A 57,671-nucleotide genomic window follows, 5' to 3' on the forward strand; every position below is an offset into this window, starting at 1 on the left:
ATTCTCACAACTATTTATTAAATTTGGTGAAAGAATCCTTCAGGAAAATAGAGGATTTTGAGAGGCGTTAATTTTGGAATGACACAGTTCGCGTTACACTCCCTTAAAAGGGGCTTGTTATTTATTCCCTTTGGAAAGAAATCTACTGCAGGAATATTTAGCATGGAAATTTATCTTAGTTGCACTCATAAAAATGATAACGTTTTTTATTTTTAATGCATTTCCTTATTATTTATTTTGGAAAGTATCAATAATTATACCTTCACATTTTTGTATTTCTTGCACACCTACCGACTCTCTGAAAACAACATTTCTACGGTAAAATAGAAACATAAAAGAGCTGTTTCAAATTGAAGCAGCTCTTAAATCCGTTTTCATTTATAAATTTTATAAAGCAGAAATCATATCTGGGGACAATAAAGAAGCGGATTCTTTATCTAAATAGAAATGACATGAGGCATGTTTTTGTAGAATACTGGCAGGGTAAGTATTACTTATTTCATTCTCAACACTGTCCTTAACAGCCTGTGCTTTTCTTTTATCGGGAACGGAACAAATAATGTGTTTTGATTTCATAATTTGTCTTATCCCCATACTTATTGCTTGAGAAGGCACATCATCTATAGTTTTAAACCATCCCTCACCAAGTTGTTGTAATCTGCATTTTTCATCTAAATCGACAACTAAATATGCTTTTTCTGTATCAAAATCTGCAGGGGGGTCATTAAATGCCAGGTGCCCATTTTCTCCAATACCCACCAAAGCCACATCTATAGGATGCTTGAATATTAGACTTTCTAACCTTTCGCATTCCTCTTCCGAATGGTTTTCTCCATTAACCAGATGAGCTGCTTTTAATGGAGATACTTTTTCAAGGAACCGTTCTTTAAGGTACTTCCTAAAACTAGCCTTATGAGTTTCTGGCATTCCAATATACTCATCCAAATGAAACATAGTAACTTTACTCCAGTCTACTTCTTCTGATATTAACTGGTTTAAAGTTTCAAACTGGCTAGCTCCAGTAGCAAGGATAATATTCGCTTCTCCTTTTTCTTTAATTGCAGTGTTGATAAGATTCGCTGCCTCTTTACCAGCTACCTTTCCTAAGTCAACACTATTGTTTTCAATAGTGATTTTCATTGATAATTATTAAATTTTTAAACAAAAGACTACCCTATCAGATCTTTTCCTAGATCGATTTTCAATATTTCTCAAGAATTATTAGGTTTTCATTTAAGGCTATTTGCCTCTAAGTTTTGTAGTGCCTCCCTTCTCTAAACTCAGATTAAGTGGCACATTTGTTTTCCAGTTCCCCCGGGTAAAATCAGGAATATCCACAGAACCGGATCTATTCTTTAACGAAGCAGCACTTAAAGGCATAATTGAACTCCATGCAGCCGCATCATATACATCTTGATCTAATGGCAATCCATTCCGAATACAATCGATAGTTCTCCAGTCCATTAAAAAATCCATACCTCCATGTCCACCTATAGACTGAGCTATTTCTCCCATTTTACGAACTATATCAGGAGTATATCTATCTTCCACCTCTTTCATCTCCTTTTCATTAAAAAATCTATTGTGACTTATAGCTATTCTACCCGGAAGTGGATATTTCTGAGCAAATCCCTTCGTCCCACTTATTAAATGTATTCTGGAATATGGTCTTGGTGAAGTAACATCATGCTGTAACATAATAGTTTTTCCATTTTTTGTCCTTATAGTTGAGGTATTCATATTCCCTCTGAAAGGTTTACCTACATACTCTTTAAAAAAATCATCCTTTGCAGCCATTTCTTCTGCTTTATTCCCCAACATGAAATCATTAGTTGACATAGAAACCATATAATCAAATTGATCTCCTCTATTGATATTCATTATTTGACAGATGGGTCCTAAACCATGAGTAGGATATAAATTACCATTTCTAGAAGCATTTTCTTTCAATCTCCACATATTAGAATCGTACTTCTTGCGTGAAAAATTCCCTTCATATAAATCATGTATATAGGCACCCTCCCCATGTATAATCTCTCCAAAGAAACCTTGTCTAGCCATATTTAAGGTAAGTAGTTCAAAAAAATCATAGCAGCAGTTTTCCAACATCATACAGTGCTTTTTTGTTCTTTCCGAAGTCTCCACTAACTGCCAACTTTCTTCTATACTAGTTGCTGCAGGAACCTCTACACACACATGTTTACCTTGCTCCATGGCATAAACAGCCATTGGGGTATGCAAAGCCCACGGAGTCGCTACGTATATTAAATCTATATCATTACGATCACAAAGATTCTTCCAATCATCTGCACTCTTTGTATATGATACTGGTCTATTGTATTTACTATCTAATTTTGATTTTGCTTCTTCTACTCTTGATGGCACTATATCACTAAGCCCCTGTATAGTAACTCCATCTATTTTACTTAGTCTAGCAACAAATCCCTTACCTCTATTACCTATTCCTATAATTCCAACTCTTACATTATCCATTTTAGGAGCTGTATAATTACACATATTAAATCTAGCTGCACCTTCCTTCTTCAGAGGATTACCATGATTTATATCTAAAACTGGATTTGCATAAGTATTGATTCTTGCTCCTATCAGAGATAAGCTAGCTAAGCCACCCCATTTTAAAAATGATCTTCTATTGGCACTCATATTGGTTATTTTTATAGTCTATTAAGCAGGTATTATGTTAGTTGATATTAGAAATAATATTCTTCTTTTATTAAAAATTAATTTTATTCCCTATTTCCTTTTCTACTATTTTTTTTCCCTCTAATTCAAATAGTGTTCTCTCTTCACCTGTTTCGAAGACCTTAATCAAAGCTGAATAAGAAAACTCTTCACCTTTTATTTTCTTTGGAGCGATTCTCAAGTAATGCTTATTATCATATTCTCTGTTCCAAAAAGAATTTTTCATCCCTATACCTTCATAAACCTCTGGGTATATAATAGCAATTCCAATTTGTTCTGTAGGATTATTGATTAGACAAAACTGAAAATCTTTCTTTAACGTAAATGATTTATCGGATAAAAACTCTCCCTTCTCAATCACTTTTTTATTATCTCCGACAATCCAATTAGTAGTGCTTTTGGGGAAAATATGCATAAATACATACATAAAATCTACATTTGAATAGTCATCAGATACTGCTTGAAATTTATAATCCTGCATTACCCCATTGTTACTTACCGTAATTTTAGAATCATGCAGATAATATAGTCCTCCAATTTCTGATATAAATTTGCTCTTTTTATGAATTATATAACTATCTCCTTCTGTTATTTTCATTCCTTCCTGTACCGGATAAACCCCTATAACTTTCTTTTTCTTATCCAATACAATTACCTCTATACTTTCTATTTTTTCCTTTCTATGTCCGGTTCCTAAAAACTTATCTACACCTTCAGGCGTTTTTATTTCATGCAGTACCGATTGTTGTGCGCCAGAGGTAGCATTAACTTTTTTCCCTTTATAAGTTATATCTCTAAATGTCCAACTCATGCGTTCTGCAAATCGAATTTTATAATCTCCTGCAGTTACTAAAAGAGCCACGCCTTCTGTAAATTTAGGCTTGTATTCAACCATATTTTGGGCATAGGTAGTCAATGTAAATACATTGATAAAAAGTAATAAATAAAAGAAGTTTCTTGTCATGTTTTATTTTATGTATTAGTATTTTAATCTTCTTATTTTTATATCTTTGAAATACACTAAATCTCCGTGATCTTGAAGAGAAATACACCCTGAATTAACATTAGCTAAGTCAGAATATTGATTAAACTTATTCTTGGCCAATTTCTCCAGGTAATCGGGACTTCCTATCTCATAACTTACAATTTTCTTTCCATTGAGCCAATGCTCTATATGTCTATTTTTTTTTACAATCTTGATTGTATTCCAATCATATACAGCAAATTTTTTCTTCTTATTGGTTGGATAAAAAGAATATACAGCCCCTGTGAGCCCTTCTGGTGTTTTATACTCTGCCGGTGCAGGGTAATCTATGTCATCTATCAACTGATACTCTATACCAACCATCATTTGATTTCCTTTTTTATCTTTTAGAGGATTAACCAGATATTTCACCCCTGTATTGGCCCTATTTGTGAGTTTAAAAGATAAAATCAACTCAAAGTTTTCATATTTCTCTTTAGTATTTATATCTCTACCAGTGCCTTTACCTTTATCATTTGGCTTAAGAGATAAAACTCCTTCTTTAACCTCCCAACTATCAGATCTGACCTCTTTACCCGAATTCGTCTGCCATTTGTCTAGATCTTTTCCGTCAAACAATATCTCCCAATTATTTTTAATTTGTGACAATACTATTGTCGCGTCAGATATCATAAAAATTATTATAACAAATACTGAAAAGCATTTAGCTATTTTATTCATATCGGAGTGTATTTTAAAATTGATTATTTGCTTCTTCGTATTTCCAAAACTATACATTTTGAAATGGTAACTTATATAAATAGCTGACTAAATCTATGGAAACGTTCTCGAAATAAAACCTCTTTTTAACTGATGTATTTTATTTATTATTCTAATAACTATTTCCTATCTTAAGATTCTAATTAAGAAACTTTTTATTAAGCTTACTCCTCCTAAACATTATGAAACGTAGAAATATCACCATTAAAGACCTTGCAAGAATATTGAATATTTCTGTATCTACAGTTTCCAGAGCTCTGCGTGACACCTACGATGTTAATCAGGAAACGAGACAAAAAGTGGTAAATCTTGCTAATGAATTAAATTACAAACCAAATTTCAACGCTACCGGCCTAGCCAAAGGGAGCACCCATAATTTAGGTATAGTTTTGCCCTTCATTACAAACTATTATTTTTCCACGGTTATTACGGGAATACAAGAGGTTGCTTATAATTCAGGATATAATATCACATTATATGTAACCAACGATTCTCATCAAAGAGAGTTACAAATTCTTGAGGATCTCACTATTTCTAATCTCGATGGTTTATTGATATGTGCATCTTCCGACTCTAATTCATCTGAATATTTTGAAAATATTATAAGTGATGGAGTCCCTATTGTTTTCTTTGATAGGGTTATAGATACTATAGATACTTCAAAAGTCATGCAAGATGATTATAATGGTGCGTTTGAAGCTGTTGAACATCTCATAGAACGAGGTTATACAAAAATAGCCCATATAGCAGGACCTAAGGGACTTACCTTTACCGAAAAACGTCTTAATGGATATAAAGAAGCACTGATTAAAAATAACTTACCAATAACTGAAGAGTGGATTATCCATTCAGAATTTTCACAAGAATCTGGGGAAAAAGATATGGACTGGCTTTTGCAGCAAAACAATATGCCTGATGCGATATTTGCTGTAAATGATAGAAAAGCCATTGGAGCTATGCAATCCCTAAAAAAACATAAAATAATCATTGGAAAAGACATAGGCATTATCGGTTTTACAAACGACCCCATGTCCTCTATCATTACACCTGGTCTAACCACTATAGCTGAACCAGCTTACGAAATTGGTAAGCTCAGTTGCGAATTATTGATCAAGCATATAACAAAAACCTATTTTCATGCAGAAGAAAAAATACTTCCAGGCAAACTAATAATCAGAGAGTCTACTATACGAAGTTAAACAGCAAGGCTTAAAATAGAAAGAATGCTAATAGACAATTATAGCATTCTTTTTTTCTAGAAAACGAATATTACGTTATATAAACCTATTATGATTAAATAACTATAATTTAGTCCTAATCATCTATATTATCAACTATTAAAAATCTAGACACTCCTACTGTAGCCTCCATTTTAAATGATTTTCCTCGCTGTAAAAGGACTTCCTTAGTATCAAAATCAATTACTCTTGAATTATAAGGTAAGTTTACTTCAATCTCATCTCCGTTTTTAACAAAATGAATACCGAGGAGCTTTCCATTAAACTCTACATTCCCTACACCAGACTCCACAAAACAATGTGCTCCTGCTTTTTTCGCCAAATTGTTTAATATTCTCCCATCTAAACTACCTAACATACCGAAATGAACACTTGTCCATATTGGAAATTCTTTAGCTGCAATAGCAATTTTATTATCTTCATATAGTGCTAAAGGAATTACACCATCTCCTTCTTTAATTTCGAATCGTGGAATATTTAATGGACTTCTAGGCACTGTAGGGCCTCTTCCCATAGCAGCAGCAATTGCATTTAAAGTTCCTATTCTACCTTCTACATCTTTCATGTACGGATTACTATTGATTGCTTTTAAAACAGGCCATTCAGTTATGTTTTTAGAAAGAACATCCATCTTAGTTAACTGACTAACATATTTATCAGAAAACTTGCCGTCTCCAATATATCCAGAAGCATAATTCCAAACCAATACCTTACCATCCTTTTGCAGCTTTCTTTCTATCTCTTGTCTTTGTTCTTCAGAAAGTTTCCAAGCGTCTTTAAAGATATAAAGCTTATATTTTTGAAGATCTGGGTTATTTAAAATATCAGCTAAATAATAGTTATCGAAAGTAAACCCAGCTTCTGCAACATTAAAATAGGTATGCCCATCTAATGTTAATCCATTATTAGTATTTATAATTCTACGTTCCCATTGTAAAGATTCGTCCACAAAAACAACAGCTACATCCGATCTATAGCTTACATCGGTTTCTAACTCATATTTACGATATAGATTTCCCCCTTCTTTAACCGTTTTTAGCATCTCGGGGTCTTTAAAATGACTTCTTCCAATATCATACATCCAAAACCCCATTCCCTGACCAAACATTTGCATAAATTCTTTACGAAATGCAATTTTAAAATCATCAGCACCTTCTGTACTGCTTAGTCTTTGGGCATAAAGTTCATCTGTTGAATTTCTAGTCCATGTTCTAAAATCAAATTCTTTAAACAGCATTTTACCGTGTTCTCTATAAGAATTCATGGCTACATTACGCATACCACCAATATAGCCTGGCAATCTTCTTGCATAAGTAGGTTGCCCTACCAGTATATCCAGATTTTTTGAGTTGAAGAAAATATTTTGTACTCCCTGTCCTCTTCCTCCACCCATTACCCAAGTCATTCCAATAACAGGTGTTTCCATATACTTTTTAAAAGCTTCAGCCATACGATCACGTATAATCATACCTTGTTCTGACTGAAAACGGGTATGATCTATATAACGTTGATCTGTTTCTGGATTGTAAAACAGAGACGAAAAAACACTACCTCTTTTAGAATAATCCGGAATTTCTGCATTTGCTAAAGAAACAGATTTATCATTCCATCTTTTTCTAAGCTCTTCATCAGTTTTATATAAGTCCTGTAACCAAACTCTAAAAGCTTGCTTTGCAATTGGAGAATAACATGGCCTGCCACTCGTATTAAATTGCCCATCATGCCCCCCGGATATATGACATCCAATCACTTTATTTGCATATGGTTTTGTTTTTAATTCGTTTACAAATAACCTTACTACTTCCTGTGCATCAGAAATTGCTTTTTCACTAAAAGGAGAAGGCCACCATTTAAAATTCCCCCCTGAAGGCAGTGCATCGGCAAATCCTATAAACAATTGTTGAGATGTCATCCCATAACCACGTTGTCCTTTAATATTTTGCCAAGTATGATCTGGATTTTGTTCTATCCAATCTGGTGGCCAAGATGTATTGATATTTAAAATGATATTTGTGTTAGGTGCATTAGCTATGGCATATTCTAAACGCTCGAAAGTTACCGAGAAGTCGTATTTACCTACAGATGGCCAAACTGCTCTATCAGTAAATTCCTTATCCCTATTTAACATGTCCAAACTCACCACCTGCATATTTATACCTCCAATACTCTCCATTAAAGCATAATCTGCAAATTGCCCTGTTGGTCCTAATACATGATGCATAGCAGGAACAACTGCTTTATCATTAAATGTTAATCTAACCTTGTCTCCTACTTTCTTTAATTTTGCATTTTTTAATTCTACTGGTTCACTTAACACTACTCTATTGGTTTCATTAAACTGAGACTCAACTGGAAAGAAATTCAAACTAACATTAGTAGCCGGAACAGTAACATCATCCACATAAATTGTACCCGCATTACCTCTAAAAATAAAGCCTATATAATATTCTTTTGTTTCTTTAGGTTCAATATATGCTAATCTTTTACTCCACTTCCTTTCTGCCATGTTTCTCATAAAAGTTTGTGCCTCGCCAGAATACTTATCATCACCAACCGTAATATTCCCTTCTTTATCTTCAAAAACTATTTGAAAGGTAGAACTCATTGGAACATCATCAGCTCTAAAGTATATTCTTACCAAACACTTCTCTTTAGCTGTAAGCTTTATTGTCTGATTAGTTCTAACATATAACTCTCCATCATGAGATTCTTTCACCAATTTAAGACTTCCAGAACCGGGTGTTCTACTTTGACTATTATACTCAATTTTACCTTTAGCACCATTTTTAACCAGCTCCCATTCTTTAGTAACTACTTTATTTTTAAACTCTGGGTCTTTTAATAAAGATGTTGAATTCACCACAGGGCTTGGATTTAAAACTTGACTAATAGATTTATAAATCTTAATAGTCTCTGCTCCTAAGCCAATAGTGTCTTTTGGATCTGAAGATGACCTAAGTGCCATAATTGCTTCTGCTTTCCCTCTAACCGAAGGTGCATTTTGAACTCTATATTTTAAAACTGCTTTTCCTTTATCCCCTAGTTTTAATAATGCAAATGCAGCCGAAGCCCGGGTAACCTCGTCTTTAGTATCTGCAAAGTTCAGATCCCATTTCATGGTATCAACAACAGAATCTAAATTTTTAGTTAATGCTAAAATTGTTTCTTTACTGGTATCATTAGCAGCAGCTAATGCCGAAGCAGCAAATTTTCTTAACAAATAATCATCATCTATTAAAAAAGACCTCAATTGTCTTAGATCTGCGTTTGTTGCTTTTTTATCAGAAATAACCTGCTTACATAGTTTTAGTTTTTTTTCTACAGAATCTTGGGCAAAGATATTCATCTGCAAAAGCAAAAAACAGGTGCTTAGAAATAAACTCCTCATCTATATATTTATAATATCGTGTATAATTGATTTATTAACAAAATGCTTTTCAAGAATCCCTCTCACGAGGATTAATATGGAATTAAAGCCCTCGTAACTGCCAAACCTTTAATTTTTAAAGGTGATTAATATGTAATCGAAATAAAAATCCCATTAGTATAAATACTTCTATTGTATTCTCACTAATGGGATAAAAAATTCAAACTTTAGTCGAAATATTCGTAAGCCATGTTATCAAAATAAGTAGGCTCAAAAAGATACGGAGAACGTTTAACTACATATTTTCCTTCAAAGTTTTTATTACCATTTACATAAAGTGATTCTGATTCTTTATTTAAGATTGGCTTATTTAAAAAATCTTTATCTTCAAAAGTTTCGAAAAATGCTAATGCCTTAGAACGACGATTATAAATTTTCTTCCAGGCATTTTCTGGATCGGTTACTTTTCCTGATCCTCTTTCTAAATTTATACCTAAAGGAATAAATCTTCCTATGTGAGCATATTTATTATCAACCAAGCGCATAAACAACATGGTGGCTCTTCTTACTTCACCAGCAGTACTACCATTTACTTTAATTGTTTTTGAACCTTTATCGATAGTTACACCAGTTGCTACCTTAGTTTTAGCTACTCTAAAATCTAATTTCCATCCTCCGAAAGAAGCAGGTATATTTTCCGGTGAATTATAAAAAGGAGCGTCCACTAAATTTCCTTCAATGCCATCCTCTTCATCGTACTGATTTAAGAAAAGATTGAGCTGATTAGCTGTACCTTTTTCATAAGAAGTATTACCAGATAATAGAACGAAATTAGTTTTTCCCCCATCAATCAATTTCACCTCACTCCATTGCTCTGATGAGAAGTTTAAAACTGTGTTTTGCAAAGTTGCTTCAATTTGATTTTTCCCTTTAGCCACACTCACAATAAAATCTTGACCTATAGCTACATCTTTACCATTTACTTTTACACTTTTAACACTGTAATAACCTACGGGGACAACGAGCTTGAGTTTTCCATTTTGGGTTAGATTTGCATTAATTTCTACTTTAATTGTTAAACCATCTCCACTCCACGAAGACTTTAAGCTTGATGATTCTGTTCCTATCAATGCTGCAATTGGCTTAACTGCAAACACATCATGTGCTTCAACTTTTACATCTTTTAAACTTGATATCTCTTGGGTTATTTTTTGATTTAATTCGCCCCCAAAATAAGGTGCCCAAATAAATTGTCCATCGGTTTTAAAATACTGATTAAATACTTCTACATCAGAAGTCACCTTATCAACGGAACTATTCCCTATAATCAAAATATCTTTACCATCATCCCCTCCTCTTATTCCCCATAATGGATCTCTAGCTTTAATAGCAGCAACAGTTTTTCTACCATTTATTAAGCTTTCTACTAAAATAGGATTGGTCTCGAAATTATACAGCTTCCCATGTATAGTCATTGGATCTAAATAATAACCTGCAGTTAAAGCCGACAACATCAATCTCCTAAAACCAAAACGGTAATAATCTCTTAAAGTGGCGGGAGTAAAATCTGTAATTTTAAATCTGGAACCAATATCATCTAATCCATAAGAAGACAATAATGTCATTGGTTTTTCTCCTAACATATTTCTGCCTACTTCTAAACCTATTTGTAGACCTCCTAAACTGTAGAACCATTCTCCAGATTCAATTGCATTTGCAGAAGAATAGGCACTTGTGGAATACGAAATTCCACCGTAATCAGACCACATTGTTCTAGCTTTACCTTTAAAAGTAATACTATCCATTAATTTATAGCGATTACTTACACCTACAGAAGCCACCAAATATTCGCCTCTATCTACAGAAAATGCTCTACCAGGCTGACCTTTAACGAATTTATCATTAAACCTATAAGAGGTCCATTGTGATAAATCATTTGTGATACCTGTAGAATATTTACCGGCCAATTTTAACATTCCAACCATATCTTCTTTTAACATTTCACCAAAAGGATTATTCGCCTCATTCACATAAATAAAGCCTGGTAGATAATACTGACCTGCGGTAAGAGGATCGTCTTTAAAATCTACTCCTGGTAACACTTCCCTTACAATAAACGCTGCTGTAGAATTTGGATTATCATGGGTACGCATTAACGTATAATAATTATCGTAAGAATCTTTATTTCTATTGAAATAGTTCTTTCTCTGATTTTCAATAGTTTTATTAATACGTTCGCTGTTAGCTGCATGCTTATAACTCGGATCATCTTTTAAGTCTTCTCTACCCCAAAATCTTTCTCTCCCTAAATAATCTCCTTTGGTATGATAAGGCAAATGCCCCCATTGATTACCAGAATAAATTTGTCTTGAAATTTCTGGAGTATATGTAAACCTAAAATGCTGACTTGTTCCCATGTAACTATATTTAGAAACATCAGGACGTTGTTTATAAAGTTTTGGAAAAGCATCTTGATAAGCTGCCAAAGCATCTTTAACACCAAAGGTTCCTGAAGATTTTACCAAAATAAACCTTAGCTTTTGTTTTTCGTTTTTTTCCAGCACTACCTGAGTTCCTTGTCTAATCAAAGCTGCTTGTCCATTTCTTGCGGGCATCCACTCTCCTACTAACGCACTTACCAAACAACTAGGATCTAAACCTACACCAATTCCTTCGTTACCGTTAGAAACAGCTACAAACGGTATAGAATAAACATATTCGTCTCTACGTCTAGGGATGTCTAACTTTGTTTGTTCCCAAGACATATCGAAAAAATCTTTGGGTTTGAAAGCTATTGGCAAACCTAATAAAGCCTCTAACTCTTGTTTCTGGTTTCCTTTATTAAGGAACTCTAAATCCCAAAAAACTTCCCCGTTTTTACCTTCCGAAATTTTATTCACAATAGAAATATCTCCTTGCCATAATTGCTCAAAAAACAAAGTACCTACATTGTCTTTAATCACACCTATTATTTTTGGGGTTAATAAAGGCTTACGCTCTGTACCTTGCCAAATTTGTAACCCTGTTGATGCAGATCCAATGTCCTCATTAATATTTCCGTTAGAAATCTTTGTTAATACACCTGTTTTCTCATCAAGAGATATCTCCCAGTTTTTTAACTTAAACACTTTTGCTGTCGTTGAAATTAAAGCACCAGATAGAGGTTTATTACGTAAATATTTTTTTTTTGACAATGCTTGCTCTTCTGCTACTCCAGGAAAAGCTGTTGCTGGTCTGCTTCCGTTCCAGTCTGGCTCAAAAGACTTCCCATACCTAGGAGCATCGTAAATTTTAAATTCATCTAATATTACACCAGTAATATTTACCGCTCTATTTGGTTGAGAAACCAGGGCCAATCCATCATCATTTAGAGCTTGTGTTTTTAACAAACGTCCATCTAAATATAAACTAATTCCTTCTGGCGACCACTGCATAGCAAAATGCACCCATTGATTAGGGGTGATTCTTTTGAAACCGACAATTTTCGTCAAATCAATATTTCCTTCTATATGCTCTCCTTTTAAACTCACCAGATACCACCTTAGTTTACCATTAGACATTCTAACAAAAGGCTGATAGTTTTTAGTTATCTTTCCATTAGTTATTTCGGGTGTTAATGGTTGATGTGCTAAAAAACCTAGAATTTCTGATTCGGAGTTGGTTAGCCCAGACAAGAAAAACTCCAGTGTCCCCTGCCTGTAATTCACATTACCACGAGGCCAAAAAAGAAATTGCATCATATGAGGGAGATAGCTATTTTCTATTCTCCAGAAGTCTTTCTCTAATCCATGATTACGCAAATCAACCGCACTTTCTTTATAGCCTTTTATAAGTTTATAACCTCCGCCACCAAATCTATCCCATCCATTTGCATAATCTGCTCTATTAGCATATTTATCAAAACTCGCGTAAAGGAGTAAGCTATCATTTAAACTAGAGCTCTCGGCCCTTATTACCAGTGAAATGATAAAAATTATCAATCCAAATAATTTAAGAATCTTCATGTATAAATTAATATTATTAGCTAAAAACAGGCTATTTCGGCCAATCATTACAGATTATTTTTTTAGATTAAATCTTGTCTTAGTACCCGTAATCCTGTGTTAATTTAGGATTAACATTTCTTGCCGTTTGCGGTATAGGCAACAATTCATTCTTGTTGGCTTCAAAAAATGGAGCATACCCCTCTACTACGGCAGCTGTAATTGAACTAATCCAACCAACATTTGCATATCCGCTAGGTAAAGATCCTGAAGGTGTCGCTGCATAAAAAGAGCTTGCACTATGCCATATCAATTCAAATGAGTTATTCATATATCTCATATTTGACGGTTTCTCCGTTGTCTTATATGGAGTCGTTTTATCTCTCATTTTTATTAATTCCTCTCGGGTCTCTTCTATTTTAGCCGCCAATTTATTCCATCTAATTAAATCATACTTTCTTATCCCTTCTCCTGAAAATTCTAAAAGACGTTCTTTTTCTATAGATTCCTGAAAATCGATCTCATTTGTTGGTGTAGCACCTATACCCGTTGCATCTCCTCCGTATGCTCTTGTTCGCACTTCCTCAAACACACGTACAGCATCAGCTGTAGGTCCTTCATGGAGAGCATTTTCCGTTTCTGCCAACATTAAAAGAACATCCGAAAACCTAATAATTGGCCAATTTATTCCTGTACTTAATGTTCCTGAGTTTAATGCCGGATTTGTCCAGTCAATCCTAAACTTTCCTATAGGCAAAGTGGACAGGGGTCGTCCTATCCTCACTGATGTTATAAAATTTGTTTGATAAGGCGCTGCTGTAACATCTCTTCTTTGATCTTCTTCTTCAAAAGCATAAAATGTCGATGGTGTCAAAAAGATTTGTGCTGCCCCTCCCAATGAAATCATGCCTGGATACTGATATCTTGGACCATCAAAATAACCTAACATACCTGCGTTATTGACACTAAAACCTATTTCAAAAATCACTTCTCCATTAGGCTCTATCTTATAAGAAGTCAAAGTTTTAAAAACACCTTCAAAAGATGGATTTAACGTATGTTTATCTCTACGTAAATCCAAATCCTTACACTCTTGATTGGCTATTCTGTAGTAATCTTTCCAGTTAGAAACTCTTTCCATAACTCTGCTTTTCCTTAGGGAATATCCACCTGCATACAGTGCTATTCTTGCTCTTAATGCTTTGGCTGCCCCTTTGGTTATACGTTCATTAACATCTATTCCCGCATCATTCCTCCATGGCAATAATTCTGAGGCCTGTGCTAAATCTTTAATGATTCTATCATATATAATTTGTCTGTCTGTTTTCTCCAGAAATAAATCAGTTTGTTCACTGGCAGGAGTAAAAGATGCCGGTACATCCCCCCAATTACGTATCAAGTCAAAGTAAAACAATGCTCGTAATGTTAATGCCTCTCCCAAAAGTCGTTTTAAACCCTCTTGCTGCTGTATAGAACCTGAAGTATACATAGACATTAATGGTATTTCCCTTATGCATACATTGGCCCTATCTATCCCCACATAAAGTCCATCAAAAGTAGGTCCTAACTGAGTATTTGATGGTCTTAAATCATACCTATGAATAGATCTCATTGCATTATCTAATGCTCCGTTATAATTAGCCATAACGTCATCGGCAGTATATGGAAAAAACCTTATAGGTCCATTCTGATAAATTAATAATTGACTATAAATTCCTATTACTGCTGCTTCTGCACCACTAATAGTACTAAACACATATTCTTCATCTAATTTAGCAGAAGGTTTTATATCTAAATAGTGTTTACAAGCGGTGAAATTGATTAAGCCTGCAAACATAAATAGACTTATAATAAAAAAACATCTTACCTTTTTCATGTTCAATTAATTTATAATGTAAGATTTAGTCCAAACAAAAAAGAACGGCTACGTGGATAAGCAGAATAATCTACAGAAGGAGTTAATGGAGTAGCTCTTCTTGTGTCTACCTCAGGATCATACCCTGTATAATTCGTCCATAAGGCTAAATTTGTTCCCGTTACATATAGCCGACAACTATAAAGTTTCAACTTTTTAAGCAAATCATTAGATAATGTATAACCTAAAGTAACATTGTTCAATCTTAGGAATGAACCATCTTCAATTGCCCACGAACTGGGTAAGAACCCTGATGCTGTCGTAGTTCCTGGTTGCCATATCTTTGCATCAGCATTCAATGCAGAAAGCACCTCGGGAGCAGCTCCTTTCACAATATTCCCTTCTAACCACTGTACCTTTACACCATCCGGATCTACCGTTCTCCATCTATCGTTCATTAGCTCTAACATATTGGTATAACGGCTATAACCATTTGAAAACTCTAACTTACTGGCGTTATATACATCATTTCCATATACAAAGTTGACAAACACACTCAAGTCAAAGTTCTTATACTTAAACTGGTTATTTAATCCTCCTGAGAACTTAGGATTTGCATTACCTATTACCATTTGATCTTCTGCATCTACGTTATTATTACCGCTAAAATCTTTAAGCTTCATTGTTCCTGGCTGGGCAAGCCCTACGACTGAAGATGAATTTACCACACCTGATTTTAATGTATATATTTTTGTAGCTGCATCGTAATCAAAATCATCAACTGTATAAAAACCATCCGTTACATATCCGTACATTAAACCCACCGGAGAACCTTCTTGTAAAATATAATCTGAAGGAGGCCCATTGAAGACCCCTGACTGATAAAGTTGCGATGTTTTCCACCCCGAAATACGTTTCACTTTATTTCGGTTAAAAGCAATATTGAAATCTGTATTCCACACAAAGTCGTTAGTTCTAAGAGGAACTCCCCCAAATTGAATCTCTAGACCTTTGGCTTCTGTTTTCCCTACATTCTGTAGTTGTTTACTATAGCCCGAACTCGATGGAATGGGTAAATCAATTAACAAATCATCTGTAAGATTGCTATAAGCATCTATACTAAATCTAAGTCCTTTAAACAAAGTCATATCTACGCCCAGATTTCTCGAGATTGTTTTTTCCCATTTCAGATTTTCATTGGGTAAATCTGTATAGTAATACCCATTTACAAACTTATTATCCAAATAGTAATTTGCCCCACTCATAAACGCCCCCATATACATATAATCCTTAATACGATTATTTCCTGCAAGACCGTAACTTGCTCTAAGCTTCAAGTCTGTTACAGTTGTCACTCCTTTCATAAAAGACTCCCTACTTATTTGCCAGGCCGCAGAAGCTGCCGGAAAATACCCCCATCTATTTGATGGAGCAAATTTTGATGATCCATCTGCCCTTAAGCTTGCAGTAAACAAATACCTGTTTTTATAAGTATAATTTGCCCGCGTAAAAAATGAAACTACTTTGCTTTCATAAGCATCATTTCTTGGATACCCATCCTGAACTTCTCCTAAGCCTAATTGATTTAAAGCTTTTTCTGCTGTAATCCCATGAGGGAAAAACCTCATCCTTACATCCAAACTTTCATAAGATATGTTGTATAACTCATGTCCAAGTAACAGATTCAATCGATGTACCTTATTAAAGGTATTATTGTAATTAAAAACATTTGAGTTATTAAATGTTCTACGGCTAGATGTCATTTTCCCTAACATAGCTTTTCTATCCCCTGTATATCTTGCCTGAGGAGTTATTTCTGAATCAAAATTATCTCTCGACTGATCCATAAAGTTAAAACCGAATATAGACCTAAAAGAAAACACTTTATTGAATTTATATTCTAGACTCCCGTTGACATTAAGCATATTATTCTTTCTAATCAATTCCTTTGCATTGTTTAATGCAATAGGATTAATTAGTGCAAAGGAGGTTCCACCACTTTCCAAAAAATAATCCTCATCATAAGAATCTAATGGTGTATCAGAAATTATCATTGGTTGATATTTAATCGTATTCCTTAATAAATTAAAGGTTGAACTTGATGTACTGGAGACTCCAGCTCCATTAACCGTTTCTCTATTATATCTTACAATGGCCCCAACCTTAAATTTACTAGTTAATGTATGATCTAATTTAAGATTCACCAAGTCTCTTTTATAAGATGATTTCTTCATAATCCCATCCTGATTATTATTGGTATAACTTAGGTTAAAACGGGTATCTTTCCCTCCTCCTGAAATACTTAAGTTATGGGTTTGCTGAATTGCATTGCGACCGAACATTTGCTCCTGCCAATCTATAGAAGGATAGTTTTTATAAATACTCAAATCATTCCCATAATTTGATATGAACCCCAAACTATCTTTTTCGGACAATCTACTTTTTTCATCCTGATAGAGAACGAATTCATAAGGAGATTGTACGCTTAGAGTACGAGCAACTTTACTAACTCCAAAAATAGGATTATAGCTTACTTTCGTTCTTGCTGCTACGCCTTGTTTGGTAGTAATAATAACCACTCCATTAGCTCCTCTAGCGCCATATATAGAAGTACTTGAAGCATCTTTCAACACATCAATAGATTCAATATCCTGAACCGCCATTCCTTTCAGCCCTTCCTCCACCTGCACTCCATCTATAATGTAAATTGGAGCATTATCCTGAGTAATGGAACTTCCTCCTCTAACTCTGATTTTCACTTCTGCATCTGGCGTTCCCTCAGAGGTTGTTACCTGAATTCCCGCTAATCTACCGGTTAATGCCTGCTCTACAGAACTGATAGGGATATCTCTAAGCTGTCTTTCAGATATAGAAGATATAGACCCTGTTACATCTCTTCTATCAACAGTAGCATACCCAATAGATACTACTTCTTTTAAAAGAAGGCTCTCTGACTCTAATAGAACTTCCACTTGATTTTTACCTTCAACATTAACAGCTATTTCTTTATAGCCTAAATATCTACAGATAAGAATTTGAGATGATGCATTATCAACTCTTAATCTGAAAAATCCATTTATATCTGTCTGAGTTCCTACTTTACCACCTTTTAACCCTATGGATACACCAGGTAAAACCTCTTTGGTTTTAGAATCTTTTACAATTCCTGTTACATCTCTTACTTGTGCATTAAGTGAAAAATTCAGACAAAGGAGTAGCATGCCTACGAAAAAAATCTTCATAGCAAAAAAATTATTTTGATTTATAAAATTGTTAACGTTTTAAAATACCGGTTCCTTCTATTTTAAATTGGTTTGCTCCTAGTGTCAACCTTTTTGTTTTTGTAGCATCTACAAGTCCACCATCTTGAATAATTAAAGAAACTCTTCCTGCAGAAGGTTCTTTATTTATAACATTAAAAGTTTGCCCTAAAATGAACTGACCACCGACATTTAAATCAACTGCTGATTCAGGATTTCCTGCGACCGAAACCAAATGATTGGCGCTACCATTTTGAGAAATATCTAACGTTCCTAAAATATTATAGGTGTATTTTCCTCCTTTTTCTACTGAAGCTGTTGGAGAATGAAATGTTGATTGATTTATAATTTTAACTATTTTTCCCTTATTTATTGTTACAGTAATGTCATCGGTAGATGATCTTCTATCCACGACATTATCCATCGCTGAAAAATTTGACGTCAATATTCTCTCAGTAATATTTAAATCTGTGTCGATAACAACTTCCAATTTATTGGGATTACTCCCTCTTACTCCAAATCTGGCAAGGTTTGTTTCTCCCTCACCTGAAATTATCAACTTCTTCGCTGTATTAAAGACATCTAACCTGACCAACCCTTCTTCTACATTAGCTCCAGACTCTATAACACCATTATTAATGAGTTTGAACTCTGGAGAGTTTTTCCCTGTACCTATCCTTAATGTTGGTCCTCCTTTCCCTTTTAAAACAGCTCCTTTTTCTATTGTCAAATTAGAACAGGTTGGGGCTATTTCCTGAGTCAGGACTACTGTATGGGAAGCTTGTATAGTAACATTTGAGGCACTTCTAGGGATATCATTTGCACTCCTCCAATCCTCCCCTGATTTACGTTCCCAAATACTCATGTCTCCCCATTCTCCCGATTTAGTGGTACGCATCTCCTGGGCATTTAAAGTACATGATATGAACGAAAAAGCAAATAAACAAAATGATTTAATTTTCATGTTTAAGGTTTTGATTTCTGTATTGATAATAGGTTATTTTTAAAACAATTGCACCTACATAAGGTTTATAGGTTTATATAATTGAAGTTATTAATATTTAGCTCTTAATCATAGAATTTTGCTAACAAAAGTACCGAGAACGCTTTCGATAATTTAAATTTGTAAGATTTAAACTGATAACTGTACCTAAAATACACTATTACTAAATAGTAAATCTCACTCTTTTTTTAACATCTATTAACAAAAAGAATCTAGTCAAACTAAATCCTTTTCTCTAACCACCAATTTCAATAAAACAGCTACATAATAACTTTACCTATCCCTATAATTTAATAATTCTTCTACTGTCTCTAACCCCATCTATATTCTCTACCAATATTACATATACCCCTGGCATATATAGGGTCATATCTACTTCAAATCGTTGGTCTAAGCCATATAATAATTGACTAAAAACTAACTGTCCCTGTGTATTTAATACTTTTACAGATTGGATAGACTTGTCTCCTTTTGCAGATATTATAAGTTTAGAGCTCACAGGATTGGGATAGATATTTATATTAACTCCATCACTTACTTTACCTGTGAAAATTATTTTATTTGCTGATATTTTACCGTCGTTATCAATAGATTTTAATCTATAATAAACCATCCCTTCTACCTTTGTATCTGTAAAAAAGTATTCTTTAGACCCTCCTCCTGATTTAACCATAACTTGATCTAACTGAGAAAAAGTAATGCCATCTAAACTACGCTCTATAATAAAGTGTGAAACATTTCGCTCATTTGCTGTAACCCACCTTAGCTTTGTAAGGTTATTAGATATGTTCTTAACTTCTTCAAATATTAATAAATCTAATGGAGTAACTATTGGTCCCTCTCCAATTACAAATACTCCACCCTTAGATAAATTTGTTACTGTATAAGATTGTAAATCACCATCAACTTCAGGTACAACAGTACCTAAAGATATCCATTCTGAGCCTGATATATCTTTTTTCAACAGTTTAGCTGTCGATGAAAAATCAATTCCCTGGTTCATTTCCGGCCATGTAAACTTCACATTATAACTTCCTACATTTCCTTGTACAATATTCCATTGTTGGTTCACAGACTTACTCAAATCAACAGAAGGATCATCTATTAGATTTTTCAAACCTATTTTATAGGTATTTGCGAAGTCACTGTTATTTTTAATGCTACAAGGTATATAAAAAGAATTTGTACCTATAGGAAACTGAAAAGTTTCATTACTAGCAATAGATTTAAGCACTGCGGAGTTCTCACCTAGATTAAAAAACACGCTACCCAATGTCAATGTTTGTGTATTAGTGATATCTATTTCCCCCGCACCTAACACATTCACATTAACCCTCTCTTTTTCAACCAATTCAGTCCCTGAAACACTAGCCCTGAATTTCTCCCCTAAAATCAACTTTCCAGAAACGTTTATCGTAGCTAGAGCATCATCTGATGTATTTGGAGTAAAGTAGGATATAGCAGTACTTTTGCTAAAATCTAATATCCCATTTATATTGTAGGTATATTTTCCTCCAATAGTATTACTTGCTGAAGAATGATGAAAAGGAGAAATTGCCGCCTCAGCTGCTAACTCCACTTTCTTGCCTGCATTAATAGTAAATGTCACATTATCATTCTCAGTTCGCTGATTATTAGGACTAACTATAGCATCCATGGCAGAAAATGCGGCTGAAGGATTAGATTCATTTAAAATAACATCTTGATCTATTACTACCTCAAGCTGATTGGCATTCCCGCCCCTTGCATAAATCCGTCCTAAATAAGTATTTCCTGTGCCCATCAAAGTAAATTTTTTCACTTTAAGTTGTACCTGTAGCCTTATATGTCCTATCGAAGGCGATATATTTCCTGAAAAAATAGCTCCGTTATTAACAATGAAATTTTCCGGTACATTATCCGTAGTATTAATTATTGACAAAGTAACACCGGTAGTAGAACTAGCTCCTTTAGCATATAAGACAGCACCTTCTTCAATATGGATACCTGCAGTATTAACAGAACTTGTTATTGCGACTGAGTGTCCATTTTTAATAGTTATATGGCTCCCCGTCCCTGGTTTTGCTGTAGGTGTAGCACTCGTTGATCCAGCATTAAGCTTATATTCCCATGTATCGAGACTATCCCAATTCCCACTTTTTACAGATATATACTGCGGATATTGTGCATATACAACAGCTGTTAAACACAGCATAAATAATACGGTTAATGTACTAATTTGTAATTTTCTTTTCATGTTGATTAGGTTTTAGATAAAAAACTAAAAGTTTGATTGGTTATCTAAATCTAAATATATAATACCTGTATTTAAGCGTTTTCTATTGAAAAATCACCGAGAACGTTATCGATAACAATATATCATATAGGTCATATTTCGAACTAATGATATGCCAAAGATGCTCTCAACATTCTCAACCAATTTCCATGGAAAACATTTTCTATATCTTCTTTACTATACCCTCTTTTCTTTAAAATATCCTGATATGATTGTAAATCAGAAATAGTTTCTAAATCATAAGGACTTTGTTCTTTTCCAAACATACCGTCCAAATCACTTCCTATACCTATATGCTTAGTATTACCCGCTATCTGGCAGATATGGTCAAAATGATCCACTAATCTTTCTAAATTCACATTTCGTTCTTTTGGATCCGTTATTGCCCGCTCCCAGTTTTCTTCCAGCATCCAGCAATCTAAAGCTCCTCCAATTACCCCTCCTCTTTCTATAAGTGCTTTTATTTGATCGTCGCTTAACTGCCTTTGATGATTAACCAGTTTTCTACAATTATGATGACTGGCCCATACCATTCCCTTATACATATCCAGCGCTTGCCAAAAACCTTTATCTGTAAGATGAGTAACATCTAATATCATATTTAAGGAATCCATCTCTTTTAAAAGAGCTAAGCCTAAAGAGGTAAACCCTTCTTCCATTCCTGTACCAGGCGCATATCTACCTGGCCCATAATGAGCTGGGCCTATTACTCTTAGCCCATAATTATAGGCTTTCTCTATATACGAAAGTTCTACCAGAGAATCAGCTCCCTCTAAACTTAGTATAAACCCTATGGGCTTCTTATCCGGTGGAATACTTACATCTTGCCATAGATCTATATGATTATTTAACGATTCTAAGTCAGTAATTTGTATCATTTCTCCAACAGCTACCATAGTCTGGTACCAGGCTAACTGTCCCTGACTTTGCGCCCAAGCTTGTTCAGGAGAATGCCAACCTAGTAAATTAGATCCTTTTTCTACATACCTTGCTATTTGTGTGGCGACAACCAAACCTATCCCTCCTTTACGGAGATCTGGCAAGGACACCACTCCCTTTTCACGATCTAATTTATCTACCATTCCCCTTTCCCTTTCTCTGAGTTTAGATACAGACTCTTTCAAATCACGGTTCCACTCCATTGCATTCATTGCAAGGTCTAAGTGTGCGTCTATTAATAACATAATTATCTACAACTGTTTTGATACAACATCATGTGGATATCTGCTTGCCAACTCTCTTATTTCGTAGCTGAATTTTTCAAAAGTATTTTCCCATAGTTCTGCTTCTTCTCTGGTATACTCATGAAATCCATTAGCATTGGAAACTCCTCTTCCTCCTGAATCGACGATATCTTGTATAAGCTTGGGAACTTCTGTTGCATTACTTAAGGTCGGCCACAAATCTTTCATAACTGTGAGATAAGCCGGTACCCCCGTAAGATCCATCCATCTAAATATTCCCACTAATGTCATCCAATAACCCGCATTATTTCTACAAGCTCTATCTACGTCTTCAACAGTGGCATACCCATTTTCCACCAAATAAAAAGCTTCTCTATACATGGCATACATCAATCTGTTCACTATAAAACCACGTATATCCTTACGAACTAAAGTTGGTTCTTTCCCCCATTTATGAGCTAGCTTATAAAGGTATTCTCCTAAAGAAACGTCAGTAAGATCACCGCATATAATTTCCAAAAAACGAGTCGTATGCGAAGGCTCTGCCCAATGTAGTCCAAGAAATCTCTTTGGATATTGAGTGAGTTTTTGTAATTCACTGATAGGTATTGCCGATGTATTACTGGTTAATAAACAGTCTTTTGAGATGTGGCTTTCTATTTTAGCATAAACAGTTCTCTTAATTTCAAAATCCTCAATAATACATTCTATCACTAAACCACAACCTGAAAGATCCGAATAGTTTTGCGTAACTTTTAGATTCGCCAGATAATGATTATAGTCTTCCGAAATAAGACCTTGTTCTTTTGACTTTATTAAATGTTTTTTTATCCTAGATATTACATGATCCAAATCACTTTCTATGGGCGCTAATGCTATCACAGGATGTTTAGCCATTAATAAACAAGTTGCAATGCCACATCCCATAAGCCCTAATCCAACCACAGCAACAGGTATATTCTCTGTATTCATTTTTATACTATTAAAATAACCTTATAATTTGATATCCATTACTTTTCCAGCTTTACGACTTTCTTCAGCCATAAACCCCATAATATGACTTTCTACTGATTGGTCTATAGTAGATGTTAAAAGATTAACATCTTGATGTGCAACTGCTTGCACAAAATCTTTAACTAGCAACCAATCGCCACCACCATGTCCCGCATTTTTATACCCCTCTACATCTTCCACTTGTGGAATAAACTTAGTTTGTTTTCCTGTTCTAAAATCAGTAATCACCAGCTCTTTCATATCACCAACCATATCCCCCATCGCTCCCATTACCCGGGTCCTTCTACCTCCATAAGAGGTAAAAGCTTCCATTGAGAAATTAGCAGTTACACTATCTGCGAACTGTATGCTTGAAACATAATGGTCTGGCTGGTCATTATTCATCCGGTAAACACATCTTCCAAAATCTGTTGTTCTTAGTCTCTCCATTATTACCTCTCCGTGCTTACTTTTATCTGGAGGTAAGTTAAATGGTGTAGGTCTTCTTCTCAAATCGTAATAATCCCGAATTGCCGAATATGGACACTCCCTTTCTATAGCACATCCATCGGTACACCTCTCTGTAGATCCTTGAGGGGCATTTTCTCTTTTAAACCATTTCAAGTCTCCCATTGCAACAATTCGCTTAGAAGGTTTTCCCACCAACCATCTAACAATATCTAAGTCGTGACAGGATTTAGCCAAAATAATGGGAGTGGTTTCTTTTGAATTATGCCAATATCCCCTTACATAGGAATGCACCATTGCAGTATGCTCTATAGGCTCTAAATGCTGTATACTTACCAACTCTCCAATAGCCCCTTTATCTATTAGCTCTTTCATTTTCACAAAATAAGGAGCATACCTAAGCACATGACATACTGCTACTATCCTTCCTTTCTTCTTTGCATAATTAAGTATATCCATACACTCTTTAACAGTAGGAGCTATGGGTTTTTCCAGCAAAATATCGTACCCCATTTCTAATGCTTTCATGCACGGGCCATAATGCAGTCTATCTGGTGTAGATATAACCACAGCATCTGCAAATTTGGGTTTCTTAAATACGTCTTCCCAAGTATCAAATCTATTTTCAGACGGTATGTTATGAGCTTGAGCGTATTTATTATTCCTAAACTCATGTGGTTCTGCCATTCCTACAATTTTTAAATTCTCAGGAAATTTCAACGCGTAGTTACCATAAACAGTACCCCTGGCGCCACAGCCTATAGTGATTGCCGTAACAGCTTTTTTTAAAGGTTTATGTTTCTTATTTTCGGGAGCATTGTACAAAAAAGAATTCTCTCCGACTGATGCCAATATATCCGTGGTAATAACACTTGCACCAACTGTAAAGCTCAATGTTTTTAAAAGGTTTCGCCGATTCATATTATCTAGTCTTAATTATTTACAAATGGTTTATATACATCATTATTTAAACAACGATGTACGTTTTTACAACAACAAGGTTGGAATTTCAAAAGAGTTACACAAGAATAACAGTAAGTAAATCATCGATAACGTTCTCGAATATGATAAACAATCAAGATCATAACAGGAACTGATATATTCAAAAACTCAATCAGCCTATTAACAACAAGTTGATTATTATGAGGTAACAAATGTTATTTTATTGAAAGAAAATTTTCTCCATAATTTCTTCTCCATCAAAGCTTATCTTAACTAAATATAGTTTATTCAAATCAAACATATCTGGCAACTCTACAATAAGTTTATTGTTACTTGGATATTGATTATAGTATAATTTTGCTCCACGCATATCAAAAACCTCCACAATAATATTCTTACTAGGTTTATCAAAAAATTCAATATAAAACTTATATTCAATAACAGGGTTAGGATAAATACGCAAAAACTGCTTACTTTCATTTTTAACCGCAATAACGTTTGAAAATGAAACCTCCTGCTGTTTACTTATTCCTTTAATTCTATAATATACTCTCGGTTCATTTCTGTGATAAACTGTATAAATATAATTTTTCAAGTTCTCATTTGTGGTTTGTAAAACCTCTGTCAATAGCTGAAACTCCTTTCCATCTACTGAAATTTCTATTTGGAATTTTTCATAATAATGATTAGAACAAACGACAAAAGCCAACTCTTCTTGTTTCATAGATCGTTTTATCGAAAGCTGAATTTTATCGATAGGTAATGTGCCCTGTGAGTCTGGGGCAGAGCCGGTATTTATAAAACCAATCTTTTGATATTCACCATTTAGTACCTGATCGCTATCTAATTTATTAATCCCCAACCAATCTTGCATCATGGTAGTATACACTTGTCTATAGTCATGCTGTGTATCTACCTGAGAATTTGCATTAGGGTTTACAGGTAAATCAGGAGAAACTCCGTACATTCCTGGATTTACTTTAACCCCAAAGACAAATAAGGGAGCGGCAGTTCCGTGATCTGTCCCTTCACTAGCATTACTCACTACTCTTCTCCCAAATTCACTATAAGTCATACCAATCACTTTATCTGCTTTCCCCATTAAAATTAAATCATCCATAAAAGCACTAATAGCAGTAGACAATTTCTGTAGATGACTGGCGTGTGTTCCTTGAGTTGGCGCTCCTGAATTAACTTGAGCTACGTGTGTATCGAATGAATTTTCATGATTAACAATATATACCGGAGTTTGCAAACCTCCTCCAATTAATCTTGCCACTATTTGTAATTGTGCAGCAAGAGAGTTTCCTGAAGACGGGTATTGTGTTGACATATTATTTTGAGCATTATAACTTGCCACTATTTTTCCAGCATACTCATTACTCTGCGACTTCATTAATCGTAAAAAAGCCAGCTCTGCGCCATAATCGTTATCTGGGACATCACCGGGACTCTCATTTACTATATTTACTAGTTCTGCAGGATTTGAAACATTATAACCCATATTTACATTTGGCCCCTGCAATGCTAAAGGCATTACCCCTCCAATTTGTATAGATGCTGGATCCGGATTATTTGTATTGGGATAACCTTCTGGATAATCAGGAAATTTTTTATCAAGACCACGCCCTAACCAACCAGTATTCGACATACCTGAAGCACCAACACCGGTAAACCATATATCCTGAGCATGAAAATGACTAAAATTAGGGTTAGGATAAGAGACTCCCTGAATGATTGCCAATTGACCATTGTTATACAAATTCTGCATCCCGCTCATTGATGGATGGAGTCCCGTTGTATTATTTCCTGTTAAAGATAAAACCGAGGTTTCAGGGATCAGAATATTTGACCTTGCTGTACTTAATTGAGAATATTTATCTAACGCCAAAACTGTATTAAGTCCATCATTTCCGCCATTGAGCTGAATAATTACAAGTATATTATCCGAATTAGTATTTAACGAGCCAAACACATCTAAAACAGGTTCTGTTAAAACGTCCATAGCATATACTGGAATTCCCTTAAATATTAAAGGGATACCGGCCAAGGAGATATTTTTGAGAAAATCTTTTCTTTTCATAATACTTTTACATTAATTGAAACTCAGCCAGTCTCAAAACTGCATTCAAAAGAGCTTTTAAATTATCATTAACAATTTTGGTATTCGCTGTTGTAGGATTAGTTAAGTAGGCCTGCCATGCACTTGTCCAATAATTATCTGTTGTTTGGTTACCTAATAATGTTTGTGTTTTAATTTCTGTGGTATAATCCTGTGGCAACGGTAGCGGAAGTGCATATTTAATAAAAACATCAACCACCTGATTAGGATCTAATTGTACAGAGGAGTTAAATTGTTTTAAAAAAGCAATTGCATCTATTTTAAACTTAAATGTCCCAACCCCTCCGGTTCCTTTTATCAATAAATCTATTATTCTATCACGTTTTTGAATAGTGTTTGAATTAATCCAATTCTGATAAAATGCAGGTTCCTGATAATAAGCTTTCCAACCAGAAACATCAGGAACATTTCCAACTTCCTGTTCTAAATTATTTTTAGAATAATCGTTAAAATATTGCCAAAATCTATATTGGGTATAGATATCTGAGTTCGGCTCTGTGGTATTTACATCAAATGTATTTAAAATACCTGCCAATAAATCGAATGGACTTTTTATCATTACCCCTCTATTTGCAATATCAAAAAAATGTTGACTTTTCAATAGTGTTTTTACTATTGGCTTAATCTCCCAATTGCTATTAATTAACTGATTGGCTAAAGGCGTAATAATTTTGGTTTCTGTTTCTTCATCGATATTATAATAAATAAAAAATCTATACAGCCTCCGGCATAAATATTTAGCTATTGTTATTCCCTGATATTGAAACAGCATGTTATAAAACTCATCTAGCTCCTGTGCTCCATGAACTCCTGTTTTATTAAAAATAGTTGTATCATTAAAGAAAGCTGAAAAGGATTTGTCCGTTTGATTATGCCTCGACGAATTAAATCCCGATTGAAAAGGATAAGGTGCTTTAAAATCTGTCGGGATTCTCCATCCGGACAACACTTTCGCAGCAGACTGTACATCTGCTTCGGTATAATTCTGAGGAGATTTACCCATTGTAAAAAGCTCTAAAATTTCTCGGGCATAATTTTCATTTGGAGCAGATGCTGTACTGTAATGATTACCAAGATAAAGCAACATAGCCGTAGATTTTGTTACCTCATCTATAATGGTCTTAAAATTTCCAAGTGCATTATTTCTAAATATTTTCATATAGTCACTACATATAGTAGCTGAATTATAAAAACTGGATCGAAGCACTATAAACTCAACGGGTATAAAGTGATACCAGAAATTCACCATTTTTTCACGAATAGTATATCCATCATTTAACCATATCCCCCAATTCCAATACTGTAAACCATACAACCTATGACTATTTATCACTGGGTCTGAACTGCCCGCTGAATAGGGTAAGTTTGTTGTACTCCAGTCCTCTCCATAAGAGATTGTACTGTCTACAGTATTTGCTGCTATATTTTGGTAATGATTAAGGGGGCCCGAACTTGGATATTGAGGTATTGCTTTGTTAGTCAAATCTGTAATAAAATCTACCGCTTCCGAAGCATTTTGCAAAGACAGCAAATGATCTACTGCAGTTTTACTATTACCAAAACTAGTACGCTTTAATAAATGAATTACTTCTGTGTCTGACCATGTTCCCGTATATGGATCTAAACCTGTATTTACTCGCATTGTTTGTACAGATGAAGACATTCCCTTTCCATTACTCTTGATAAATGTACCAGAAGATTCCTTCTTATCTACCTTGTTTAAAAACACATCGTGTAATTCAGCCTTCCTTTGCTCTATGGTTTTCCTGGAATACTTTTCAAAAAGTTTATCTTTTGGCATAATGGTTATATTATATAATTAAAAAATCTTAAAACATATAGGTTATGTACAATTACTTTATTCAGTAATTCGGGTTTCCTCTTTATAAAAAACATATAATTCACGTTTGCATTCTCCTTCCATTCAAGTAATTAGATTTAAATTTAAATTAACAAGAGTAACCCGTATTTAATACTATATTAAATTAAAAATCAGCGAGAACGTTATCGAAAACCTATTAGTTAGCAAAATATACATTCAGGTAATTTCGTATACACTTTCATATTTTTACTTAATCAATTAATGGTTTTGATTATTGAGGTATCAAGACAAGTGTAAGTAGGAACAGAACAAATGAAAACGTTCTCGGTAATTTTAAATGTCAAAATCCGTAAATATTAAGAATAGCTTATTAGTTTTAAAATTCATTATTTACTTAGTACTAGACATGATTATTAAACCATTATCAAAAAGAACAAATATTTTATTTGCATTTTTTTTATTTACGATATCATCATCCTGGTCTCAAGAAAAGGGTAAAATTGACCTTTTTAATCAGAAAAATTTAGACGGATGGTACACTTATATCAAAGGAAGAGGTACTAATGATGATCCTAAAAAAGTTTTCACAGTTGCTAATAAAAAAATTAGAGTAAGCGGAGAAGAATGGGGCTGTATAACCTCTAATGAAGAGTTTAGTGACTATAAAATTATAGTAGAGTTTAAATGGGGAAATGAAACATTTGCACACAGAAAAACTAAAGCTATGGATAGTGGCTTGCTTTTACACTCTATTGGTAAAGATGGTGCGGCTGGTGGTAGTTGGATGTATAGCATTGAATGTAATCTTATTGAAGGAGGAACAGGAGATTTTATTGTTGTTGGAGATAAAACTAATGACTTCTCCATCACTTCAACTGTTGCTTCTCAGCTTCAAAACGGAGTCCCTGTTTTCAAACCAAATGGAACTCCTAAAACAATTAATTATGGCAGAATAAATTGGATAAACCGCGATCCAAAATGGAAAGATGAATTAGGTTTTAGAGGGGAAAAAGATCTTGAGAAAAAGGTTGGTAAATGGAACAAATTAATCTGCATTGCTAAAAAAGATTCTATCTCCATTTTTTTAAATGGAAAGCTCGTCAATCAAGCCTATCAAGTAAAACCATCTAAAGGACGTATTCAAATTCAGTCCGAAGGAGCAGAAATATTTTTCAGAAGGATTGATATTTATCCGTTATAGAAAAATAGGCTAAAAACAAAAGTTTCCAAAACTCAGTCTAAACAAACAAAAAAACGTTATATATGAGTTTTTTTAATAAGTAGCTCTACCTCCTGAAAAATCAAAAGTAAACCCAGTCTCCGAAACAATAAAACAGATCATAGCCACTACTTCATCCATTTCTCCACAACGCTCCATAGGTATTTTATCTGTCATATATTTCACTTGTTCTGAAGGCATTGCCTCTACCAACGGTGTTTTTATAACCGCTGGAGCTAAAGCATTTACTGTTATTCCCGAATGGGCATATTCTTTCCCTTGTACCTTTGTCATCCCTATTACAGCTGATTTTGATGCAGAATAAGCCAACATACCGGCATTTCCTTCTTTTCCTGCAATAGAAGCTATATGTAAAATACGTCCATAGTTTTGCTCTACCATATACGGAATAGCATATTTAGTGGTATACCATGCTCCCATGAAATTCACTGCAAATACCTTTTGTAAGTTTTCGGTCTGTACCAAATGACTCTTAATGTTTGTCTCGCCTGTTATCCCTGCGCTATTAATCAATATATCTATACGGCCATACTTCCCCACAACTTCATTTACCGCCACTTATACATCATTTTCTATAGTGACATCTACTTGTAACAACAATAAATTTTCGTTGTACTTATCCAGCTCTCTTACATTGGTATTCCTATCCATTAGCACAACTATAGCTCCACTTCGCAAGATACTTTTACCTATTTGCAAACCTATTCCCGAACAGCCCCCAGTAATAACTGCTACTCTATTTTCAAAATTATTCATTGTTTATCTCGTAATTAAATTCAATTTTCATTAAGCTTATTCATCTACTTCGGTTCGATTAACAATCTGCCTTTAATTATTGACGAGAGCATTAGCTTCACGGCATCTTCTGAACTTCTAGAATCTTATGATACACTTCAACAAACGTAATTTTTGTACTAAGAGACCCGGAAACAAGTTCAAATCAATCATTATAATAGGAATAACGAAATAACGACCGAATTGAGGTGTATCTATTTATTATAACCATTGTTATACGGTCAGTTTTCTATCTCTAGCAACAATACTCCAAGGTTCTATTAATTTTCCGTCCTCCACCACAACAGCTTTGTCGTATAAAGCTACGGTTGGACAAATATGAATAGGTAAAGCATACAATAAATCGCCAATTTTTAAATCGCTTGCTGCAGGTAGCTCTATCACCATATGCTCTTCACTATGACTTACGGGCTTTGCTTCCGGATGATTCAAGAAATGAACTCTTCTGTTTAACAGGTTTTCTGAAGCTATAGATTTATACCCTAAATCTATACATACCTTATTTTCAGAAACAATAGACACTACTCTACACAGTACAATGGCTGCTGGTAAAAATACTTGTTCTTCATAATTGTCTCCATAACCTTTATCCCAAAAAACAAAGGTACCGGGGCTACATTCTCTATTATCCTTTTGAGCATGGAATGGAAAAGTTGGTATTCCACCGGCAACTAAAATGATATCATTCCCTTCTTTTCTTAGTTTAGCAATAAGTTCATCTGCCGTTTTTAGAGCATCACGCCAGATTTGTTCCCTCTTTACTAGATCCTTCTCGTAAATATGCCCATCATAAGCATGAAACCCTAGTAAATCAATTCCTTTTAATTTCTTAATGTCATGGTATAAATTATGGGCAAGTTCTGGCTTTATACCTGTTCTATTCATACCTACATTCAAATCTATATAAACAGAAATATCAAGATTGTTAATTATAGCTGCTTCTGAAAGGAAATCGGCAGTAGATTGATTATCTACTAAACAAGAAAACGATGTTTTTTTGTAAAACTTCATAAGTGACAAGAGCCTTGCTAGCTTAACTTTTGTAGGCTGATAAGCTAGCAAAACATCTTTTGCTCCACACATTCCCAACATTTCTGCTTCGGCGATGGTAGCACATTTAAATTTATTTATTCCTTCTCCTATTAAAAGATTGGTAACTTCTTTGGTTTTATGAGTTTTGACATGCGGTCTTAACCTATCCACGTCGTCAATCATTGTCTTTATTAGACGAATATTTTGAACAACCCTGTCTTTATAAATTATTAAAGCAGGGCTATCTATATTATTAATACCATTAAATGTGCACCAATCCTCTTGAAAGAAATCCATTTTATTTTGATTTATAAGCTACTGCTTTTTGTTTAGAACTTCCTAAGCCTTCAATTCCTAATTCGACTTCGTCACCTGCTTTAAGGTAAATTGGAGGGTTGAAACCCAATCCCACACCATGCGGTGTTCCGGTAGAAATAATATCTCCGGGAAGTAAAGTCATAAACTGGCTTAAGTAATGAATTAGAAAAGGTATATTGAAAATCAGCTGCTTGGTAGAGCTATTCTGCATCATTTTTCCGTTTACTTTTAGCCACAGGTTTAGATTATGTACATCAGCTATCTCATCCTTGGTTGCTAGAAATGGCCCTAAAGGGGCGAATGAATCACAGCTTTTACCTTTTACCCATTGTCCTCCTCTTTCCAACTGATAAGCTCTTTCACTATAATCGTTATGCAACACATAGCCGGCGACATACTCCATTGCATCTTTTTCGTTAACATATGAAGCTTCTTTACCGATAACTACCGCTAATTCTACTTCCCAATCTGTTTTTTCGCTATTTTTTGGAATTATCAAATCATCATTTGGTCCACATAAAGCAGAAGTTGCTTTAAAGAAAACTATAGGCTCTTTTGGAATTGGAGAACCTGCTTCTTTTGCATGATCGGCATAGTTTAACCCAATACAAATAATTTTAGAAGGACGTTTAATAATAGCTCCTAACCTGCTTCCTGCTGGAATTTCTTGTAAAGAACTCTTATTCTCTTTTATATATTTCTCCAAGCGATTGATACCATCTGTAGCAAAAAAGTCTTCTGTATAATCTTCTCCAAATCCAGAGGCGTCTAAATATTTCTCATCTATAATTACGCCAATTTTCTCTTGTTTTACATTACCGTACCTAAATAATTTCATGTCTAATTTAAAATCGTCTAATTAATTGATTAATGCTTTTAATTGATTACTTATAAGCTCTTCTGCATCTTCGGCCAGAAAACTTGTCCTACATCTCCAGGTTTCGTACCCTCCGTTAGCAATTTCATGCTTAGGAGGCACATAACCAACATAACCATTTGCAATGGTGATGGTAAAATAAGGATTAGAGCCTGCTTCTTTTTTAAGATTCAAGCCTGTTTCGGAGAAAAATTCCCCTCCTAATGCTCCAATAGTACAATCGCCTATTTTTAAAACTTGTATTGGAAAAGCAATTTCATCAGGATATTCGCTTAATAAAAGCTGCTCCCTGGCATAAATTTGCTTACGTGTTTCGTCATTTAAAGATAGAATAGTTTCGTAATTCGCTTGTTCTAATACTTCTTCAAACAAAGGCAACTCTTCCTTACTTGGTTTTCTGGTTTTCACTATTACATCTTTATATTCTCCAAAAAGAGATGGTGATGTATTCCATTCTAATTGACTAGCCATCTCAACTATTTTATGAGCTAAATCTTTACCAATGAATTCGCTTTTCTTATGAAACTCTTTTGGATATCTACCTGGGTTATTGAAGTCCCAAATATTTACATCGCCGCTGGTTCCATTAGTCATTATTCCTAAAAACTCTTCATTAGCGTTTAAACCTTCTTGAATTGCTTTGGAAAATTCTCCAAAATAATCAGAGGTAATGGTACCGTCTGGCCAATCTCCAACATAATGCAAAGAGTAATTTGCCAATAAGCTTATCCACTCATCATCAATACTTTTTACAGCAATAAAAGAAAGCTCTGGATCAACAGGTGCTATACTTTTAATAATTTTATCTTCTGCTCCACCTGGGTTAGTTTTGATTTTATCGGCTAATCCCGTAACTGGATTAATAGCAGTATAATCATCCTGCATTAAATACCTGCGACACAATAAATGCTCTGGAGCATCTACAGAACCGTAAGCAAATTTCGCATCCTTAAGATTTTCCTTTGCCAATCTAACTGCCTCAACTATGTTTTTAGCCAACTTATTACGATAAACTACATCTAAAGATGCTAACAACAAACCAGCTATAGATGGTGCTCCGTGTGTATGAGTACTGGATATAATGATATGCTCTTTTGATATTCCTAAACTATCATTGATGTCCTTCTTAACTTGATCTACAAAGTCTTTGTCCATCATGCAGATATCAACTACAGCAAAGGCTATCGTTGTTTCTTTATTAGAAAGAACCAATGCTTTAGCAAACAAATCACTATGCTTTCTTTGGGCATAATGATTAACAAAATCACCATTCATTACTGTACCCAATACTGGTGTAACATTAACTTTTGCAACGCCAGCTTTTAACTTTTGTTTGTTTTTCATGCCCACGCTTTACGTATAAATCTTAGCCAGTTTTTGTAAAAGATATTATCGATATCATCTTGTGAATACCCTCTACGTATTAAAATATCCTGATATTTCTGTAAATCGGCAATAGAATTCATATCCCATGGGCTTTGTTCTGTACCAAAGATTCCGTCCAAATCGCTACCAATAGCTATGTGTTCTGTATTACCTGCTATCTGGCAAATTTTATCCCAATGATCTACAAGATTTTCCAATTTAATATCTAATTGCCAGGGGTCTGAAATGGTATCAATAAACCTTACGTCCATAGCCCAACAATCTAACATACCGCCTATTACAGCATCACGCTCTATTAGTCTTTTTATCTGATCGTTATTTAGCTGACGCTGATTAGGAACAATTTCTCTAACATTATGATGGCTAGCCCAGATAGGTCCGTTATATAGCTCCAAAGCTTGATCAAATCCTTCATCTGTTAAATGGGTAATATCTAAAATCATATTTAGCTTATCCATTTCCTTTAGTAGCTCTATTCCTAAAGAAGTGATTTTGCCTTGCATTTTTGTTCCTGGAGCGTATCTTCCAGGTCCGAAGTGTGATAATCCTACAGCTCTTAAGCCATAATCGTAAGCTTTATGTAGGTAAGAAATATCTACTAAAGAATCAGCACCTTCTAAGCTTAAAATATAACCTACAGGCTTTTTATCATTTGATACATTCCTATCATTCCACAAAGCAAGGTGACTATCTAAATCTTTTAAATCACAGATTTGAACCATCTCTCCCATTGCTTCCATTTCTTTATACCATACCAATTGCGCCTGTGTCATTGCCCATGCTTGCTGTGGCGAGTTCCATCCCGGCAAAGAACTTCCTAAAGGCGTTACTCTTGATAGCTGAGTAGCCACTACTAAGCCTATTCCGCCCTTTCTAAGTTCGGGAAGGCAAACCGTTCCTTTCCCTCTGTCGGGTTTGTCTTTCATAAACATTTCCCTTTGCCTTACCTCTTCTAAAGGCCTGGATAGATCTCTGTTCCATTCAATGGCATTCATTGCTAAATCAAGGTGTGCATCTATTATAAATGGAATATTCATAAACTAAATCCTTTCTATACTTTAGGGTACTTTTCTATAATTTTTTGAATCTCGTAACTGAACTTTCTGAAATCATCAGCTTTTTCTGAAAGCTCATACAAGCTGTTATTGTTAAAACCGCTTTCCTCTTTAGCTATTATGGCTTTAAAAAATTCAGGTAAGACAGTCTCGTTAGACAATTCGGGATTCAAATCTTTCATCACCATACCATAAGCACTCGTCCCCATCAAATCCATATACCTAAAATTACCTGCAAATGGCAAATAGAAACCAGCATCATTTCTACAGGCTCTGTCTATATCTTCCATAGTTGCATAACCGTTTTCGACTAAATAAAATGCTTCTCTAACCATTGCAGTTGTCATTTTAGACCTAATTCCCTTATCCGACAGGATAAGATAAGGATCTTTTCCCCAGTATTTTCTGGCATACGCTTCTAAATCCTGAGCTATATTTTCATTTGTTAAATGGTTACTAATAAGCTCCAGAAAATAGGTTGTATGAGCTGGTTCTGCCCAATTTGCACCAATAATACGGTGTGGCCTTAAAGATTTTAGCTGTATGTCTGATAATGGAATACTTTCTGTATTAACGGCTATAATTAAATCTTCGGAAGATACTTTTTCTAAGGCCCCAATCAGCTCTCTCTTTAATGATAAAGACTCATCTGTAACAACTATAGCCAACTTAATACTTACGGCAGCTTGTAGGGTTCTTATAACATTTAGGTTATAGTTGTATCTCTGATGAGTATATTTGAATACATCTTCAAAATGAAGCTTTACAGCATCAGTAGCATCCTCATTTTTAGTCAATAAATTTACAGGATGACCGGCAGAAAGTAAACAAACTACTATACTTATGGCCTCTGTTGTATCGCCTATTACTAATATTCCGGTATCTTCCGGATGTTGTGATTTGTTAATTTTAATACCGTTATACATTTAAGTTTTTTAAAACAAGTGTTGCTTTTTCGATAGCATAATCTATTTCTTCTTCTGTATGTACTGCGCTTATATACCATAAGCCCCTACCTATTATCCTAATTCCTTCGTTATGCATTCCGGCAACAAATTTCCCCAGTTTAACTTTATCATAAGTAAAGGTTTCCCTGTAGTTTGTTACTTCTTTTAAATGGGTAAATCCGGTATTAAACATTGGCCCCATACCTTGTACAAGTAAATCATGATGACCATTTTCTTCCGCAGCTTTTCTAATCCCACTCATTAACTTGTGCCCCAATCGATACATTCTTTCATACGGATTTTCTTTCTCCAGTACTTCTATGGTGGCCAATGCCGCTGCAATTGTTGCATTATTAGAATTCATGGTACCTGCATGTATGACCTTAGATTGCTCTATCAGTTCCATCCATTCTCTTTTACCTACTACAGCACTAATAGGATAACCGCTACCCATGGCCTTAGCGAAAATTGAAATATCCGGTTTGATGTTAAAGTGTTTTTGAGCACCACTTATAGAAAGTCTAAATCCGGTAATTACCTCGTCTAAAATGAAAGTAATATTATACTCGTCACATATTTTACGAATACCTGCTAAGAAACCTTCTTTTGGAGGGATACACCCACTATTACACATTACTGGTTCTGTAATAATGGCTGCAATCTCATGGTGTCTTTCGCTCACTACTTTTCTAAGTAATGCTAAATCATTCCAGGGAATAATGATAAATTCATCTTTAGACTGCTCAGGCAACCCATCTGTCCAGGGGAAAACATTTGGGTTGTCTTTATCTCCCAAAGCTTCTGCTGATGGGGCTGATATTCCCCAGCAAACATTATCCATCCACCCGTGATAATGTCCTTCAAAACGTAAAAACTTCTGTTTACCTGTTTTAGCTCTGGCGACTCTAAAAGCAGTTTGAATAGCTTCTGACCCATCTAAGGAAAATCTCATTAATTCTGCCGAGGGTATTAATTCATTTATTTTTTCGGCAAGCTCTACTTCTTTTATATGCTGTCCGGCAAAAATCTGTCCTAATTCAGAATATTCATTTATAGACTTTAACACGTGAGGATGAGAGTGTCCAAGAATTAATGGCCCCTGACTTAGCGTGAAATCCAGGTACTCATTCCCATCTACATCATAAATCTTACTTCCTTTTCCATGAGTATAAAAGATAGCATGGGGATGATTATATTTTCTAAATTCTGATGAAACACCACCTGCCAATACTTTTTTAGAACGCTCTAATAATTTTGCTGAATTGCGATAACTTGAAACCGACATATTATTTATATTTTAATTTATTTATTAAAACCCGACCATTTAATAACTTTATGTCCCCGCAATGCAAAAAACAATATAAAGGCATAACAAGGGAGCAATAGTAAAATGGAGGTTTGCGGATAATCAACATTTATATCTATTAATCGTCCAAAAATGACCGGGAATATCCCTCCTCCAACTACCGACATTAAAAGCATTGCAGAACCTAATTTGGTATATTTACCAAGTCCTTTTAAAGAAAGCCCCCAAATAGTCCCCCAAAATAGAGAGGCACTAAAGCCCATAAGTATGACACATCCAACTGAAATTATTCCGCTACTGAAATAGGCGACTATGGTAAAAAACATACCCCATAAAGCAGAGAGCAATAATGCTTTTTGCTGAGAAAGGTATTTAGGGATAAATAAAACACTGACTATATAGCCTACTATCATTGCATATAACGTATACTGCGCAAAATATCTGGACTCATTAATGGAAATACCTAAAGATTTACTGTATAAAATAATTCCATCAATGGGTATAACCTCACAGGCTCCTGCACAGAATAATGCGAATACGCCTAACAGTAAATAAGGGTATTTTAGAATTCCACTTTTAGATTCAATGCCTTCTTCGGCTTGATTTTCAGTTTCGTCCTTAACTTCTGGAAGTTTAGAAAAATATATTACTACTGATAAGAGTAATAAAATAAGGGTTACTATAATATAGGGATTGACAATTTTAAGGGCATACGAATCTAATATCTGTTCTTTTTCTACTATTGATGCTACCTCTACCTGTTTAATGATATCGTCTGCATTGAAGAGGAAAACAGAGCCAAAAATGGCTAAACTTAGTAATCCTGCAATTTTGTTTGCTAACCCCATAAAGCCAATTCTTTGTGCATGGCTCTCAATTGGCCCTATAATAGCAACATAAGGATTTGCAGCCGTTTGCAATAAGGCCAAGCCCGTCCCAGTCACAAACAACCCAATCAGAAATAGAGAATACGTTCTTGTAATAGCAGCAGGTATAAAAAGTGCGGTACCTAGAGCCATAACTATTAACCCCAAGAACATTCCTTTCCTGTAACCTGTACTTTTTAAAATCCAGGCAGAAGGAATAGCCATTACAAAATAAGCTACATATGAAGAGAATGCCACCCATGTAGACTGAAAATTACTGAGTTCCAGACATATCTGGAAATAAGGAATAAGTATTCCATTAATCCATGTTAAAAATCCAAACACAAAGAATAATGTTCCAATGATAAACATTGGGTATACATATGATTTTCCCATTTATTTTGATTAAGGTTTATTTAATTGATCAAAATTTATTCTAAGCGCTTATTTACCGGAAACTTTGCAGCTAACCGGGAAATGTCATCAATAAAGTCGGCAAATTCTTTTTCCCAAACTTTACAATCGTCTGCCGTGTATTTATATAATCCAATCTGGTTATATATTCCTCTCCCCTTTTGATTGACAATTTCTTCCATAATTTTTGGAACATGCGTTATCTGACTTAAATTAGGAAGAAGGTTTTGTATGATAACAGCCTTATTTTTCAGCCCTTCGTAACCCATTCTCTTAAATATACCCATATAGGTTATCCACGATCCAACATCATATTTAAAGGCCTTATCAGTATCTTCTTTTTTTGCCTCCCCACTTTCTATTAAATCTAAACCTTCTCTATACACTGCATACATTAATCTATTGGTAATAAAACCACGGATATCTTTCCTTAAAAGCGTTGGTTCTTTTCCCCATTCATGAGCTGCCTGATAAACAACTTCTGCTTTTGTCACATCTGTTTTATCGCCACAGGTAATTTCTAAGAACCTAGTGGAATAGGCTGGCTCTGCCCAATGAATCCCCATAAACCTTGCTGGATTCGGAACTAGTTTCTGTAATACACTAATAGGAATTGCCGAAGTGTTACTAGCTATGATAGCTTCGGGGTGAATGTATTGTGCTATTTGATCATAAACAATCTTCTTTATTTCTATTTGCTCTATCACACATTCTAAAGCCAACAAGCAATTAGATAAGTCAGCATAATTTTCGGAAACAGTTAACTTAGATAAATAAGTTTCTTCATCTTCTATCAACCTCGATTGAGCACATATAGCTAATAACTCTTTTACTCTTGATTTCCCCGATTCGGCTTCATTAGGAATTGGCGCTATAGCTTTTACATGATAGCCAGATATTAATAGGGAAGTAATAATACTACTTCCCATTAAGCCCAAACCTATTATCCCTATTTCACTATCCGGCTGATTTAAAAGATTGATATTCATATTGATTTACTTTTTTAAAGCCACAATACAATCAATCTCTACTTTAAGGTTTTCTGCCATTACAGACTGAACCGTGGTTCTGGCTGGCCTTACTCCCGGAAAGAACGAAGCATACACTTCATTAAATTTATCAAAGTCGGCAATATCAGCTAAATGAACTGTAGATTTCACCACATCTTCCATTGTAGCACCTGCAGCAGTAATTATAGCTTTAATATTTTCTAAAGTTAACCGGGTTTCATGCTCTACAGTACCTAAATTAAATTTAGAAGTTTTAAAATCAATAGCAGCCTGACCACTGATAAACAAAAAACCATTAGCTATTACTGCATCCGAATATGCTCCTGTTGTAAACTTCTCATTCCTGTCTGGATGAATAACTTTTATTTTTGCCATATTGAATTGATTATTTGATACTCAAGATTACAGTTTATTAACAGTTTATTCTAATAATCAACATTATAAATCAATGAAAACGTTCTCGAAACACAACTATATCACAAACAGTCTGATTAAGAAATTTTCCGAGAACGCTTCCGTTAATTTTTCATTCTATTAAGTTCATATCCACATCAGAAAAATGTAATCTTGCCTAAGCATATTAACAGAATAACCCTATAACCTAACTGATAAAATAGTGAAGTACAAAATATTGTTTAATCTCAATTTGATTAATTAGGAGTCCAATAATCTATAATAAGAAACTGCTTAACCTAAAAATTACAGACACATGTATTTACAATCTCAACAAATTAAACTCATTATCAGAAAAACATGTTGTTTATTTTTTATCATCATATTCATTTCAGATTATATTCATGGTCAAACATCTTTTAAGCTCGACATTCATACCACGCTTTTAGCTACATTTGATAAATCATCACATTTAGCCGATTATGCCAATGGCTGGAATCAATTTGGCGGCGGCGGGTATAAAACAACCACAGGATATTATGGAAACGCAGTAGACTTACGAGACCTTGGCTTAGAAAAGGACTTCTGGAGTGTTGACAATGGCTTTCTACCTCATTTTACCCAATGGTTGTTCTGGCCTCGTGGAAATCTCGATTTCAGACAGGGAACGATGGAATTTTGGTTCAGCGGAATAACTAATACTACAGCCGATCTTCTTTTCTTTCAAAATAATCAACCTCTTAAGCCCCAATTTGACAGCAGTTACCAACCTTCAGGACTGGGCCCTTCAGAAGAAATGCGTCTTGCGGTTGCACAAGGTAAACTTAAAAGTGTAAAACCCTCTATACGAATAAATTCAAAAAGATTAACATGGGTATTGGTAAGTGTTAAAGGCAAACAATTTCAAGGACAAGTAGATTTCCTTAAAACAGACAACTTCAAAAGAGAACTAAGAGCAAATGAGTGGCATCATTTCACCTTACAATGGTCTCCTGAAGGTATTGCCATTTATATTGATGGCAGACTCGCAGGAAGTCAGGTTTTAGAAAATGACGGACTTGCTTTGACCGCACAACCTAACCGGGCTTTGGCTATGAATGGATTCATCATGGACGAATTACGCATTTCAGACATTCCTCGTTATGGAGATGAATTTGAACCTTTATGGGTAAATAGCCACCGAAATAAAGACGCGTTCCCTGGCAGTAAAAAGATCAATCCCATTGAGTTTAAAAAGCATATCCCCGCAACTAAACCACTTTATTTAACCAATAATACAGCAACTAAACAAAGAACTGAGAAACTGGATAAATGGAAGCTGGAATTTGATGAAAAATCCGGTTACCTGCTTGGTATAGAAAAAGATACCATCAAATTAACAACTGTAAATGCTATATCCGGTCTTACATTATGGCAGGGTATAGAACGTAGAGTATTAAATACACCAAAAGTACAGGATACTTGGAAATCAGCAAATAATAATATTAGCTTCACTCAATTATGGCCTACAAACCTCATCACAAAAAACCACCTATATATTGGTAAAAATGGAGAAATAATATGGGATATATCTTTTATTAATAAAGGAAAAGAAAATCTATGGCTCGAAGCGCTGTTGGCATTACCAGTAACAGATGTAAAAGATTTCTTCGACATGTCATGGATACAAAATCAACTAGATTATCCTCGTCGAAGAGACGAATACGTACATTCTTTACCTATGATAGCAACGTCTAATCTTCAACAAGGTTTAGGTCTGGGACTAAATCCACGACAGGGATACAGTGCCTTAATGGGAGAATGGTTACCTTTAGAAAACAGTAAAAGAGCTATTATAAGACAGGGAACTAGAGTGGTACTTACTCCTGGTGAAACTCAACAACTAAGTTTCATTATCTTTAATTTTTCCGGGGAATTTGGTATAAAAGATGCTCTGGATACTTATTATGACTTGTTTCCTGATCTCTACAAACAAGATACTTTAGCATCAAAATATAGCTACATGGGTACATCTCAACATTTTAAACACGTACATGTCCCTGATCTCGCTAGACAATACTATGTTGGTAACCAATGGGGACACATGCCTTATCATACCGTAGGTGATTTTCTGGGGACAGAAAGATACTGGGGGCGAGAAGACCTAAGAAATGACATGGGCTATCAACATGCTCTCAGAAATCAAAAAGTATATAAATCTATTGCCAACATGAGAAATGAATTTATAAAGCGTAGCAAATACTCTTTTGACAATTATTATACACCAATCCGCCCGCATGATGAACCCAACTCAACCGCAACTTTTATTGTTGACGATCTTATGCCTGGAACCGATTTCCCGGACGATCCACTTACAGCAGGGCAATATTATTGGCCTCATAAATTACTGGTAAACGAATATAATACCCCATTAGGCAAAAAGTTTAAAGAAGACCAAAGGGAAATGATACAGCTAACAGGAAATTATACACCTGGACTGATAAATGATCTCTCTCAACTATCTGGTTTCAGATTTACTGATACAGAATCAAGAAGAAGCACTGGTAGGGCATTCTCTGCTGACCGTGGAGAATATTTAGTAGCTGCATTTGGTCATATAGACCGATACAAAATGATTCAGAAGATTTTCACAAATGGTAATAGACATTCTATGTGGTCTGATTATGGTGGCACATCGTACATGTTAAGTGCTTACTCTGATGCAAACGCAATAGAGTCGGGAGAATGGTTTTACAGTCTAGGTGGTTTAAAAACTGGTCTCGAAGTGGGCAGAAATCTTCTTGGAGAAAAACCAATGGCTTTACTAACAAGCTATGGGCTTGATGAAATCGGACAGCGTTTCAAACCTTCTGACTTTACTCCTGCCCGATTACGTGATTATTATCGCTTCGGGTTTCGAAGAATTATGTTAGAAGCCCTTCAGGCAGGATTTTATGCCGACCCTACTATACTACATGGAAAACAATGGAACAGTGAAGTAAACCCCATATTGACAGAAAGTCTGGTAAATGGTAGAAAAGCTGTTTCAGGAGCCAAAACTAATAATGATTTATGGGTAATCCGAGGAGGGGAAAACCATAAAAGTATCCTTATTACTGGGAATAGCTCTGCCACGCCCCAATCATCGCCACTTAAAATATTTCATCAATATTTCGAACACGAAAAAAAGTACATATGGGTTCCTTACTTTGGTGGAGCTATTACCCAAAACATCAGTAAACATACGAACTTAATAGATAACATAACCGTTAAAGCTCACGATTTAGAAGCAGTTAAGCCTATTGCTGAATTAATAGATACCGAAGCAAAACAGATAAACGCCCACTGGGAAGGAAATGGTTTAAATATAAAAATAGTTATAACATTATCACCTGCATCGCCAGGAAAAATACGTATTCTATCTCCTGAAAACTATTATAAATTATCTTCAGTTTTTATGAATGGAAAAAAGATAGCCTTTGATACTGATTTCAGTTTCCCTGTAAATACAGGAAAATGTACAATAGAAGCTATGCTTACAAATACTGTTTTACTTTTTGATAATCAAACCTGGGAAAAAGTAGATTTAATTAGCCAAGGAAATCCAAATTTCTGTATCCTTTCTAATACGACAGATTATGATATGGGAACAGCATCTCAGTTAAATTTTTTCTTACAACAATATGATGAAGAAGATGGTATAGAAGGCAACCTTAAAGAAGCCTCCATATATCATAAAGAAAGCAGTATTAGTCCTAATTTTACGGGCTGGAGAATTGACACACGCCCCGATAATAAAGAAACAAAAACAAATGTGAATATAGATCAAAAGCTAAAACTCATCCATATAACAGGAAATACTTCTGGCGAGGTAAGGAGAGCTATGATGCTATTCATGCGATTGGTAGACAGAAAATATCCTCATATTGGCAGACATGTTCCACTTAGCATTAATCTCGAACGGGGTTGGGGAAGACCGACTAAAGAAAGTGGGAAAGCATGGAAAGAACTTTATAACCGAAGAACTAAAACTAAAAGTTTTTTCGAGAACTTCATCGATCAGGATTTTCTTTCTAAACCTATACTGGAAAAAGAACTGGAGTATCTGTATATCAATCAAAACAAGAATTTCGAAGAAAAATATCAATTAAGAACTGCTCCATATCTTTTTGAGCCCACATTTAACGACAATTTTATTTATGGCTATAAAGGGCATACTATTTCAAGAAGTAAATAATACTTTTATCAGGCAAAGCATAATCGCTGTATATTGAGTACCTCTGACATTCTAATACGATATATTTCAGGATCGACTATCAATACCGTTCGGTATCGATGACCTCAACCGCTCGGTATCGATGACCTCAATCGCTCGGTATCGACTGCTTATCCAAGTACTGATAACGAGATCGCTTCGCAAGCTCGCGATGACATACTATTTTTGTCATCGCAAAAAGAGTGAAGCAATCTCTAAAGTAACATCATTTATTCTATTGATGTCCCGATAAATCGGGGTCGCCCCTGAACATAAGCTTATAGGTTTTACCTGCTATTGCCTACAAATATTAACTATCAGCTTTTATTTTTCCTGCTGCCTTGAGATATATTCCGTTGGCATACAATCATAATACTGTTTAAAGGCTGTCGAAAAATAAGAGGGCGAATTAAAACCACACATATAAGCTACTTGTGCTACAGTGTATTGCTTGGTTTCCAACAGTTCTACTGCCTTTTTAAAACGTATACGCTTAATAAAGTCTGTAGCCGATTCGCCTGTTATTGCTTTTAGTTTTAAATATAGATTAGAGCGGCTCATCCCTATTTCTCTACTGAATTTATCTACCGAGAAATCAGAATCGCTAAGGTACTTTTCTATAATTGCAATGGCTTCTCTTAAAAACTCTTCGTCAAGGGTATTAAAGGCTATATTTTCGGGTACTATTTCTTTAGATTCTGAATAATACTCCCGCAGCCTTTTTCTTGATTTCAGTATGCTCTGTACTTTGGCCTGCAACAAACTCATCGAAAAAGGTTTTGTTACATAGTCATCCGCTCCAGCTTCTAATCCTTTAATCTGATGTTGTGTTTCGTTCTTTGCGGTTAATAGAATAACAGGGATATGACAGGTATTTATATTCTGCTTTACTCTTTTACATACTTGTATCCCATCTATTTCAGGCATCATTACGTCTGATATAATAAGATCAAAGTTGTTATTTTCCAGAATCTCCAGGGCCTGTTTTCCGTTATAAGCTACCGTTGTATTAAAGCTTTTACTAAAGTGAGAGTTCAGAAAATCTACAATTTCCTGGTTGTCGTCTATAATTAACAAATCTTCTTTGTTCTCCGGATCTGTAATTTCTTCAGCAATGGCTTCTTCTGATTCCTCTTCGGCCTCTATGGCATTTTCTACTACCAGGCTATAGACTTCTTTTATTTCATCGTCAATTAACCCGTCATCGGTAAACGGAATAGTTACAGTAAACGTAGTTCCTTCACCTTTTTTACTGTCTAAAGCAATGGATCCATGATGTAATTCGACCAATTTTTTGGTAAAGGCCAAACCTATCCCCGATCCTAAATTCATTTCCTGGTTATCTACCTGATAAAAACGTTCGAAAATACTGGCTTGTTCGCTATCGTCTATTCCTATCCCCGTATCTGATACTGTTATCACTACATCTTCGTTCTTTTTAGACAGGGTTATCTCTATGGTTCCCCCGTTCTGCGTATACTTAAATGCATTAGATAACAGATTAAAACATACTTTCTCTATCGCATCTCTGTCAAAATGAAAAGACAGCCTGCTTTCGGTAGATTTAAAGTTGTAACGGATATTGTTTTTCTCTGAAAGTACAATAAAGGAGCTATAAATGTCGTGTACAAAACTCACCATATCACCTTTACTTAGTTTCAGTTTTCTGGTTCCCGCTTCCGTTTTCCTGAATTCTAAAAGCTGATCTACCAAATGGAAAAGACGCTTGGTATTTAATAATATCAGTTCGTGATATTTTTTAAGTGTGCGTTCTGATACTTTACTGTTAACCAACTCTTCCAGAGGAGCTATAATTAAAGTTAATGGTGTTCTGAATTCATGAGAGATGTTAGTGAAAAAGTCGGTCTTCATTTTATTGATAGAATCTACTTTCTCCCTTTCCAGTCTTTCCAGATTTAATTTATTTGTAGTGATTTCCCGCTGCAAGCGTTCCAATTTTAACTGATGTAGAGTTCTTATCCTTTCGGTTATCACAGTATAAGCAACATAAATACCACCCAATGCAAGCACTGCTAAAATCAGGTAAAACCAGTCACTTTTCCACCATGGTGGTAAGATCTTTATTTTAATACTTCGCTCTTCGCTGGTTTCTCCAGAAGACCCTACTGCTTTAACATGGAAGGTATAGGTTCCTGCTTTAAGATTAGAATAAGTTGCTTTGGGTATATCTGTTGTTTGTTGCCAGTCGGTATCAAAACCTGCCAGCTTATAGTAATATTTAACTTTATTTGGCGACAGGTAATTAAAGGTATTAAAGTACAGGGTAAACTGCTTATAATCTTGTTTTAGCTTTAATACATCTTGTTTATCTATGTGTAATGTTAAAACATCATGGTTATCTCCGGCAAACACCCTCTTGTTAAGTACCTCTAAGTTGGTAAAGGTTAAATGTAAATCAAGCGGTTTTTGTACCACATCATTAGGATAGAAATAGGTTAATCCGTTGATACCTCCAAAAAGCAACATACCGTCAGAAGCCTTTGCAAAAGCCGATAGGTTAAACTGGTGGTTTTGCAAACCGTCCTTAATATCAAACCATTGTTTTTTATTGGTATCGGGACTAAACTTCACCAATCCCTTTGATATAGAAATCCATACATCACCTTTATCATCGGGTTGTATCCCGTAAATAATTCCCTTAATAAGATTACTGGAGTCTTTGTAAGCATAAAAGCGTTTTTCCTTTTCATTAAACAAGTTAAGCCCGTCTCTTGTACCTACCCAAATGCGTCCCTTCTTATCTTCGGCAATACAGGTAACCACATCATTGCTTAATGTTGATCCCTGAAATACTTCAAACACCTGCTGATCGGGTAAGAATATATTTATACCGTTAGTGGTTCCTACCCATATCCTATGTTTACTGTCTTCTTTCAAAAAAGTAACCTCGTCTGAAGACAGCCTTTTATTGTTCTTATCTAAGTAATAATGCGAGAAGGTTTGATTTTCTATGTTAAACTTATCTAAACCAGATCTGGTTCCTACCCAAATACGTCCTTCACTATCTTTTAGCAAGGCATAAACCATATTCCCGGCAATAGAGGTGGCATCTTCTTCTTTGTGCTTAAATACCGTTACATTCCCTGTTCTTTTGTTGAAATAGTTTAACCCTGAATTATGGGTTCCAATCAATACATTGCCTTGTTTATCAAATTCTATAGCTTTAATATTATTGGACGCTAATGAATTACCATCCAATTCCTTATGCGAATAATACTTGATAACGCCCTGTTTCCTATCCCAAAAATTCAAACCTTTATCATTGGTACCTATCCAGATATTCTTATCAGGATCTTCTTTGATAATATTTACAACCTGATCGTTAATAGATAGGTTTCCTGTATTCTGGTTCAGAAAGTTAAACTTGATATCGTCTTTATGGTAATAGCTTACACCTCCGTAAAAAGTACCCAGCCACATACCTCCCTGCTTATCCTGATAAATATACCTGACAGAGTTTTGTGCTATAGTGTAAGGAATGGTTGATTGGTGGTAATAATTCTGAAACTCGGTATTTCCCTTTTGTCTTACCGATAGTCCTTTAAAGGTTCCTATCCACAAATTCCCTTCATGATCCGTAGCAATACTTCTTACATCATTATCTGCAATACTGGTTTGGCTCCCCAAAACATGCTTAAAATGTTCGGTAGACTTTGCCTTGATGTTATATTTGAATAATCCGTTTCCTTCGGTGCCTGCCCAAATATCTGATTGATGGGTTAAGATGTAATTCACCTTGTTTTTCTCTGCAAATGGTAAGCGCTGTATCTTTTTTGCAGATGGGATGTACTGACAAACTCCCATATCTGTAGCTAATAGCAAGGTATTGTTCAGTATAGCTAAATGCCAGATGGCCGCAACATTATCTTTTAGATTATGGAAATCTATCTGTTCAAACTCGTCTTTATCCTTATTTAGTCTGTAAAGCTCTCCGGCACTGGTTGATAACCAGATTACCCCTGTCTGGTCCTGCACAATAGAAGTCACAAACCACTCGCCAGACCGTACTTCTAAAGCATAGTTCTTAAATGTTTCATTACTATAATTATAAGTACTTACCCCTTTGTTACCGCCAACCCAAAGTACTCCTTCTTTATCTACAAAGAGGCTTCGTATATAGCTTGATTTTAGCGACTTATTATCTGATTTAGAACTTCTGTAAACAGAGAAAGCATCTCCGTCATACCTGTTTAAACCATCTTGTGTTCCAAACCAAATAAACCCTAACCGATCCTGAACGATAGTATAGACTGTACTTTGCGAAAGTCCCTGTTCTATTGATATGGTTCTGAAATGTCTTTTATTATTTAACGACTGTGCGCTAATAATTAATGGATTTATCAATAATACTGCGACACCTATAAGCCATAGCACTGTTTTGTGTAGCCTTGCATTCATCTCTAACAATTTAATATGGTGCGTATATAAAGTTTTTAGAAGGGTGCAGTATACAGCACTGTTCCAAAAATAAAAACATTATCATTTCTATGAGCACAGCGAAGAGAAATCTTCTTCCTAAGTACTCCTGAAACAAGTCCCTTCCCAAAAGCTTTGGGGATCTGGGATGACAAGGTTCTTTTGATACAGTCCCTTTTCTTTACATTTTCAGGAAAAGAATCAATCTTATCTTTGAATATCCGCAGATAAGATTGATCTATATTTATTATCCTGTTGTCTACTCTGCTAAAGCTTCTAAATGCTTTATAAGCTTGAAGATAACTATAAACACAGAAACTTTAATTATTTTATCGTCCTGTATCTAAATTTGTTACATTAGGACGCTCATCTACAACCTCTTGTATTTTTCCTTTCTCTACTAAAACAGAACTTCCTGATATGGTACGTGGCACCAGGTTTTTACCCGATTTAACCTCGCTTGAGCCATAGTTAAACAAGCTTTTTTGATCTGATGACACGACCTGTAAAAAAGGTTCTTTCCCTGTTTCTAAATTTGCAGATATGGTCCACCCTCCTATTTGTACCTGTTGCATATTGTTTTTCAGAACAGCTTGTTTTATAGGCTGCAACTGCTTCTCCTGTATTTGGATAACAGTCAGAAAACGCTGCTTTATGGTTGGTTGCGATGTAATTCCGGCATGCCATTGCTCGCTAAACTCAATAATATTACCTTCATCATCTGTTTTACCTTTCCAGTTTTTTGCAGGAAAGTTATATTGATCATGAATATTAATACTAGCTGTACTGCTAGAAAACACAGTAACATTAGACTTTACAAAGTCTGCCTGTAAATCAAAGGTTTTACTTTTTTGCCCCGCAGCAGAAACATGAGTTAACTGGAAGGGGCTATGCATTTGAGAAGTCCATTTAATTGGTTTTACAGATTCCAGTTCATCATAAACCACCACATAATTACTGTCTAACTGCAATACGTGACGCCTGAATTTCTTCACTCCTGCATCTCCATAACCGCTTTCTTTATCTGCTTTGATGCCTATCTGGGTAAATCTGTCTAACCAAAAGTCAGTCGTCAGGTTTCCATAAGCATTGGAGGCATCGCCCAAAGCATACTGAATACGGTTACCGGTTATAAAACGTGGAATCCAGCCGTAACCATCCTCTCCTAATCTTTGGCTTAAACTATCTGCCAGTATGGTGCAATGCCCTCTTGACGAACGATAGTCCAGTAGATTGTGTGCATCACTAAAATTACTGTAAAAGCCTGTTCCTCCGTAAACTTTCTTCCCTTTATAATTAATGGTGATGGCATTTTGTGCCGCATGTGCATGTCCCGCTACACCATAAGGATTTGACGTTAAAAATACAGTAGTATTTCTAGCGGTGTTTACCAGATCCGAATGCATGGCCACTAAACCAATATCTCTGAAATCTCTTGATTTGGGTAAATCTGATGGCACTTTTGATGCCGACATAACCTTATCTCCCTTATAGTTTAACAGTCTAAACAATAAGAAATCATCATTTGCCCTGAAGAAATCAGGATAGAGCTTTCTTATTTCGTGAGCATACCACGTTAAATAGGGATTATTGATTTTGGTAGATAATGCATCGGCAAATAATCCATGATTTCTAACTATATCCTTTAAATTCTCATGCATATCGCCCTGCGATACTGAGGTTGATTTTATAGGGTAAGAGTATAGGATATAATAGGCCAGATTGTTCATCCATTCTTCTTCGTAATAGTTCCTGCCCGATAAGTCTCCAAACAGCATTGGCAAGTAAATAAGGGTTTTATAATGCACCCTAAAATAACCGTTACCTTCATGCCAGCCACCATCTGTAGATGCTAACACCGGAAACCTGGCGTTCCAGACTTCATAAACATACGTTAACCATTCGTTAGCTTCCGGAACATCATTCGCCACAGCCAACGCAGCAATAGAGAAATTTCTCAGGATATGTTGCCAAACGTGATTATCGCACATTTGCAGTTCGAAACGGTTTGGCAATCCTTTATAAATCATCTGTCCACGTACCGCAATAGCATTCTTCAGTAACTGTTTCTCAGAATCTTTAAGAAAGCTGAACCCCATATCGTACAAGGTTGCTAAACCTTCTACAATATTGCCATTATTAAAATCGTCTCGTGTGGCATAACCTTCAGGATCCATTTTTGCTACATGAACGCCTTGCTTAATCGCCTCATCCATAAAAGCCCTCTCTTTGGTAAGATAATAAGCCAATACCAAATCTTTTATAGGGTTAGCAACCTTATTTCCAAAACCATGATACATGAACTCTATCATCTGTTTCTTTTGAAGAGCGTTCATTCCTGTAGTATCTCTTGGTCTGGTAGGCTTTTCTTCAGGTAAGGTTTTCCCTAACTGTTTACGCATAGCAGCTACAAAAGCTTTAGCTTCAGGATTATTTTTATTATTGCCATAAAAGGTCTCGGCATTTTTATTTAATGACCAAAGCCGGGGATGCTGCTGACCTTTAAGGTTTTCCAAAACTTGAAGGTTTTCCAAAACTTGCTTGGGCGACGGCGAACTAATGCTATTCTGACTTCTTTCTACTATAAAACTGTTTGTTTCTGACCACTGCCATTTATCTATAGGATTATCCGTTTTATAAGCATATTTCCAATACCACTTTCCCTCCTTAACGTTTTGATGTATAGGATATACTGCCCAGCGTTGTTCATCGCCGACAATTACATTTTGGGTAAAACCAGCATCGGTAGCCATCATTATTTTATAGGCTATATTTTTACCGGGTGTAGATGGCCAGAGCAAACACACTGAATTTGCCGGAACTTTAACATCCTTTACAGGATATGCCCATTCCCTAACCCGTGGATGTAACATAGCTACATCTATTGTTTTAACCGCTTGTGTATCGGGTTTAGCAAATAGCAATTGTGACGATACTAACAGGGATATTAACATATATTTTAAAGTCTAAAATTAAAACTTCTTGAAACCATTAACCTATAACTCACTACCTAAAACCTATAACTTTGAACTTATAACTTACAACTCTGAACCTATAACTTCAAACTCACTACTACTTGCCACTATTAAAGGTATCATTGTTTTCACGCGCCCATTTTTTCATATAAGCTCGCATGCCATTCAATGTCTTTTTGTATTTGGTTTGTACTGCCAGATTATTGGTTTCTCCCGGGTCCACAGTTAAATCAAACAATTGTTCTCTTAAATCGCCTTTATCGTATGCAATATATTTATACTGATGGGTGATAATAGCTCTTCCTTTAATTCCCAGTAAACGGGTATTATCGGCAAAATCAGTTTCTATTACTAAGGTATCTCTCAGCTTTGTTCCTGGTTTTTCTATAACTTGCTTTATATCTACACCACTTTTAAGGTAAGAAGGTGTTTTTATCCCTGCAAAAGAACAAATGGTTGGCATAATATCTATACCATTACAAATAAGGTTATTATCTGTTTTTTCTTTCCACTGACCTATTTTAGACACGATAAATGGAACTTTTGCCGATTCCTGATACAAAACTTGTTTCTGGTTCCATTGGTGTGCTGCATAACCATCTCCGTGGTCACTGGTAAATATGATGATTGTATTATCTTCTAAGCCATATTTTTTTAAACCTGCCAACACCATCCCGATATAGTTATCTACTTTTTCTACCAATTGATTGTAAGCCCATCTGTATTGTCTCCACTTATCGGCATCCCATTGAGTTGATGGATAAGTTTTCGTATTTACTTTCTGTTGCTCTCTTATAATCAAAGGCTCATTAGGTGCTATTCTCCAGTTAGCAGGCAATAAAGGGCATTGCTCTGGTGGCGGAGGGGTACCTATGAAATCCATTTTTAATTGATCGTTTCTGGCCCATTCGCATATATCATGCGGATTTAAAAAAGAAGCTACCAACAAGAATGGGTCGTTCTTATGCTCTTTCATGAAACGGGCACAAAATGATGGATTCGCCGCATCCAGAAAATCACCTGGAGCTGTATTTTGGATATAATCAAATCCGTGTTGAGATATCTTGGTTGTAGGGATTGGTAAATGCCATTTCCCAACATAACCGGTTTTATAACCTGCGTCTTTAAAGATTTTCCCCATCACCAATAAAGAGTCTGGCCAAAGTCCGTCTCTTTCTTCTACATTTCCGGTAAAACCCGTATGAATAGGTCTTTGTCCGCTAAAAATAGAAATACGCGAAGGCGTACACAAAGGTTGTACACAATAGGCCTCTGTAAATCTCGTTCCGTTTTGAGCTAAGAAATCAATTGACGGGGTTTTTAAATCCTTATTTCCGGCAATACTCATAGCATCAGCAGTATGCTGATCGGTCATAATAATTAATATATTGGGCCTGTCCTGTCTTTTAGACTGTCCAAATACTGTCATTGCTGACAATACCCCTGCTAGCGCCGTTATTAATATTTTTTTCATTGAGTGTTTAATTTGGTATTTCTATGGTTCTTATAAACAGAATCTCCGTATTACCTTTTCTCATTAAGGAGATTGGATAACCACGGAGATTTCTGCAAGATATTATGTTATAAAATGTTAGTGTTGTCAACGATAAAACATTCTATCGATTGTCATCCTAAGGGCTCAGCCTGACATAACACTAATACAAATTTTTATTTCAAATAGTTATACATGGTATCTAGCCCAAACTCCTTGATTGCTTCTTTACTTGGTTTTGGTGTTTTATCTATTTCGCTAAAATAATCTGTACTGTCCCAAATAATTTTCCCTCCGGTTTCTCTTGGGTCTTTGGTTGCTTTCAGATAATCTACCATTTTTTTAGCCAGATCTTCTTTTACACTTTTATATTTTGGATCGTACGCTAAGTTGTGTAACTGATCCGGATCGTTAGCTACATCAAAAAGTTCCTCTGCCGGACGTTTTGCAAAAGCCAACTGGTAAGCTTGTTTGGCAATTGGCTCATCTTTATGCTTTAAAATAAAGAATTTTGCCGGTCCTGGATAGTTTAACATATACGGATCCACATCTCCATAAAGTGGAGGATCTCCTGCCGGCCATCTTGAAGGCTCATAGTTTTTAATATACAAGAAATCTTTACTGCGTAATGCTCTGCCCGGATAGCCCAAACCTTCTTGTCTTACAAAAGCATGTCTTTCTCTACCCAACACCACAAACTCTCTCGAATCTTTATATTCTGTTCCTTTTTCTACCATTGGCAATAAACTTTTACCAGTCATAGCAACAGGAACTTCTGCTTGTGCCGCTGTTAAAAATGTTGGAGCTAAATCCAATAGCGTTACCAACTCGTCTGTAACTTCATTGGTTTTAAATTTCTCGGGCCATGAAATTACCAAAGGAACTCTTGTACCAAAATCATAAAGATTGGCCAAACCTCTTGGCATTTGCCATCCGTTATCGCTACATACAACTACAATAGTGTTTTCTAATTGTCCGGTATCTTTCAATTGCTGCATAATTTCACCAACTTCCTGATCAAAGGTTTCAATAGCGGCATAATAATCTGCAATATCTATACGCACATCTTTAGTATCTGGCAAATAAGCAGGTACTTTAATTTTATTGATATCAACGCCCGCTTTTTCTCCTGAACCTACTTCATACGGACGGTGCGGATGTAAACTGTTAAACCAGTAGCTCCATGGCTCACCTGCTTTTCTGTCCTTTATAAATTCTGCAAAGTTGGCGTATTTGTCTCCGCCCGGATTACGCTTTCTGCCATTGGCTTCATAGCTTCCCGGTCCCCAACCTTTTCCATCGTAACCTACGCGGTAACCTGCTTTTTCCAGTAAATCTGGCAAAATCTCATATTTAGTAGGCAATATCCCCCAAAGGTTAGCACCTTCTTCTATTCTCCAGATATCCTGCCCGGTAAGCATGGCTGCTCTGGCCGGCGTACATGATGGTGAGTTACAATAAGCATTGGTAAAACGTACCCCTTCTCTAGCTATTTTATCAATATTTGGAGTTCTTACTACGCTATCTCCGTAGATCCCAACATGATTCCATGATTGGTTATCAGACATTAACAAAAGAATATTAGGTCTCTCCTGTTTTTGTTCTGATTTACATGCAGCCAGAAATACTACTGCGGCTACACAAAGGTTTCTGATATATGTTATTTTATTCATAATAAATTTATTGTTCTGTTGGATTGGTGTCTTTATATTGCTTTTGCAGTTTTTTCATTTTACCATGCATCATAGCTGCCACTTTCGCATAGCCAGGGTCATTATAAACATTGTTCATTTCTTTAGGGTCTTTTGCCAAATCATACAATTCCCACTCATCAATATCATTATAGAAATGAATCAGCTTGTAACGGTCTGTTCTTACGCCATAATGTCTTTTAACCATGTGCCAGCTCGGATATTCGTAATAATGATAGTAAACGGCATCTCTCCATTTTGCCAGTACCTTTCCTTCATTATCAATAATGGGTTTTAAAGATTTACCCTGCATATCTTTCGGAATTTTCACTCCTGCATAATCCAATAAAGTTGGTGCAAAATCCAGATTCATTGCCAAAGCATCCGAAACTATGCCTTGTTTTATAGCTTTCGGATATCTGATTAATAAAGGTGTTCTCAGACACTCTTCGTACATCATCCTTTTATCAAAAAAGCCATGTTCTCCTAAAAAGAATCCCTGGTCTGAAGTGTAAACAATAATTGTATTATCTAATTCGCCCTCTTTTTCCAGATAATCAAACAAACGACCTACGTTTTCATCAACGGCAACTACACAAGCCAGATAATCTTTCATGTATTGCTGGTATTTCCATTTCGTCAGCTCATCCCCTTTTAGGTTAAGTCTTTTATATTCTGCTACACGTTTATCATAAACTTTAGTCCATGCAGCTTTTTCTTGCGGAGTCATTCTGTCGAAAACCTCGAAAAAGCGTTGCTCATCTAAGGTTTTATCATTTGCATGAGTAAAATCATCGTCCTTTGCATCCACAAAATTGGCTCTTGGTAATTTTGCAATGGAATCTAAATCTTTGGATGATGCCAGTTTTAAATCCCAGGCATCCCACATATCTTTAGAAATGTTCATCAGCTGTTCTTTTGCTGCTCTTCCACGATTGCTGTAATCGTCCAAAAGGTTAGAGGGTTCTTCAAAAGTGCTGTTATCAAACATCCCTAAATGACGTTGTGCCGGTAACCAGTTTCTATGTGGCGCTTTTTGCTGATAAATCAGTAAAAATGGCTTTTCTTTATCTCTGGAGTTTAGATAGTTTATAGCCTTATCGGTTACCACATCTGTAACATATCCTTTCTCCTGTATATGTTTGCCATTTTCAATAAATGTTGGTTGATAATATTCGCCCTGATTTGGAAGAATACTGTAATAATCGAAACCCATTGGAGTAGATCCCAAGTGCCACTTACCAATCATTGCTGTCTGGTATCCTGCTTTTTTCAATAGCTGAGGATAAATAACCTGTGTACTATCAAAAACCTTAGCATTGTCTGTTAAACCATTAATGTGATTGTACTTTCCGGTAAGTATGGTTGCTCTTGATGGACCGCAAACTGCATTGGTTACAAAGCAATTGTTAAACTTTATACCTTCATTAGCCAGTCTATCCAAGTTTGGAGTGGATATAAACCTTTTGTCGTAGGCACTTAACGCTTGCGTAGTATGGTCGTCTGTCATGATAAAGATAATGTTCAACTTTTTATCTTTGGACGGTTCTACTTTTGCCAATGCACTTGCACTAACAAGCGCACTTAAAAAAACGGAAGTAATCTTCTTAAAATTAATTTTCATTTCAATTAGGGTATATCATAGCCTAGCTGGCGGGAAACGCCATCTATACTAACTTTTACTTTTACTTGACTTGATGTTGCTTTAACAAACTTTGCTTTAATCTCCGGATAATTTGTTATACCATTATAGGGTACAATTACTGTTATAAACCTTGCTGTATTACCATTGGGTTTATTTACTTTAACAGCGTAAGCCGGGCGTTCTATTTTTTGATTGTATGCATAGGATACAAAGCTTTCTTCTGCTTCCATCGCAGATTTTTGTTGCGACATGGCTTTTATTACAACATTGTTATTATCCTTGAATTGTGTGTTGATGGTTTGCGTTTTTGGATTGGCGTTTACTTCTCCTTCTTTCAACCCAAAATGGATGGCAACATCTCCTGTTGCTTCACCAATGGCTTCATCCACAATAACAAAGTATTTCTTATCGATAAAAAAGACTGCTCTTCTATGTTTCAGATTGGTATAACTTGGATTTTCGTATACCAGATAATCCAGTTTTTCTGAGGTGCTCCATTGCAGTTCATGAGCGTCTACATTCAGATTCTGGTTATTAAGTGTTAATGTATTGTGTAAACGGGTTTGTCTAAAATATGCTCTTTGTGCATTAATAGCCGC

General features: G+C 35.3%; 33 protein-coding genes and 1 pseudogene (1 of these 34 running past the window's edge). 3 read left to right on the forward strand and 31 right to left on the reverse strand.

Annotated elements, in window-relative coordinates; translation table 11 throughout:
* Positions 1 to 387 precede the first annotated feature (387 nt).
* The 4 genes from ACFSAH_RS15460 to ACFSAH_RS15475 form a co-directional block, all read right to left on the reverse strand.
* Positions 388 to 1,140 carry a glucosamine-6-phosphate deaminase gene (locus ACFSAH_RS15460; protein WP_379663643.1) on the reverse strand — a complete coding sequence of 251 codons (753 nt, stop codon included), beginning with the start codon at positions 1,138 to 1,140 and terminating at the stop codon, positions 388 to 390.
* 99 nt (positions 1,141 to 1,239) lie between these two features.
* Positions 1,240 to 2,664, reverse strand: coding sequence for a Gfo/Idh/MocA family protein (locus tag ACFSAH_RS15465; RefSeq protein WP_379663644.1), 1,425 nt, complete (start codon positions 2,662 to 2,664; stop codon positions 1,240 to 1,242).
* A 70-nt stretch (positions 2,665 to 2,734) separates the two neighbouring features.
* Positions 2,735 to 3,667: a hypothetical protein gene (locus ACFSAH_RS15470; RefSeq protein WP_379663645.1), complete on the reverse strand. Its 933-nt coding sequence runs from the start codon at positions 3,665 to 3,667 to the stop codon at positions 2,735 to 2,737.
* 15 nt (positions 3,668 to 3,682) lie between these two features.
* Positions 3,683 to 4,360: a 3-keto-disaccharide hydrolase gene (locus ACFSAH_RS15475; RefSeq protein ID WP_379663646.1), complete on the reverse strand. Its 678-nt coding sequence runs from the start codon at positions 4,358 to 4,360 to the stop codon at positions 3,683 to 3,685.
* A 269-nt stretch (positions 4,361 to 4,629) separates the two neighbouring features.
* Between ACFSAH_RS15475 and ACFSAH_RS15480 the strand changes: the two genes are divergently transcribed.
* Positions 4,630 to 5,646, forward strand: a complete 1,017-nt coding sequence (locus ACFSAH_RS15480; protein ID WP_379663647.1) for a LacI family DNA-binding transcriptional regulator — start codon at positions 4,630 to 4,632, stop codon at positions 5,644 to 5,646.
* Positions 5,647 to 5,761: 115 nt separating this feature from the next.
* On the opposite strand, the gene ACFSAH_RS15485 is transcribed toward ACFSAH_RS15480, so the two are convergent.
* The 11 genes from ACFSAH_RS15485 to ACFSAH_RS15535 form a co-directional block, all read right to left on the reverse strand.
* Entirely contained in the window at positions 5,762 to 9,031 is a 3,270-nt protein-coding gene (locus ACFSAH_RS15485) for a beta-galactosidase (protein WP_379663648.1), read from the reverse strand.
* A 248-nt stretch (positions 9,032 to 9,279) separates the two neighbouring features.
* Positions 9,280 to 13,056 carry a hypothetical protein gene (locus ACFSAH_RS15490; protein ID WP_379663649.1) on the reverse strand — a complete coding sequence of 1,259 codons (3,777 nt, stop codon included), beginning with the start codon at positions 13,054 to 13,056 and terminating at the stop codon, positions 9,280 to 9,282.
* Between the two features lie 79 nt (positions 13,057 to 13,135).
* A complete protein-coding gene (locus ACFSAH_RS15495; RefSeq protein ID WP_379663650.1) occupies positions 13,136 to 14,911 on the reverse strand; it encodes a RagB/SusD family nutrient uptake outer membrane protein in 1,776 nt (591 codons plus the stop codon).
* An 11-nt stretch (positions 14,912 to 14,922) separates the two neighbouring features.
* Positions 14,923 to 18,132: a SusC/RagA family TonB-linked outer membrane protein gene (locus tag ACFSAH_RS15500; RefSeq protein WP_379663651.1), complete on the reverse strand. Its 3,210-nt coding sequence runs from the start codon at positions 18,130 to 18,132 to the stop codon at positions 14,923 to 14,925.
* A 31-nt stretch (positions 18,133 to 18,163) separates the two neighbouring features.
* Positions 18,164 to 19,114: a hypothetical protein gene (locus ACFSAH_RS15505; protein WP_379663652.1), complete on the reverse strand. Its 951-nt coding sequence runs from the start codon at positions 19,112 to 19,114 to the stop codon at positions 18,164 to 18,166.
* 322 nt (positions 19,115 to 19,436) lie between these two features.
* A complete protein-coding gene (locus tag ACFSAH_RS15510; RefSeq protein ID WP_379663653.1) occupies positions 19,437 to 21,389 on the reverse strand; it encodes a T9SS type A sorting domain-containing protein in 1,953 nt (650 codons plus the stop codon).
* A gap of 143 nt (positions 21,390 to 21,532) precedes the next feature.
* A complete protein-coding gene (locus tag ACFSAH_RS15515) occupies positions 21,533 to 22,612 on the reverse strand; it encodes a dipeptidase (protein WP_379663654.1) in 1,080 nt (359 codons plus the stop codon).
* 6 nt (positions 22,613 to 22,618) lie between these two features.
* The gene (locus ACFSAH_RS15520; protein ID WP_379663655.1) at positions 22,619 to 23,584 is read right to left on the reverse strand and encodes a 3-hydroxyacyl-CoA dehydrogenase family protein; all 966 of its coding nucleotides are present in this window, start codon (positions 23,582 to 23,584) and stop codon (positions 22,619 to 22,621) included.
* Positions 23,585 to 23,605: 21 nt separating this feature from the next.
* Positions 23,606 to 24,994 carry a Gfo/Idh/MocA family protein gene (locus ACFSAH_RS15525; RefSeq protein WP_379663656.1) on the reverse strand — a complete coding sequence of 463 codons (1,389 nt, stop codon included), beginning with the start codon at positions 24,992 to 24,994 and terminating at the stop codon, positions 23,606 to 23,608.
* A gap of 241 nt (positions 24,995 to 25,235) precedes the next feature.
* Entirely contained in the window at positions 25,236 to 27,098 is a 1,863-nt protein-coding gene (locus ACFSAH_RS15530; RefSeq protein WP_379663657.1) for a DUF1501 domain-containing protein, read from the reverse strand.
* 7 nt (positions 27,099 to 27,105) lie between these two features.
* Positions 27,106 to 28,938: a DUF1800 family protein gene (locus tag ACFSAH_RS15535; RefSeq protein WP_379663658.1), complete on the reverse strand. Its 1,833-nt coding sequence runs from the start codon at positions 28,936 to 28,938 to the stop codon at positions 27,106 to 27,108.
* Between the two features lie 427 nt (positions 28,939 to 29,365).
* Here ACFSAH_RS15535 and ACFSAH_RS15540 point away from each other — a divergent pair, with 427 nt between their 5' ends.
* The gene (locus ACFSAH_RS15540; RefSeq protein ID WP_379663659.1) at positions 29,366 to 30,160 is read left to right on the forward strand and encodes a 3-keto-disaccharide hydrolase; all 795 of its coding nucleotides are present in this window, start codon (positions 29,366 to 29,368) and stop codon (positions 30,158 to 30,160) included.
* 72 nt (positions 30,161 to 30,232) lie between these two features.
* On the opposite strand, the pseudogene ACFSAH_RS15545 reads toward ACFSAH_RS15540, so the two are convergent.
* The 10 genes and pseudogenes from ACFSAH_RS15545 to ACFSAH_RS15590 all read right to left on the reverse strand — a co-directional run bounded on the left by ACFSAH_RS15545 (position 30,233) and on the right by ACFSAH_RS15590 (position 40,580).
* Positions 30,233 to 30,955, reverse strand: a pseudogene (locus tag ACFSAH_RS15545) (SDR family NAD(P)-dependent oxidoreductase).
* A 252-nt stretch (positions 30,956 to 31,207) separates the two neighbouring features.
* Positions 31,208 to 32,323 (reverse strand): D-TA family PLP-dependent enzyme, encoded by a 1,116-nt coding sequence (locus ACFSAH_RS15550; RefSeq protein ID WP_379663660.1) that lies wholly within the window; start codon positions 32,321 to 32,323, stop codon positions 31,208 to 31,210.
* Between the two features lies 1 nt (position 32,324).
* Positions 32,325 to 33,182, reverse strand: coding sequence for a fumarylacetoacetate hydrolase family protein (locus tag ACFSAH_RS15555; protein WP_379663661.1), 858 nt, complete (start codon positions 33,180 to 33,182; stop codon positions 32,325 to 32,327).
* 21 nt (positions 33,183 to 33,203) lie between these two features.
* Complete coding sequence (locus ACFSAH_RS15560; RefSeq protein ID WP_379663662.1) at positions 33,204 to 34,565, reverse strand: hypothetical protein; 1,362 nt, start codon at positions 34,563 to 34,565, stop codon at positions 33,204 to 33,206.
* On the reverse strand, positions 34,562 to 35,644 hold the full coding sequence (locus ACFSAH_RS15565; RefSeq protein WP_379663663.1) for a dipeptidase: 1,083 nt from the start codon (positions 35,642 to 35,644) through the stop codon (positions 34,562 to 34,564). Before ACFSAH_RS15565 ends, ACFSAH_RS15560 begins: the two co-directional genes overlap by 4 nt.
* A 14-nt stretch (positions 35,645 to 35,658) precedes the next feature.
* Positions 35,659 to 36,588: a 3-hydroxyacyl-CoA dehydrogenase NAD-binding domain-containing protein gene (locus ACFSAH_RS15570; RefSeq protein ID WP_379663664.1), complete on the reverse strand. Its 930-nt coding sequence runs from the start codon at positions 36,586 to 36,588 to the stop codon at positions 35,659 to 35,661.
* The gene (locus ACFSAH_RS15575; RefSeq protein ID WP_379663665.1) at positions 36,581 to 37,894 is read right to left on the reverse strand and encodes an aspartate aminotransferase family protein; all 1,314 of its coding nucleotides are present in this window, start codon (positions 37,892 to 37,894) and stop codon (positions 36,581 to 36,583) included. The genes ACFSAH_RS15570 and ACFSAH_RS15575 overlap by 8 nt, the downstream gene beginning before the upstream one ends.
* Positions 37,895 to 37,911: 17 nt before the next feature.
* Positions 37,912 to 39,177 carry a sugar MFS transporter gene (locus tag ACFSAH_RS15580; RefSeq protein WP_379663666.1) on the reverse strand — a complete coding sequence of 422 codons (1,266 nt, stop codon included), beginning with the start codon at positions 39,175 to 39,177 and terminating at the stop codon, positions 37,912 to 37,914.
* Between the two features lie 35 nt (positions 39,178 to 39,212).
* The gene (locus tag ACFSAH_RS15585; protein ID WP_379663667.1) at positions 39,213 to 40,184 is read right to left on the reverse strand and encodes a 3-hydroxyacyl-CoA dehydrogenase family protein; all 972 of its coding nucleotides are present in this window, start codon (positions 40,182 to 40,184) and stop codon (positions 39,213 to 39,215) included.
* A 6-nt stretch (positions 40,185 to 40,190) separates the two neighbouring features.
* Positions 40,191 to 40,580, reverse strand: a complete 390-nt coding sequence (locus ACFSAH_RS15590; protein ID WP_379663668.1) for a RidA family protein — start codon at positions 40,578 to 40,580, stop codon at positions 40,191 to 40,193.
* Between the two features lie 334 nt (positions 40,581 to 40,914).
* Here ACFSAH_RS15590 and ACFSAH_RS15595 point away from each other — a divergent pair, with 334 nt between their 5' ends.
* A complete protein-coding gene (locus tag ACFSAH_RS15595; protein WP_379663669.1) occupies positions 40,915 to 44,814 on the forward strand; it encodes a hypothetical protein in 3,900 nt (1,299 codons plus the stop codon).
* Between the two features lie 342 nt (positions 44,815 to 45,156).
* Here the strand turns inward: ACFSAH_RS15595 and ACFSAH_RS15600 are convergent, their stop codons facing one another.
* From ACFSAH_RS15600 to hepC, 6 genes are all read right to left on the reverse strand, one after another.
* On the reverse strand, positions 45,157 to 49,251 hold the full coding sequence (locus tag ACFSAH_RS15600; protein WP_379663670.1) for a two-component regulator propeller domain-containing protein: 4,095 nt from the start codon (positions 49,249 to 49,251) through the stop codon (positions 45,157 to 45,159).
* Between the two features lie 347 nt (positions 49,252 to 49,598).
* The gene (locus tag ACFSAH_RS15605) at positions 49,599 to 52,223 is read right to left on the reverse strand and encodes a DUF4962 domain-containing protein (RefSeq protein WP_379663671.1); all 2,625 of its coding nucleotides are present in this window, start codon (positions 52,221 to 52,223) and stop codon (positions 49,599 to 49,601) included.
* A gap of 118 nt (positions 52,224 to 52,341) precedes the next feature.
* Complete coding sequence (locus tag ACFSAH_RS15610; protein ID WP_379663672.1) at positions 52,342 to 53,718, reverse strand: sulfatase family protein; 1,377 nt, start codon at positions 53,716 to 53,718, stop codon at positions 52,342 to 52,344.
* Positions 53,719 to 53,912: 194 nt separating this feature from the next.
* Positions 53,913 to 55,409 (reverse strand): sulfatase family protein, encoded by a 1,497-nt coding sequence (locus ACFSAH_RS15615; RefSeq protein WP_379663673.1) that lies wholly within the window; start codon positions 55,407 to 55,409, stop codon positions 53,913 to 53,915.
* A gap of 7 nt (positions 55,410 to 55,416) precedes the next feature.
* On the reverse strand, positions 55,417 to 57,051 hold the full coding sequence (locus ACFSAH_RS15620; RefSeq protein ID WP_379663674.1) for a sulfatase family protein: 1,635 nt from the start codon (positions 57,049 to 57,051) through the stop codon (positions 55,417 to 55,419).
* 5 nt (positions 57,052 to 57,056) lie between these two features.
* A protein-coding gene (hepC, locus tag ACFSAH_RS15625; RefSeq protein WP_379663675.1) for a heparin-sulfate lyase HepC crosses the window boundary here: on the reverse strand, positions 57,057 to 57,671 show its end. It continues 1,341 nt past the right edge of the window; the window shows 615 of its 1,956 coding nt (coding positions 1,342-1,956); its start codon lies beyond the right edge, outside the window; its stop codon occupies positions 57,057 to 57,059.

Source organism: Pseudopedobacter beijingensis, from assembly GCF_042678145.1.
Lineage (GTDB): Bacteria > Bacteroidota > Bacteroidia > Sphingobacteriales > Sphingobacteriaceae > Pseudopedobacter > Pseudopedobacter beijingensis.

Coding starts and splice junctions, on each gene's coding strand:
- ACFSAH_RS15460 (WP_379663643.1), bottom strand. CDS start 1,140: ATGAAAATCACTATTGAAAACAATAGTGTTGACTTAGGAAAGGTAGCT.
- ACFSAH_RS15465 (WP_379663644.1), bottom strand. CDS start 2,664: ATGAGTGCCAATAGAAGATCATTTTTAAAATGGGGTGGCTTAGCTAGC.
- ACFSAH_RS15470 (WP_379663645.1), bottom strand. CDS start 3,667: ATGACAAGAAACTTCTTTTATTTATTACTTTTTATCAATGTATTTACA.
- ACFSAH_RS15475 (WP_379663646.1), bottom strand. CDS start 4,360: ATGATATCTGACGCGACAATAGTATTGTCACAAATTAAAAATAATTGG.
- ACFSAH_RS15480 (WP_379663647.1), top strand. CDS start 4,630: ATGAAACGTAGAAATATCACCATTAAAGACCTTGCAAGAATATTGAAT.
- ACFSAH_RS15485 (WP_379663648.1), bottom strand. CDS start 9,031: ATGAATATCTTTGCCCAAGATTCTGTAGAAAAAAAACTAAAACTATGT.
- ACFSAH_RS15490 (WP_379663649.1), bottom strand. CDS start 13,056: ATGAAGATTCTTAAATTATTTGGATTGATAATTTTTATCATTTCACTG.
- ACFSAH_RS15495 (WP_379663650.1), bottom strand. CDS start 14,911: ATGAAAAAGGTAAGATGTTTTTTTATTATAAGTCTATTTATGTTTGCA.
- ACFSAH_RS15500 (WP_379663651.1), bottom strand. CDS start 18,132: ATGAAGATTTTTTTCGTAGGCATGCTACTCCTTTGTCTGAATTTTTCA.
- ACFSAH_RS15505 (WP_379663652.1), bottom strand. CDS start 19,114: ATGAAAATTAAATCATTTTGTTTATTTGCTTTTTCGTTCATATCATGT.
- ACFSAH_RS15510 (WP_379663653.1), bottom strand. CDS start 21,389: ATGAAAAGAAAATTACAAATTAGTACATTAACCGTATTATTTATGCTG.
- ACFSAH_RS15515 (WP_379663654.1), bottom strand. CDS start 22,612: ATGTTATTAATAGACGCACACTTAGACCTTGCAATGAATGCAATGGAG.
- ACFSAH_RS15520 (WP_379663655.1), bottom strand. CDS start 23,584: ATGAATACAGAGAATATACCTGTTGCTGTGGTTGGATTAGGGCTTATG.
- ACFSAH_RS15525 (WP_379663656.1), bottom strand. CDS start 24,994: ATGAATCGGCGAAACCTTTTAAAAACATTGAGCTTTACAGTTGGTGCA.
- ACFSAH_RS15530 (WP_379663657.1), bottom strand. CDS start 27,098: ATGAAAAGAAAAGATTTTCTCAAAAATATCTCCTTGGCCGGTATCCCT.
- ACFSAH_RS15535 (WP_379663658.1), bottom strand. CDS start 28,938: ATGCCAAAAGATAAACTTTTTGAAAAGTATTCCAGGAAAACCATAGAG.
- ACFSAH_RS15540 (WP_379663659.1), top strand. CDS start 29,366: ATGATTATTAAACCATTATCAAAAAGAACAAATATTTTATTTGCATTT.
- ACFSAH_RS15550 (WP_379663660.1), bottom strand. CDS start 32,323: ATGGATTTCTTTCAAGAGGATTGGTGCACATTTAATGGTATTAATAAT.
- ACFSAH_RS15555 (WP_379663661.1), bottom strand. CDS start 33,182: ATGAAATTATTTAGGTACGGTAATGTAAAACAAGAGAAAATTGGCGTA.
- ACFSAH_RS15560 (WP_379663662.1), bottom strand. CDS start 34,565: ATGAAAAACAAACAAAAGTTAAAAGCTGGCGTTGCAAAAGTTAATGTT.
- ACFSAH_RS15565 (WP_379663663.1), bottom strand. CDS start 35,644: ATGAATATTCCATTTATAATAGATGCACACCTTGATTTAGCAATGAAT.
- ACFSAH_RS15570 (WP_379663664.1), bottom strand. CDS start 36,588: ATGTATAACGGTATTAAAATTAACAAATCACAACATCCGGAAGATACC.
- ACFSAH_RS15575 (WP_379663665.1), bottom strand. CDS start 37,894: ATGTCGGTTTCAAGTTATCGCAATTCAGCAAAATTATTAGAGCGTTCT.
- ACFSAH_RS15580 (WP_379663666.1), bottom strand. CDS start 39,177: ATGGGAAAATCATATGTATACCCAATGTTTATCATTGGAACATTATTC.
- ACFSAH_RS15585 (WP_379663667.1), bottom strand. CDS start 40,184: ATGAATATCAATCTTTTAAATCAGCCGGATAGTGAAATAGGGATAATA.
- ACFSAH_RS15590 (WP_379663668.1), bottom strand. CDS start 40,580: ATGGCAAAAATAAAAGTTATTCATCCAGACAGGAATGAGAAGTTTACA.
- ACFSAH_RS15595 (WP_379663669.1), top strand. CDS start 40,915: ATGTATTTACAATCTCAACAAATTAAACTCATTATCAGAAAAACATGT.
- ACFSAH_RS15600 (WP_379663670.1), bottom strand. CDS start 49,251: ATGAATGCAAGGCTACACAAAACAGTGCTATGGCTTATAGGTGTCGCA.
- ACFSAH_RS15605 (WP_379663671.1), bottom strand. CDS start 52,223: ATGTTAATATCCCTGTTAGTATCGTCACAATTGCTATTTGCTAAACCC.
- ACFSAH_RS15610 (WP_379663672.1), bottom strand. CDS start 53,718: ATGAAAAAAATATTAATAACGGCGCTAGCAGGGGTATTGTCAGCAATG.
- ACFSAH_RS15615 (WP_379663673.1), bottom strand. CDS start 55,409: ATGAATAAAATAACATATATCAGAAACCTTTGTGTAGCCGCAGTAGTA.
- ACFSAH_RS15620 (WP_379663674.1), bottom strand. CDS start 57,051: ATGAAAATTAATTTTAAGAAGATTACTTCCGTTTTTTTAAGTGCGCTT.